The 57,671-nt window shown below is 54.9% G+C and carries 50 protein-coding genes and 1 pseudogene (1 of these 51 running past the window's edge); 10 read left to right on the plus strand and 41 right to left on the minus strand.

Translation table 11 applies throughout. The annotated features are described in order from the left end of the window. From BBB56_RS07560 to BBB56_RS07705, 30 genes and pseudogenes are all read right to left on the minus strand, one after another. The coding region (locus BBB56_RS07560) for a hypothetical protein (protein WP_123800366.1) at positions 1-1,448 on the minus strand (1,448 nt) is incomplete at its 3' end. Continuing rightward, positions 1,445-4,008, minus strand: a pseudogene (locus tag BBB56_RS07565) (type VI secretion system Vgr family protein). The pseudogene BBB56_RS07565 and the gene BBB56_RS07560, both read right to left, overlap by 4 nt. A gap of 4 nt (positions 4,009-4,012) precedes the next feature. Beyond that, a complete protein-coding gene (gene tssJ, locus BBB56_RS07570; RefSeq protein WP_123800367.1) occupies positions 4,013-4,540 on the minus strand; it encodes a type VI secretion system lipoprotein TssJ in 528 nt (175 codons plus the stop codon). Positions 4,541-4,616: 76 nt separating this feature from the next. Beyond that, entirely contained in the window at positions 4,617-5,696 is a 1,080-nt protein-coding gene (gene tssG / locus BBB56_RS07575; protein ID WP_123800368.1) for a type VI secretion system baseplate subunit TssG, read from the minus strand. Continuing rightward, on the minus strand, positions 5,660-7,429 hold the full coding sequence (gene tssF / locus BBB56_RS07580; protein ID WP_123800369.1) for a type VI secretion system baseplate subunit TssF: 1,770 nt from the start codon (positions 7,427-7,429) through the stop codon (positions 5,660-5,662). Before tssF ends, tssG begins: the two co-directional genes overlap by 37 nt. Before the next feature lie 27 nt (positions 7,430-7,456). Then, the gene (locus BBB56_RS23730; protein ID WP_233593003.1) at positions 7,457-7,690 is read right to left on the minus strand and encodes a DUF2726 domain-containing protein; all 234 of its coding nucleotides are present in this window, start codon (positions 7,688-7,690) and stop codon (positions 7,457-7,459) included. Positions 7,691-8,128: 438 nt separating this feature from the next. Next, positions 8,129-9,745, minus strand: coding sequence for a type VI secretion system protein TssA (gene tssA, locus BBB56_RS07590; RefSeq protein ID WP_123800370.1), 1,617 nt, complete (start codon positions 9,743-9,745; stop codon positions 8,129-8,131). After that, positions 9,746-13,117 carry an ImcF-related family protein gene (locus BBB56_RS07595; RefSeq protein WP_123800371.1) on the minus strand — a complete coding sequence of 1,124 codons (3,372 nt, stop codon included), beginning with the start codon at positions 13,115-13,117 and terminating at the stop codon, positions 9,746-9,748. It abuts the gene before it with no gap. Positions 13,118-13,143: 26 nt separating this feature from the next. Next, entirely contained in the window at positions 13,144-14,304 is a 1,161-nt protein-coding gene (locus BBB56_RS07600; protein WP_123800372.1) for a KPHS_23130 family T6SS system protein, read from the minus strand. Between the two features lie 2 nt (positions 14,305-14,306). After that, on the minus strand, positions 14,307-14,564 hold the full coding sequence (locus BBB56_RS07605; protein ID WP_071704081.1) for a PAAR domain-containing protein: 258 nt from the start codon (positions 14,562-14,564) through the stop codon (positions 14,307-14,309). 55 nt (positions 14,565-14,619) lie between these two features. Beyond that, a complete protein-coding gene (locus tag BBB56_RS07610) occupies positions 14,620-15,849 on the minus strand; it encodes a lysozyme inhibitor LprI family protein (protein WP_123800373.1) in 1,230 nt (409 codons plus the stop codon). Between the two features lie 334 nt (positions 15,850-16,183). Further along, positions 16,184-16,564, minus strand: coding sequence for a hypothetical protein (locus BBB56_RS07615; RefSeq protein WP_123800374.1), 381 nt, complete (start codon positions 16,562-16,564; stop codon positions 16,184-16,186). Further along, on the minus strand, positions 16,561-17,217 hold the full coding sequence (locus tag BBB56_RS07620) for a glycoside hydrolase family 108 protein (RefSeq protein WP_123800375.1): 657 nt from the start codon (positions 17,215-17,217) through the stop codon (positions 16,561-16,563). Before BBB56_RS07620 ends, BBB56_RS07615 begins: the two co-directional genes overlap by 4 nt. Before the next feature lie 87 nt (positions 17,218-17,304). Beyond that, complete coding sequence (locus tag BBB56_RS07625) at positions 17,305-17,511, minus strand: hypothetical protein (protein WP_123800376.1); 207 nt, start codon at positions 17,509-17,511, stop codon at positions 17,305-17,307. Positions 17,512-17,850: 339 nt separating this feature from the next. Then, on the minus strand, positions 17,851-18,600 hold the full coding sequence (locus tag BBB56_RS07630; protein ID WP_123800377.1) for a hypothetical protein: 750 nt from the start codon (positions 18,598-18,600) through the stop codon (positions 17,851-17,853). A 24-nt stretch (positions 18,601-18,624) separates the two neighbouring features. Next, positions 18,625-19,413: a glycoside hydrolase family 19 protein gene (locus tag BBB56_RS07635; protein WP_199756219.1), complete on the minus strand. Its 789-nt coding sequence runs from the start codon at positions 19,411-19,413 to the stop codon at positions 18,625-18,627. A gap of 152 nt (positions 19,414-19,565) precedes the next feature. Then, entirely contained in the window at positions 19,566-19,895 is a 330-nt protein-coding gene (locus BBB56_RS07640; RefSeq protein ID WP_123800378.1) for a lysozyme inhibitor LprI family protein, read from the minus strand. A 62-nt stretch (positions 19,896-19,957) separates the two neighbouring features. After that, on the minus strand, positions 19,958-20,491 hold the full coding sequence (locus tag BBB56_RS07645; protein WP_123800379.1) for a hypothetical protein: 534 nt from the start codon (positions 20,489-20,491) through the stop codon (positions 19,958-19,960). A 1-nt stretch (position 20,492) separates the two neighbouring features. Beyond that, on the minus strand, positions 20,493-22,754 hold the full coding sequence (locus BBB56_RS07650) for a pesticin C-terminus-like muramidase (protein ID WP_123800380.1): 2,262 nt from the start codon (positions 22,752-22,754) through the stop codon (positions 20,493-20,495). Between the two features lie 11 nt (positions 22,755-22,765). After that, positions 22,766-25,120, minus strand: coding sequence for a type VI secretion system Vgr family protein (locus BBB56_RS07655; protein WP_123800381.1), 2,355 nt, complete (start codon positions 25,118-25,120; stop codon positions 22,766-22,768). Beyond that, on the minus strand, positions 25,113-27,782 hold the full coding sequence (tssH, locus tag BBB56_RS07660; protein WP_123800565.1) for a type VI secretion system ATPase TssH: 2,670 nt from the start codon (positions 27,780-27,782) through the stop codon (positions 25,113-25,115). The genes BBB56_RS07655 and tssH overlap by 8 nt, the downstream gene beginning before the upstream one ends. A 166-nt stretch (positions 27,783-27,948) precedes the next feature. Then, positions 27,949-28,440, minus strand: coding sequence for a type VI secretion system effector Hcp (hcp, locus tag BBB56_RS07665; RefSeq protein ID WP_123800382.1), 492 nt, complete (start codon positions 28,438-28,440; stop codon positions 27,949-27,951). Between the two features lie 4 nt (positions 28,441-28,444). Further along, on the minus strand, positions 28,445-30,127 hold the full coding sequence (locus BBB56_RS07670) for an OmpA family protein (protein ID WP_123800383.1): 1,683 nt from the start codon (positions 30,125-30,127) through the stop codon (positions 28,445-28,447). Further along, positions 30,127-30,855, minus strand: coding sequence for a type VI secretion system protein TssL, short form (gene tssL, locus BBB56_RS07675; RefSeq protein WP_123800384.1), 729 nt, complete (start codon positions 30,853-30,855; stop codon positions 30,127-30,129). The genes BBB56_RS07670 and tssL (BBB56_RS07675) overlap by 1 nt, the downstream gene beginning before the upstream one ends. Next, a complete protein-coding gene (tssK, locus tag BBB56_RS07680) occupies positions 30,852-32,201 on the minus strand; it encodes a type VI secretion system baseplate subunit TssK (protein WP_123800385.1) in 1,350 nt (449 codons plus the stop codon). Before tssK ends, tssL (BBB56_RS07675) begins: the two co-directional genes overlap by 4 nt. Before the next feature lie 19 nt (positions 32,202-32,220). Further along, positions 32,221-33,768 carry a type VI secretion system contractile sheath large subunit gene (tssC, locus tag BBB56_RS07685; protein WP_123800566.1) on the minus strand — a complete coding sequence of 516 codons (1,548 nt, stop codon included), beginning with the start codon at positions 33,766-33,768 and terminating at the stop codon, positions 32,221-32,223. Between the two features lie 34 nt (positions 33,769-33,802). Next, a complete protein-coding gene (tssB, locus tag BBB56_RS07690) occupies positions 33,803-34,300 on the minus strand; it encodes a type VI secretion system contractile sheath small subunit (RefSeq protein ID WP_123800386.1) in 498 nt (165 codons plus the stop codon). A 1,025-nt stretch (positions 34,301-35,325) separates the two neighbouring features. After that, positions 35,326-36,015 (minus strand): type VI secretion system protein TssL, short form, encoded by a 690-nt coding sequence (tssL, locus tag BBB56_RS07695; RefSeq protein ID WP_123800387.1) that lies wholly within the window; start codon positions 36,013-36,015, stop codon positions 35,326-35,328. A gap of 4 nt (positions 36,016-36,019) precedes the next feature. Next, complete coding sequence (locus BBB56_RS07700) at positions 36,020-36,589, minus strand: hypothetical protein (RefSeq protein WP_123800388.1); 570 nt, start codon at positions 36,587-36,589, stop codon at positions 36,020-36,022. A gap of 429 nt (positions 36,590-37,018) precedes the next feature. Then, positions 37,019-37,909: a helix-turn-helix domain-containing protein gene (locus BBB56_RS07705; RefSeq protein ID WP_199756220.1), complete on the minus strand. Its 891-nt coding sequence runs from the start codon at positions 37,907-37,909 to the stop codon at positions 37,019-37,021. 173 nt (positions 37,910-38,082) lie between these two features. Here BBB56_RS07705 and BBB56_RS07710 point away from each other — a divergent pair, with 173 nt between their 5' ends. Continuing rightward, positions 38,083-38,982, plus strand: coding sequence for a DMT family transporter (locus tag BBB56_RS07710; protein ID WP_123800389.1), 900 nt, complete (start codon positions 38,083-38,085; stop codon positions 38,980-38,982). A gap of 34 nt (positions 38,983-39,016) precedes the next feature. On the opposite strand, the gene BBB56_RS07715 is transcribed toward BBB56_RS07710, so the two are convergent. After that, positions 39,017-39,253 (minus strand): hypothetical protein, encoded by a 237-nt coding sequence (locus BBB56_RS07715; RefSeq protein ID WP_123800390.1) that lies wholly within the window; start codon positions 39,251-39,253, stop codon positions 39,017-39,019. Between the two features lie 276 nt (positions 39,254-39,529). On the opposite strand from BBB56_RS07715, the gene BBB56_RS07720 reads away from it, so the two are divergent. Further along, entirely contained in the window at positions 39,530-40,756 is a 1,227-nt protein-coding gene (locus tag BBB56_RS07720; protein ID WP_123800391.1) for an L-lactate MFS transporter, read from the plus strand. A gap of 164 nt (positions 40,757-40,920) precedes the next feature. Here the strand turns inward: BBB56_RS07720 and BBB56_RS07725 are convergent, their stop codons facing one another. Beyond that, a complete protein-coding gene (locus tag BBB56_RS07725; RefSeq protein ID WP_123800392.1) occupies positions 40,921-41,796 on the minus strand; it encodes an SMP-30/gluconolactonase/LRE family protein in 876 nt (291 codons plus the stop codon). Between the two features lie 262 nt (positions 41,797-42,058). On the opposite strand from BBB56_RS07725, the gene BBB56_RS23920 reads away from it, so the two are divergent. Continuing rightward, positions 42,059-42,187: a hypothetical protein gene (locus BBB56_RS23920; RefSeq protein WP_255420552.1), complete on the plus strand. Its 129-nt coding sequence runs from the start codon at positions 42,059-42,061 to the stop codon at positions 42,185-42,187. Positions 42,188-42,261: 74 nt separating this feature from the next. Here the strand turns inward: BBB56_RS23920 and BBB56_RS07730 are convergent, their stop codons facing one another. From BBB56_RS07730 to BBB56_RS07745, 4 genes are all read right to left on the minus strand, one after another. Then, entirely contained in the window at positions 42,262-42,543 is a 282-nt protein-coding gene (locus tag BBB56_RS07730) for a hypothetical protein (RefSeq protein ID WP_123800393.1), read from the minus strand. Positions 42,544-42,791: 248 nt separating this feature from the next. Further along, a complete protein-coding gene (locus tag BBB56_RS07735; protein ID WP_123800394.1) occupies positions 42,792-43,592 on the minus strand; it encodes a hypothetical protein in 801 nt (266 codons plus the stop codon). 10 nt (positions 43,593-43,602) lie between these two features. Continuing rightward, positions 43,603-44,055, minus strand: coding sequence for a universal stress protein (locus BBB56_RS07740; RefSeq protein ID WP_123800395.1), 453 nt, complete (start codon positions 44,053-44,055; stop codon positions 43,603-43,605). Positions 44,056-44,061: 6 nt separating this feature from the next. Further along, the gene (locus BBB56_RS07745; protein ID WP_123800396.1) at positions 44,062-44,847 is read right to left on the minus strand and encodes an IclR family transcriptional regulator; all 786 of its coding nucleotides are present in this window, start codon (positions 44,845-44,847) and stop codon (positions 44,062-44,064) included. Between the two features lie 146 nt (positions 44,848-44,993). On the opposite strand from BBB56_RS07745, the gene BBB56_RS07750 reads away from it, so the two are divergent. The 3 genes from BBB56_RS07750 (at position 44,994) to ypdK (ending at position 47,903) form a co-directional block, all read left to right on the plus strand. Further along, positions 44,994-46,595 carry an MFS transporter gene (locus tag BBB56_RS07750; RefSeq protein ID WP_123800397.1) on the plus strand — a complete coding sequence of 534 codons (1,602 nt, stop codon included), beginning with the start codon at positions 44,994-44,996 and terminating at the stop codon, positions 46,593-46,595. Between the two features lie 7 nt (positions 46,596-46,602). Beyond that, positions 46,603-47,631, plus strand: a complete 1,029-nt coding sequence (locus BBB56_RS07755; protein WP_123800398.1) for an HlyD family secretion protein — start codon at positions 46,603-46,605, stop codon at positions 47,629-47,631. Between the two features lie 200 nt (positions 47,632-47,831). Then, positions 47,832-47,903: a membrane protein YpdK gene (ypdK, locus tag BBB56_RS23735; RefSeq protein ID WP_006120362.1), complete on the plus strand. Its 72-nt coding sequence runs from the start codon at positions 47,832-47,834 to the stop codon at positions 47,901-47,903. A gap of 40 nt (positions 47,904-47,943) precedes the next feature. Here ypdK and alaC read toward each other — a convergent pair whose 3' ends face one another. Both alaC and BBB56_RS07770 read right to left on the minus strand, forming a co-directional pair. After that, the gene (gene alaC / locus BBB56_RS07765; protein ID WP_123800399.1) at positions 47,944-49,179 is read right to left on the minus strand and encodes an alanine transaminase; all 1,236 of its coding nucleotides are present in this window, start codon (positions 49,177-49,179) and stop codon (positions 47,944-47,946) included. Between the two features lie 122 nt (positions 49,180-49,301). Next, a complete protein-coding gene (locus BBB56_RS07770) occupies positions 49,302-49,826 on the minus strand; it encodes a GNAT family N-acetyltransferase (protein WP_123800400.1) in 525 nt (174 codons plus the stop codon). A gap of 257 nt (positions 49,827-50,083) precedes the next feature. On the opposite strand from BBB56_RS07770, the gene BBB56_RS07775 reads away from it, so the two are divergent. Together BBB56_RS07775 and BBB56_RS07780 are read left to right on the plus strand one after the other, a co-directional pair. After that, positions 50,084-51,772, plus strand: coding sequence for a sensor histidine kinase (locus BBB56_RS07775; RefSeq protein ID WP_123800568.1), 1,689 nt, complete (start codon positions 50,084-50,086; stop codon positions 51,770-51,772). Further along, on the plus strand, positions 51,769-52,494 hold the full coding sequence (locus BBB56_RS07780) for a LytR/AlgR family response regulator transcription factor (protein ID WP_123800401.1): 726 nt from the start codon (positions 51,769-51,771) through the stop codon (positions 52,492-52,494). Before BBB56_RS07775 ends, BBB56_RS07780 begins: the two co-directional genes overlap by 4 nt. A 60-nt stretch (positions 52,495-52,554) precedes the next feature. Here the strand turns inward: BBB56_RS07780 and glk are convergent, their stop codons facing one another. Both glk and BBB56_RS07790 read right to left on the minus strand, forming a co-directional pair. Then, the gene (gene glk, locus BBB56_RS07785) at positions 52,555-53,520 is read right to left on the minus strand and encodes a glucokinase (protein WP_123800402.1); all 966 of its coding nucleotides are present in this window, start codon (positions 53,518-53,520) and stop codon (positions 52,555-52,557) included. A 157-nt stretch (positions 53,521-53,677) separates the two neighbouring features. After that, positions 53,678-55,330 carry a thiamine pyrophosphate-binding protein gene (locus BBB56_RS07790; RefSeq protein WP_123800403.1) on the minus strand — a complete coding sequence of 551 codons (1,653 nt, stop codon included), beginning with the start codon at positions 55,328-55,330 and terminating at the stop codon, positions 53,678-53,680. 219 nt (positions 55,331-55,549) lie between these two features. On the opposite strand from BBB56_RS07790, the gene mgrA reads away from it, so the two are divergent. Continuing rightward, positions 55,550-56,539, plus strand: coding sequence for an L-glyceraldehyde 3-phosphate reductase (mgrA, locus tag BBB56_RS07795; protein ID WP_123800404.1), 990 nt, complete (start codon positions 55,550-55,552; stop codon positions 56,537-56,539). 173 nt (positions 56,540-56,712) lie between these two features. Further along, positions 56,713-57,051 (plus strand): DUF2502 domain-containing protein, encoded by a 339-nt coding sequence (locus BBB56_RS07800; RefSeq protein WP_123800405.1) that lies wholly within the window; start codon positions 56,713-56,715, stop codon positions 57,049-57,051. Between the two features lie 43 nt (positions 57,052-57,094). Here BBB56_RS07800 and BBB56_RS07805 read toward each other — a convergent pair whose 3' ends face one another. Next, a protein-coding gene (locus BBB56_RS07805) for an NAD(P)H-dependent oxidoreductase (protein ID WP_123800406.1) crosses the window boundary here: on the minus strand, positions 57,095-57,671 show its 3' portion. 5 nt of this gene lie beyond the right edge of the window; only the last 577 of its 582 coding nucleotides appear in the window; the start codon falls outside the window, past its right edge; the stop codon is at positions 57,095-57,097.

Here is a 57,671-nt window from a genome sequence, read left to right on the forward strand (position 1 = left end):
AACGTGGCATAGGGTGGCTCAATTCCCTCCGGTTTGCTGTAGCCGTGCACGCCTTCCACATCTTTCCAGCCAGAAGGATAAAACTCAGCTTTTACCCCGTTAACCTCCACGCTGACAGGCTGTCCGGTGCCCTTGACCTGCTCGCCAATGCGGTTAAGCTCTTTTTTCAGCATTTCATCCAGGTTGATGATCACCTGCTCGCCGCCACCTTCAAGGTACTGGTTGGTTCTCTTTTGTCCGAACTGTTCAGCAATTTTACCGTGCCAGGCATTGGTGCCCGGCATCCGCGTGGCAAGGTCTTCCGGCAGATGCAGCACCACCAGAAAACCGTTGCCGTTCCACTCATCCAGTACCGCTGATAATTGTCGCCACTCTTCCGCGTTACCTGGCACTTTCTGATAGCCCCAGAATCCGCCCGCAGCCCAGGAGCCGCCGGGCGTTGTTGCCAGCGCAGTCTCGTTACCGAAAGCGCGAAAAATCGTACTGCCCGCCATCTCGCGGGCGCTTTTGGCAATAATTTCACCGCTGAAAGAGGCGATGTTGGCATAAACCATGCTGTCTCCAAATGCCGGGCTATGCTCAGGTTGTCTTGCAAGTAAATCCGGATAGCCCGGTTTCGAATATTTTTGCCGCAGTCTGTCTTTATGCCATTTCTCTGCATGAATACTCGGAAATCGCGTTCCCTGCTTTGGCGCTTCCCGCAGCGGGCGTTCTATCAGATAGGCTTCCGCTTCACGCCGCACTTCAGCCCTGCCCTTACCCGTTGCCACCGTATGGATTTCGCCTTTATACACCAGCGCCTGCAACACCCGCAGTTTCGCATCCAGCTCTTTCAGCGCCTGGGGGATCATTTTCGACGCCAGCGGCTGCAGCGCCGCAAAGCCATCCCGTACCCGGATTAAATCCGCCTGCCATCTCTCCGGCAGCATTCGCCCCACCCGGGCTTTCAGGATCTGATTAATCGCCGTGATCATGGTGTGGCAAAAACCATCCATTTTCTCACTCAGCTGCGCCTGATACTCAACCACATTCAGCTTGTTCAGCCACTTCACCGCATCACCTTCGCCGACACGGTTCAGAAACTTAATTATGTATCTGAGCGTTTCTACATTTTCTGCCGCTTTTTTTGTTACACGCAAAGCCAGACGCCCCACCCCTTTTATGACTCCGCCCATCACCGGGATCAGCGCAAACAGTAAAATCACAAGAAACAGCCATTCCGTAACGCTTTCCCGCTTCTTCGGCTCTTTCGCCAGCCCGATAGAAACTGCAATCAAATCGCGTACCGCCGTCACATCACCGACCAGCGGAACCATGCCAATCACCGCATCGACAATAATCTGACCGATGGTCTGTTTTTCATTAAACGCCCCCTGAAGGGTGCCCCAGATCCACTGCCCGGTTTCCAGACTGGTTTCCTTAAACCACGCAACGCCCGGCATACTCATTCCACACCTCCGCTGTGTTTCGTTATCAGGACGTCAATGTCGGACTCACTGACTGAGGAACCGATAAACTGCTGATTATCCGTGTTGTATTTTCGTAAATAACCTCGCACATCAGGCCCTATCTCAACGGTCATCGGCCCGTCCGGTATATCGTCAAGATGCAGGTAGCCCGCCCCATCAAGGTTACCGGTACGCACAGAGCCGTCCGCCAGCGTCGCGGTAAACGCTGCACCGACCACCGGCGCGTCATCATGGTAGAGGTACTGCATCAGAGCGTCATTACGGTCTCTCAGAGGGTCAGCCAGCCACGGCACATCCGGCGTCTGTGATACTCCACCTTCTGTATCCAGTCGACTCGCCTTGCGGGTGTAAGTCCCTGCCGTCTCGTACTTGATTTGCCCCTGCTCAATGAGAATGGAGCTTCCACCGCCAACCAGCCTTATTCGCTTTTTCCCGGCCAGCAGCATCTCTCTGGCGGAGACAAGGGTCAGCTTCTGCTCCGCGCTCAGGTACATCACCCCGTTCTGGGACTGGAACTGTACCGGTCCCTGTGCCGAAATCAGGCTCAGCCTGCCGTGTTGAGCAAACATTCCCACGCTGTCGCCCGCCAGCCCGGTGATATGCCCCTGGGTCCCGATACTGATATCACCACCGGCATTCAGGGCAATATTGTCAGTGGCCGCCAGCTGCAGATGCTCTGAACTGGTAAAGCCATCCCCTCGGGTGCTGAGAAGTGAAGCATCTCATTGAGGGTTTTCAGCCGTGTGGCGAACATTGCCTGCTGGCTGGCAATATCAGCTTCCAGGGCTTTCGCCTGTCGGGTGGCTGTGGCCAGTCCCTCGATTTGTACGCGGACGGCCTCAGTTTCCCTCAGAGCCTCATCCATACTCAGCACATCGCCTTCAGCCTTCGCCTGGCCATCCGCTGTGATAAGCAGCCCTTTTGCCACGCGAATGACCCCGAACTCATCGGTACGCAGCTCAAACCCTGTACCCCGCAGTTCGTTCTGCTCATTCACGATGTGACCCTGGTTCAGCGCCGTAGAGCCGAAAGGGGTACTGAGCGCAATATGCTCTGCCTGACGCTGGTCTTCCATCCGCAGTTCGTTCTGACCTGCGGTGCGCAGGATGTTCTGGCTGCGGTTATCCCGCGTGACCACATCCGGATGCTCAGAGTCATGAAAGGCATGGGCAATGTACGGGCGGTCCGGGTCACCGCCGTCAAAGGCAATCCCCACTTCGGTGCCGTCAGTCAGCGGCGTGTGCCAGCCATACGTATCCCCGGCGTACGGTTTGGCCTGGCGTATCCAGAGGTAGCTGTAACCCGGCTCTGCGTCTTCACGGCTGAAGTCCAGCTTCACCCGGTAGCGCCCTGTTTCATCGAGATGCGCATACGGTGCATTCCTCTCATCGCTCTCGACGCGGGCCATGAGCGTACCGGCGATCAGTGGGCGTGGTATCGGTGCTGGCCTGAAGCAGTACTGCTCGCTGTAGGGCATGCCCCATACGGAGACGTGCAGGCGGGTGTCACGGGCCGCACGGAAGGTGGTCAGCGTAATGACCATCCCCTCATTCAGCTCCGGCACATCACTGTCGCCGGTCTCCAGCACCATGCCCGGCGTCAGGTGGCTGGCGTTACTGAAGAGATGCAGGCGAATGGCGTTATTAAGCGCGTACTCATGCTGAATACGGGCGTAAAACGCCTCGCTTTCGGTTTCCGGGTCAAGGGGGGTGTCATCACCGGCGTCGCGGCAAGGTATCAGGTAGCGGTAGTGTTCACCGGTGGTAGCCGCCTCATTTCTGACGCTGACGGCCGCATCCATCCGCGTGCCGGCCATGCGGTAGTTGTAGTCCCGGATGGCCACACTGCCTGTGACGGTGTTGTGCCACACCCGCGCATCCCATACCGCTTCAACCGCGCCGTCATACAGCGCCGACGGCTCCCGGTAAGGCAGATGGACATCAAACTGGTAGTGCAGCTGGCTGTCGGCAAACATCACTGTATCCAGCCAGGTGGCAGGGTTAACCCCGGTGCGGAACCAGATGCCGTCTTCGGCGAGGATACGCTGGATAAACTGCAGGTCGGTTTCCCGCCACTGGGTAATCAGTTCCCGTACCGGGTAGGTCTGTTCCAGCCGGAATTCAAAATCAGACCCTTCCAGCCCGTGGCTACGCAGTATCTGCTCCACCAGTTCCGGCACCGAGACATTCTGCCAGACCGCACAGCGGCGGGTGTGGCTGAGCAGTGCCAGGCGCGAGGAGAGCGTTACGGCGAAATGCGTCTGGTCCACAGTCTCTTTGAGAACCTCAAAGCCGGTGATGATGCCCTGCACCACCCGGCCTGAGAGCATGCTAAGGGTGGCATACTTCAGCATCGCATCCTGACGGCTGATGTTTTTCTGTGGCGTGGTGAACTCAATGCGCCATTTGAACGGCGCATTCAGCGCTTCCCGCCCGTGGAAGTTCAGCACATCCGGCTTCAGGATGCTGTCGTTTATCTCAAGGCGGTAGCGTGTCTGTCCGTCAAACAGCGCCAGCCAGTTATCGAGGGTGGTGTCCATGGGTTTACTCCTTCACAGGAACCAGGGTCAGCCCGGTGCTGTTGAGCTGAATGGTGCGCGGCTTGTCCGGGTCGAGATCGTCGCGGCTTAGTACCAGCTTCCAGGTGTTGTTTTTGATATCCGGCCGATTAAACAGCCCCACCACCGCCACAAACTTCGCCTCTTCGTTCATCGGCATATTTAGCGTCACGCTGCCTTTGGGCATCACCAGCAGAGACTTGCTGGCGACGATGTCTTCTTTCAACGTGGTGTCCGCATCGCGCAGCATTTTCTGGTAGTCGGCGGCATCCGCCTTCTGGCGGTCTTTCAGCTGGTAAACCTGCAACATGGTGGCCAGTGGCGTCTGGCTTTCATCAGCGTTGATGGCCGCGCGGGGTTCAAAATCCAGATGCAACACCTTTATTTTTTTGTAAAAGATGGCTTTGGTTGCGCTGACCGTGCCGTCCGACACGGCCTGAGTCAGGCCACATGCAGTCAACAGGGAACAGAGCAGCATCAGTGCGACGCTGCGCGACAGAGAAGCGAAAGTCATTCGGGGAGTCCTTTTCAGCCTTCAGAAACAGGTGCGTGTTGAATGTGTCTGGTGTTGGGTATTGTGTTCCGGAATATCAGTCGAAACGGTAGCCACCGGGCTCTGCCGGTCGCGGGGTCTTACAGGCCAGCCCTTCATAGGTGCCCAGGCTCACGGTCAGGTGCGTACGGGTCGCGGGACGGTCGCGCCTGAGACCCAGTACGCCGGTGCGGCCCAGCTGTACCCGGCTTGTCTTACCCAGACCGGGTTCAGGCAGACAGCTTACGGGTACCGTGAGGCGAAGGCGTACATCGGAGCGATAACCCATGTACACCCGCAGCAGCACCATCAGGTCAGTGTGCAACTGACCGCCGGGCAACCAGCCCTGCGCCTCCTGCGGATTGTCAGTCGCCAGCATCAAGAGGATACGGCTGCTGGCCTCTTTGCCGGTTTTGCCGAGCGTGGCCCGCTGCGACAGCGACACGCGGTTGGCTTTGCCGAGTCCACTGCGGCTCTCCACGGGGACTTTCACCGGGTCCGGGCTGATAACCGTGCTCAGGGTGTCCGGGGCCAGCAGACTCACCAGCTGGCGGATGCCTTCGGCGTTTCGGGTTGGCAACCGCATGGTCCCCAGTAGCGCCAGGAAGCGGGAAACCGGTGTGGCAATCTGCTCCGCCGTACCCGGGATGCCAAGACCGACCAGTCCCAGCAGGCACTGAGAAGTGTCATCCACGCCGCCAGCTTCGAAGGTTGCCGGGTAAGCGTATTTGCGCCAGATACGGTAGTACTGGGTGTGAATACGGTGGCTGAAGATATCGAGAAACGCGGTGGTGGCTTCATACCCCTCACGGCGCTGCGCAATATCATCGAGGTACGCCGTCGGTAGCGGGGAGTCCACCCCGTACATTCCGAGGAAAGTGGTCCGCACCGTCGGCGACAGGTCCGGGTGGTCCTCATCGGTTTCAACCGCCTTCAGTTCGCTGACCGGGAATCCCATCCCCGGCCACGGACGAAAACGCACCGGGTCGGCGGACAGTTTCTCGGTGCTGCCGAGCTTCGGCGCATCCGGGTTTTCCTGCTCCAGTAACTGACAGAAACGGTAGAAATTAACCTGCCAGATGTCACCGGCAAGCCGCTCCGTCAGCCCGGAATGTGCTGGCTGTGATTCTCTTTCCATCGCAGTCGTTTCCCTGTCGGTTGCAGGACCAGCGTGAGCTGATTAAAAAGGTGGACATCGGCATAGAGGGCAAAGAAGCGGTGCAGCATTTCCCCGAACAGGGTGACGTCGCCTTCTCCGGCAAAATTGTCCGCGTTAAGGGTGATTTCAATGTCCACCCCGCGCAGCATAAAGCCCTTCTCAAAGCGTCGGATAAGGGTGTGTTTTACCGCCACAATCGCTTCCAGACGGCGACGGTTCATCTCATCATCGGTCCAGTCATAGAGCGCCAGCGTGCCGCGCAGCACTTCCGGGTTATCCATCATGCTTAAGAAGCTTGAACCCAGATGGCTCATCACCCGCCAGTGGAAGCGGTCGTTCGCAGGCGGGTAAAGCGGCAGGGTCGGCACCTTCAGGTTCATGACCCGAACCGGCACCTTGCCCGCTTTCACCACCCTGTCCAGCAGCGTGCTCTCGAGTGACCGGCGCGGCAGCTGTCCGTTAGTGCCGGTAATGCGAATGGAGAGCGACTCCGGTGCCTGTGACAGTTGCTCCAGCTCGAACGACTTTCCACCGAGAATAAGCCAGGTGTCATACAGCCCCGAGGGGCCGCGCTTCACGCGGGTGTGGAAGTAACGCTCCGGTGCATCATGGCGCATCATGCCACCGCGGTGGCGGAAACTGGTGAACGGTACGTACGGGTGCTTGCCGTTTTTCACCGCACCATGAATGGAGTCTACGCTGTAGATTTCGGTATGCCCGTCTTGCACAAGCATCGGGCGCAGAAGGTATTCATTCTGGAGCGGATCAGGCGTCAGCGGGTCCGCTTCCAGTGAGAACAGGTTAATGACCGGCGCACAGTGCAGGCGAAAGTTATCAGTCTCAAACGGCATGTCTGACGGCCAGCTGCCGTCGAGCACAATATCGGTCTCAAACCAGGTGGTTTTCTGACTCAGCCCTGCCAGTTCCAGGCCTCTGAGTTCCACGAACATAAACTTCTCGCGGAAGCTGAAATACTCCAGCAGCAGTTGGTAGCCACTGAACGCTGAGTCCCCTTTCGGCCACAGCCGGTCAGGGTCATCAAAGCCCATGGGTTTACACCAGCCCTCAACGCGGACCCGTTCGGTATGGGTCTCACTGTGGCGGACATACATCGCCTGCATCCGGCGCGTCAGCGCCAGGTGCAGGGCCGAGGCTACGGGGCTGTCAGCATCGAGGTAAATGGCGACCTTATCAATCCCGGCTTTTGACCAGTCCACCTTGTCCGGGCATTCGAAACGCAGGCGAATGGCGGCGCGCCCATCGGATTCGGTCCGCAGGCGGGCCTCACTCAGATGCAGCGGATGCAGCGGTACGTCACGGGTGGTGCGATACTGGCAGACCGTGTTATCGGGACCGACCGGGCGCGACAGGACGGAAAAACCGTTTTCGAGCACTTCCATTTTGCGAAGCTGACGCCAGTCCGGCGTGAACGCCACCACAGAGAGCGACGGGATGGTGCGCATGTAATGCGGCCACAGCAGGCTCACCAGCCCTTCTGTCAGTTCTGGCAGGTCATCATCAAGCTTTTCACGCAGGCGGCCCATCAGGAAGGCGAAGCCCTCGAACAGGCGCTCCACATACGGATCACGGGCCCCGTTTTTATCCAGGTTGAGCATAGCCGCGCGGTCGGGGTGAGCGCGGGCAAACTCTTTACCGGCCTCGCGCAGGTAGCGCATCTCGGCTTCGTAATAGCGCAGGGTTAAATCATCCATGAGAGAAAGTACTCAATTCAGTAAATTTCAGGAAACGGCCATTCTTTCTTCTACAGCCTTATGACGATCCCACACGGGAGGTTGAATGTTCATTTCGTCAACGTTGACACGAAGCAACGGAACACCGGCCATTTCAAATATATGTTCGAGCCGTTTATCACGTGCAATACGCTTATCGAGTTCATGGCTTTTATCATCCAGTTCAATGACGCAGACAATTTTGTTATTTTTTCTGGAGACCAAAACATAATCCACGGACATCGCATTAAACCGGGTAAAGAAACGAGCTCTTTCGCACTAAACGCATTTTGCTCAGGTAACTTCAAAAAGCGCCCAGGACTTACCTGGCAAAATATCCGACAATATTGACCAAACCACTCTTCGAGCTTTTCCAGATATTGTCTTTCTGTCGAGGTTGTCATGTATTTTTTATTTTCAAGAGTGACACCTTCTTCCACCATTCCCCAGAACAAGTCCTCCTTCTCCTCCCAACGAGAGTGCTGGTATTTAACGGCTGGACGTGGCGACGGCGCGTGAGTACAAGTTGTTGGTTGAGCTTCGCTTCGGAAAGTACGGTTCTTCGATATGAGCTGCCGAAAGGATTTTTGCTGACTTTTTCTGTGATGTACTCTAACCCAGACGCCAGCACCAAAACTGGCAGTAACCCAGAATAAAACGTCCATCATGCTTACCTCTGTTCTAACCGCACAGCACCATCGCGCGGGCCGGATCGAGCGCAATCAGCCCTGCCAAAAGTGTGTCTATTTCCGGAGTGAGTCGGGCTTTGTCGCTTTCACTGCGTCCGGCTTTAAGACGCAGTAACCGCAGTCGGCGGGCCTGCACGTCAAACAGCAGGCCGGGCTCCCAGTCACTGAGGGTCAGCAGCGGCGCGCTGGCGGTGAGCTCACCGAGCAGGTGCAGGGCAAGCTCGTTGCGGCCATACTGCTCTGCCACCCGCGCCATGAGTAAACGGAGTAACCAGCGGCTTCGGGGTGAGTCCATACCCGGACGACTCTGAAGCCAGACCATCGCCGCCTCCGGGCCATCGCTGTCACCCTTTTCCATCGCTTCCGCTTCCAGCGCAAAAATGTCATCGGTCCGGACTCCCTGTAAGGCGGCAGGCTCTTCGGTGAACCCGGACAGGTCGTTGTTGACCTTCTCCGCTATCCAGCCGAGCGTCACCTCATCAGCAAACGGCGTACCGTCATTCCAGGCGAGGGTTTCCAGCCCCGGAAGACGCTTAAGCAGCAGTTTCAGGTCGCTCAGGATATAATCAGCCCATGGTTCCCAGAGCGAACCCGCGCGACTCAGCCCTTGCCACAGGTACCACTGCAAATCGAGCCAGAAGCGGTTACCGCCTTCGGTGAACATCACATCCACCTGCTCAATCAGTTCTGTCCAGCTTTGCTGCAGGTACAGGCGTTTAAGCTGTGCACGGTAGTCCGGTTTAGGGGGCAGCAGGCGGGTCCGGCCACTAGCATCGAGCGCCGGCAGTTGCGTCACCAGGTCCCAGCGGGCGGCCTTCATTATCCGGTGAGCCGCAAGCCAGCCCTGGGGCTGCTCCACCACCCAGCCGGAGAGCACGCGCAGCTGGCGTACCAGTTCCACTTCCGATTTAACTGCGGCCGCCGCCGGCACAGCACTGCCGGAGGATGTGGCGGCTCCGGCGTCGGTAGCCTCTTCCTGATGTGAAGCGGCCACCGGTGTATCGAGCCCACCCGCGCCGGCAAGGCGGTTTTCAAGTGCGCGCAGGAGCCCGGCAAATGAGGGCTGCTCACTGTCAGGCAGATTCGACAGCGCATCGTCCAGCAGGCACAGTGCAGCTGCTGTTCTTGCCGTGTCTTCCCGCGTCACATCCGGCCAGCGCGAGAACGCATTCAGCACTTTGTCACTGTTTAGCCACTCTAGTGCGGTCAGTCTGGCATTGCTGCGCAGCGGGTGGACGTACTGCCCTGTCTGATTCAGCATCGCGGTAAGCAGCATCAGGCCATCAGCCAGCCCACTATCACCGTCGTGCTGCAGACGAGCAAAGACATACCAGGTGACCACGCGGAGATCACGGGCCTGGTGGGTCACAACCTGTTCGGCCAGATGGCAGAGCACGTCGGTATCGGTACCGGAAAGCTTGTTGATCTCCTCGCGCATCAGCTGGAAATCATCCTCATAAGTCGGATCTTCCCCTGCCCCGTTTCCTGCTGCCAGTGGAGGGAGCCAGGCATCCCAGCGGGACAGGTTGTTCCGGGTCTGCATGAGCAGTGCAGTACGCTGGGCCATATCCGGGAGGCACAAGGTCAGGAGGCTTTCTGCGGTCAGCATTTATTCATCTCCGTTAAGGGTGAGTGAGCCGTCAGTAGCACCACCAGAAAAAATGCTCTGCGGCAGGCTGAAGCCTTGCAGTCCGAGCAGCGCCAGCGGCCCGTCGCCAAGCTCGCTGCGCATGATGAATTTCAGCGGATTACCATCTGGGGTGATCCACACCAGCTGCGTGCGGCTGCTGTCGAGCGGGGTGACTCGCGCCTTATCCAGCAGTCGGATCAAGCCCCAGTTCCCCTGGTTACTGGCGTAAAGGCGCATTTCCGCATTGACTGAGCGCCAGCTCAGATCCACACCGGGATAGTACGTATTGCCCGGCCAGGTAAAGCTCTGCCAGCTCTCCATCTGATTGAAGTAATCCAGTTTCTGGCCATCGAGCGTCAGCTGCGTGCGGGCCACATCGCGCGACGGTCGGGCCATCAGTTCGAAATGCACCCCGGCATCGCCCTGGGCAAAGACGATATCCGTAATATCGGCAAGTTTATTAATAGCGGCGAGAAACGCCGGGCTGATGCTCATTCCCTGACTGGCTGACGGATCCACCACCCAGTGACTGCCTTCCTGATGCAGCATGCCGCCGAGGTTAGTTTTGATAAATGCCGCGATACGCCCGGAGTCGCTTCTCAGGAACTGGGCCAACAGTGGCAATGAAGCATCGCTGCCGGTGGCCTTAAACGGATAGCGTCCGGCAAAGGCGGTGTTCCATTGGGAGACAATGGTGCTCTGCCAGCGTGCGTTCAGGCTACCTGCGGCAGGAGCCAGCACCTGACGCCAGGCCAGATCGAGCGGCTGCACAAACAGCGCCTGCCCAAAGCCGTTCCACTCCTGGCCGAGGCTTGCTGCCGCCAGAGAGCCATAGTCACGGGTATCTGCCAGGTCAATGGCTTTACCCCGGAAGACGGTCTGAGCCAGCATCTGAGCCATCGCCTGCGGATCAGGGGCACTGGTCACCTGCTGAAGCTTGAGGCGTACCTGGGTTACCCGTGCCAGCCAGGACTGGAAGCTGAGGTTGCCGTTCGAGCCGGTCCCGTCCTTGCCGGCCATCAGGCCTGTGAGCGGACCAAAGACGCCATCCAGCGGACCTTTCGGCCCCTGCGTCTGCTCAATAAACTGTTTTGCGTTCTTCTTACGCCCCACCAGTTTTTTCGCCGAGTCCACCAGGGTGTCAGCAAGGGCTTCACCTTTAGCTCCGGTCTGACCCTGCCAGGCAAGGGTATTCATGAGCGCTACCAGAGGTGATTGACGTACATCCGCCAGCAGATTCAGCTGTGCAATAGCTTCCGAGAGCGAGGCGGCTTCATGCCACTGAATACTGTTGGCCATATTGAGCCAGGCGTTCCCAAAATCGGTGAAATAGCGTTCTGTCAGGCGCTCTTTAAGCACTCCCGGTGACACATTACTGCCCGGCTGATGGGTTTTATCAGTGAGCACCCAGTCGATTTCATCACGGCGGGTCTTCACTACTTCATCAATCGCGTCTTCAACCTGCTCTTCCCACGCCTGACGGGTGAACATCCCCGGCACCACTTCTTCAGAGGAGAACAGGGTTGACGCGTCCGTATCGCCGGTCATATCTGCCAGGGTTAAATCCGGCCAGTTACGGGCAATGCGTCCGAGCATCTCCTGGTAAAGACCGGATTCGGCATTACGCTGACCAATCTGCTTGAGCAAAATCTGGCGCACCGTACCCACCAGTTCGTGGTCAGGGGTGATTTTCCACTCCGGGTGTGCCGGCAGGTTCTGCGCCCAGAAGCCGAGCAGCTTCGGCGCCTGGGTCTGCCACACGCTGTCCGGCACGCCGCTGCGGTGCGGCCAGGCCTTCAGCATATTGCCTGCCAGCCATTCCGCATCCGCTTTGTCTGGACGGGCCAGCATGAGGTAGCCTTTAAGCAGGCCGTAGCTCTTCTGGGTGGCTGACATGCGTGCGGTGCTTGCCGGTGGCAACTGCACAAAAGCGTTAAGCTGGCGGTCAAGTTCGTCTGCCAGCGCATCGCGCATCAGTTGCTGATTGTTACGGGCGTATAATGGCCAAAGCATCTCCAGCGTGTCGCTGTCCTGGTTCAGGCCAAAGCGGGTGTACCACGGCGCGCCGTGCACCTGGCGGTTCTGCAGGCGGGCAATAGTCTGCTGCAGTGCTAACTGGTTACGCAGACGATCCGACAGAGGCTGTTTAGTGTCAGCGGCAACCCGGGCCGTATCCTGGGCCAGCCAGATTTGGGTGCGGTTGACGGACAGGGACAGTAGCGTGCCCGCGCCCCAGAGCAGTACCACACCCAGCAGCACCAGGCGCAGCACCTTTTGCCAGTGGAAACCGATTTTACGGGCATGCACCTGTAGGCTGTCGTTTTCGAGCGCCTGCCAGACCGGTGGTGACAGGCGCGCATGCGGCACCGTTTCGCTCCCTGGCAATGCCGGACTGAACATCATCCCACGCAGACGGTAAGGGGCTGGCCCTGACATCAGCGTGGTCAGCAGCGGGACCAGGGAGCGTCGCAACGAGCCGCGCAGGGCTTTTGACAGGCTCAACAGCCAGTGGTGCTGAGAGTTCTCCAGCAGCGCCGCCACGCCGGATGTTTGCAGGTCTGACGAGAGTGAGGTCAATGTCGAACGGACCTCTTCCGTTGTCGCACCTGGACCAAATAGCGCGCCGGCTGGAGGCACCCCCTCTCCGTCCTGTTCCCAGGAGCCTTCCCGGACAAGCCACAGCCAGACCGGCAGTTGCCAGCCCAGCAGGGTATCGGTTTTCTGACGTACACGCACCAGCATGTCCTGCTTCGCCGTATCGGGCAGTGCGACCGCATTCATCACCTGCACCACCCCATCGAGCGGACGCTGTGGTCGCACCGCTTTCAGGACGGACAGGAACTCATCATCCGGCACGCTTTCCGCAGGACCGCCGTAAATAAGCACAATCCCGTCACTTTCCTGCCAGTGATCGCCCTTAAGACCCGGCACCACTTTTTCGATATCGTTGTCAGTACCCTGTACCAGCAGCAGGCGAACTCTGGCTTTCCAGCGACGGCGGTAGCGCAGGCGCAGATGATCGACCAGCGCCTCAGCGACAAACCGGGAGGTGTCCGCGTCGGTATGTTTTGCTTCAGGCTGGGATGCCGTAGCCTGCTGCGCAGAGACTACCACATCCAGCGCTCCCTGTTTCTCACCGTTCTTAGCGAATATGGTTTCAAGCACCCAGCCGATAATCAATGCTGCCAGCATCAGCAGCAGGCTGATTATCGCTATGCCGGTCGTACTGAATGGCCCGATGTTGAAGGTGTCCTTAACCCACTCCGGCCATAGCAAGAGTGCGCCGCCAATGAGGCAGACAGACAGTGCGCCCAGAAGCAGCGCAAGCAGAAAAGTGGATGCGATTTTCATAACGGAGGAGAGCAATCCCTTGAGAGTTATTCCGGGGTGACAATACAGAGTTGTCGGTTGTCTTCTGAAAGTTCGGTGACAATTAGCTGGGCTTCGCTACCGCTCAGACACTGACGGGCTGCCAGCTGTAACGCCTGCCAGGGAGCGGCAATGCCTGCAAACCCGACAACCGTATCAATATGGGTAATTTTATCGGCTTTAAGCCCCGGGGCATGTGCCTCCCGGGCCTTGCTGAAGATATCGCCGGAGGCCATCTGTCCGCCGCTGGTCCAGGCCTGCTTCAGTGCAGTTTTTTCCAGTCCTGACCACATCATGACGCGCTCAAATGCCCGGTCGAGATTGCCATCGCGACACATCTGCGGCCGGTGAATTTTGACCGACACGTCCGGGATACCCCTCAGGCGGCAGTTGGTTAGCAGTAACACGGAAATGGCCTCGCCACTGTCCTCTGGCGGGTGTTCGTAAAGCTGAGCGCTGACCACCAGTAACGCAGCAGCACGGTCATAATGGCAGTCCAGCCAGTAGTCCAGGATTTCCAGCCCTGTCAGGTCGCGAATGCGCACCAGCGGGTGAGTAACGCTTTTTTGCAGGAGCGATGACAGTGTCGAAAACTGTTCACCGGTATCCACCGCCAGATAGCAGGTCAGCGTCGACGGGAGCAACGACACCAGATTCCGGACGTGGGCGATTACCTCCTGAAAATAATGCGCCTCCCGGTCAGCCATCTCTCCGGTAGCGGCCAGCGCCCGGTGACGAACCGGATTGCCACCATTAACGGGCTCACAGGGCATCATCAGGGGCTTTTTAGCTAACACAGCCTCGTGCGTCATTGGACTGGCAGACCCCAGCCCGTTAATTAGTACTTCGCCGATAAGCCAGGCAAAGCGCTGTCCGCGCGCAACGTCTGAGCGGTACCGGGCGGCAGTTGTGGCGTTTTTTCTCTCACAACGGGCACAAAGGAGCACGTAGCCAAAATAGCGCCCGACAATCAAAAGTCCCCATAACACGACAGGTAGTCCTGTTGACAGCTCCCAGAACGCAGCACCGGAGCGCTCGCCCTTCCAGAACAGAAATGTAGCTGCAGCTCCCGCAAGCAGCATCACAATGCCCAGGAGCAGCCAGCGTTTAAAACGCGGACGGGGCGGCAGTTTCTCCTGCGCGGGAATGCGCTCAAGTTCAACCGGCACGTTTACCCCACCAGAGCATTGGGCAGCGAACTGATAAGCGTGCAACCGCAACCACACTTGTGACCGTGGAAAGCCACTGGAACACCGCGATCGCGATAATTTGGGTTACCTTCGACGATAGTCGTATCACCATGCTCCGGGCAGGAAACACGATCACCTTTACGGGCCACACCGATATCACCAAAGAACATGGTTGTTGAGCAGGACAATACGGCACCACCGTGTGTGGTTTTGTCGCCGAGACGGATTATTCCTTGCATGGTACACTCCTATTTAAACCACCTTAAATTTATATTTTACGCAACTCTATACATATTATTCCTTGGCTATATAGAAACCATATTTGATCTCGTGCTCTCTATTACCAGAGTAGTCGATGTATTTGGCAATAATATATGACTCGCCATTGTAACTAAGATAATAAGGTTCAATCATACCTTCAACTGGCAAAATTCTTTGAGTGGTTTTGTTTTTTAAACTAGCTTTCCAAATGCAAGCCAAACCACCTTGATTATCAAAGTAAAAATCATCACCACTCCCCCACGTATAATTTCTTTCATACCCCCAATCATCTCGTTTCTCTTCAGCTTGAGGCAGAAAAACATTGATACCCAGATCGGGTCTATTCACTGGAAAATAATACACACCCTCATCGACGTTTGTTTGTCCTAAATCAGGAGAAGCAATACGCCATTTATTATCGGGTGAGATGACTTTACTAACACACAAGCTATCACCGCAATATCCTTTCCAAACATGCGCATCAGATTGTTCGTTCATTTCATGCTTGATAAAGTACGGTGATGTGATATGACCATCAATATTATTAATTTCATATATATCTTCAGAGTCACCAGACCTAACTGCATATGTGGTAAGCGAATCACTACGCCCCTTCAAATATACATCTACATCTGCCCCCCCTCTTGAATATTTTGCTAATATTGTATTCTTACCGTCAATATTTTTCATAAGAAAAATACTATCATCTGCCTTGACAGTGTATAATAAAACCAGATCATGCTTGACAATAAAATGAGTTAGTATCTTCCAATAAAATACATCTTTAGCCAATGATGGCATCCCGAATTCTCGATTAAGATCATATTCTATGACTAATGGCCTTATTCTCCATTGTTTATCACTAATACTAAATCCATATTTATTCACCAACCCATATTTCAAGGGTTTATCCAACTCGCTAAAAAATTTAGACACTGAACTAAAAGAAGGCATATAAGTCAACTCTTTATATCTTTTGTTATATGAGTTTTCTATGCATGAAGTATTCTCACCACATTTATTTCTTTGCTCTAACCATTCGAGCTGTTGCCTTTTCAGGGTACCAACGCTCAAACTATCATTAATTTTTAATATGTATTTTTTGTTGGCAATATCATCAATCCCGCTTAGTGATGGATTATTGCATATCGTCTGCTCAGTTATATTTAACCCTTTCATATCGCATTTAAATGCTGCGGCAAAAGTACCCATTGGGAATAAACTAAATACTCCAACTACCACCGCTAATTTTGTTAATTCCATTTCTTCTCCCAAAGTAATTGTTGGCAAACAAATGAACTGTCTTTATCGCAATGATGTTTAGCGACTATGTGTGGTTGCTTATCGAGATTCTTCCCCTTAACAAGGTATGCATGCTTATATCTATTAGCATGATTACGGACCATACCGACATCACCAAATAACATGGTCATTTAGCGGGGCAATACTTCTACACCGTGTGTGGTTTTGTCACCGAGACGAATAATTCCTTGTATATACTTTTGCGTCCTTTTTCATTCTTTAATCGATAGTGGAATAGATAAATCATCTTCCACATACAGCCAGAGAGACATGTGAAAACAGTAACAAAATATCTTTACTTTTTATTAAACCGAATTACTTCAGGGACGGACATGTTAGCTTGAATGAAAGGAGCGTTATCTTTTATTGTATAAATCAATTTACCCCCCTTAATTTCCGCGCTTGCTGTTCCTTCACCATCGAAAGTGCTTTCAAATTTAATATCTGCAACCCCATCTTTAACATCACCATGCACGTTATCATCATCATCTTTTTCAGTACAATCTATTCGATTACCATTGTTTGTGATAAAACAATACTTACCTGTAACATGACTACCTGTCTGAACAAGTTCTATAGTAAATGAATTTGATTTATCCTTTTCTTCCCAATGACCTGTCATACAGGCCATTGAACTTGATGAAGCAAAGAGTAAAGCCAGCAATATCTTTTTCATACACTCACCTTTAAGCAATCATCTACGCGATTAATCCAACCTTTCAAAAACTTCACCTGTGCATTTGGTTTGCCATCAGTGACCGTCAAAGAGCGGTAGTAGTCTTTTCTTACATCAGCAATTCTATTAAGGAGTTGCTCTTGATTATCAATATCATTAACACAATTAATCATATCATCATCTATATGATTATTTATGCTAAGTTTCGCATTATACTCTCCATGCAAAAGCTTTCTAATTTGCTTTATTGCCCGGCCTGATGTAATAGTCCAATCATAAATCATTAAGGCAATTTTTGTATTTTCTAGTTTACAGAAACCTTTTGGTTTCCAGTAATGATTGTAATAAATCGTTTCTGCTTGCTCTTTCGTCATTTCCTTAAGGGTTTTTGATGTTGCCGGGATATTTAGATCGCCAGGAGCAAATGCTTTCCATGTATCAATTGTTATCCCCATATTAGTCTCGCCCCCTTTATCGTCAGGGTCATTAACATATCCCCCTTCATGGCGAAGAATTACACCTGAAACTTTCGAAAATAGTACCTTACAGCGGTCACTTTCACTTTTGCGTAATGCATTTAAAAACACCACCGGATGCATATGCCAGACAGACTTGCCACTGCTGAATCCGTCCACCTGACTCATCCATTCCATGTTGTCAAACCACTGTCTGACATAGCTGATGCACAGCGGATCCAGCTGCTTTAAAAATCTTGTCCACCTGTGATACTTGAGTGACAATCATATATCTTTTTTTTCCTGTAACGAAAGAGTATCAGACTGAATAAATTCAACATCACCACATTGTTTTTTCTTAAAGGCGATCCATTTTAAGGCATCCTTTTTCATCTTTTTCCTCACATTAGAAGAAAGATCTCCCCATGTCTTGAATAAGCGAATACATAGTACTTTGTTCATAAATACGGCTGGTTGCTTGATCATATTCATGGAAATACGCCTTTATAAACTTCAATAAATCCTCACCAGCTGTAATCTTTATACGAAATGCACAGCTGAAACCTATTTTCTGCGGTACATCAGGAGAATCCCCATAATTAATAGGGAATTTTTTAATGACATCTCTGTTAACGTCATTACCAATATGAAATGCATTCTCTCTAATAAACTTTGTTAACGCATTAAAAAATTCTTGTGAATTGCAATTAAAACCTTTTAAAAAGGAATTTCCAGAAAAAAAATAACAGAAAGAATGCACATGCCATTTTTCTTAGCATCTACAACCTCAATAAAAATCTCTATCGCCATTAAAAATTCACGATTTATTTTTTATCGTTCAGTAACGACATCGTAACGTGAGGTCTGCGTATTGAGTTTATAATTAACACTCACATCAGGCCCAGTGCTGTAACAATTCAATCGAATTTGAGAGCCATCGCTTTCTATATTTTGAAAGATAGATGTCATATACGAACCAAATTCACAGCCATTCATCTGCGGGTTGATGACCTGTATTAACTTACCACTTTTCTTATCGATAACATTTACTTTATTAATTACAATACCATCAGCACTCGCTTCATAAAGACCAATGAAACCATGTTGTTTAGTCTGCCCCCAAAATGGAATTTCCAATGCCTTAGCACTTCCATTTATAACACCATCACTAATTTGAACCTTCTCCTTTAAATCTACTTTTAAAGCTGACCGTTCATTGTGCCACTCACCAAGAAAACCAGTAGAATTCCGTGTTAGATTGAAAGGGCATTTTGAAACGTCAACCCTCTCTCCTTGAATAATATATTTTTCGAAACTTTCATCGCTGACAACCTCACATAATACAATTGAACTTGATTTATTTACACCATATAGAGGAATGGGTGACCTGTGGTTATCGTAATAGTAGCTCCCCTCTACATTTACCTTTCCCCCGAAGTCATAAAACTGAAGAGACAAATGAACGGGATATTTCCCGATATAACCTTCATAATTTTTTACGACATATGGCATGTATGCAGCTTGAATTGAAGCACTCAGGAATAATGCACAAAAACAAAAGGAAAATTTAATTTTAGTCATCGTTTCACCCTGATTTTGAATCAATTAAAACGCATCAGCAAAGACGTTAGTTGATTTTATTTTTTCAAAATGTTCGCGTCGTTTTGCATAGCTAGTTGTATACAGATTCACTTTTGCCGTGATTTTATCTACTACTTCTCCCGTATCAACCTGATCAGCAAGATCATAAAGTTTTTCACGGAGCCAGAAGTAAACAGCTGAGCGTACGCAATAGGTCCCTTTCTCAAGCATTGATGGATTGTTTATAAAATCAACATCAGTGCTCCAGTTCTTTTTATAGTAATCGGAAAACCCTTGGTAATTTACTTTTCCTGTTAGATGAATACCACCTCTACCTCGGTATGTACTTCCATCACCTGACGAAACATTTCCATTCCCTAATCTGTTAGCATAAACCCTATCAGCAATAGCAATCTCATTTGCATGTTTCGTGATTTTTCCATTAACTTTAGTATATGAGTATTCCTTTGCTTCTGCAGGATGAGTTCTAAAATAGCTAAAATTAGCCTTTAGCCCCTCTTCGCTGTAATTAAGACCCTCGACAGGGCTTGCAGCACTGCCCATCTCCTCTCTTAATTGAGCAAAAAAGTGGTTGACTCTCAAAATGGTATCCAATTTATATTCACTTGCATGAGTATTAATCTCATCCGCAATTTCCTGAAGGAATGAGGACTTCGTAAGTGATTTTAAGCTATTGAACACTTTATAAAGCATATCCACTGTTATATGAATAGTACGTTTATCTGCAATGGCGTTCAAAAAAATTACCGGATACATATGCCAGACAGGTGCACCACTGCTGAATCCGTCCACCCTGCTCATCCGTTTGCTTTAAATGTCAAATCATAAAAACTCAAGTTTTCAGAAGGTACATTTAACCCTGTGATTACCCAAAGGAAAAAATAAAGACTCAACACGATTCAGTTGTATTTCTTGGGTCATTCAATTCGTTCATTTGTTTTATCTCATAGATATTTCTCATATATAATTGAAAATGCAACCCCTGTTTTGGACTCATAAGTTTCATAATCACAGCTAGCGTCACGCATTTTTATCCATGCCAATTGAGATTTTTTAAAATATATATCGCGTGATTCACTTTGCCCATAAAACTCCGCCCCTTCCTTCTTATACTCCTGAATTTGCTTTCTATATAAAAAATTCAGTTCAGCATCTGCTTTAGAATATGCATCTTTTATTCTCTCATAATTAATCTGCTCACTTGGAGAATCAGCCTTTGCAATTGGAGATAATATAGACGCAGCGAATGTCAATAAAACACACTTATTCTTCATGAAATTTACTTTAGCAATTATTCATTAGCACCCTACCCGAGCCGATGTTTAGCATACTGAAATCAATCACCATATTTATTGTGTAAATATTTTTTTATCTTGCTCACATTATCTAATTTATAGTTAGATCCTTTTTCATTGTATTTTGTTTGAAAACCTGATAAATTTGAGTCCCTATCTGAATCCAAGAACAACTCATAACCTGAGTCTTTAGTAGCGTTATATGCTTTTACTTCATAGTGATATGGATACTTGACACCATCAATGAAATAATTAACATTCCAGCGCAGAAGAACAACCACATTTTTCTTGCCAGCAATTGTGGTAAAGAATACGGAGAAAACCTCAGCAGGAGCATCAGAGTAACTAAATGTATCAACTATTTTGTTAACCTTCCCGTTAACGGATAAATAACTTTGATAAAAATCAATATCTCTTTTATCTGGAGAGTATTGAAAACAAATGACCCCATTATTGAATGCGCTATCTTTGAATGGTCCTTGAACCATTGCATTAGGATTATCACCGCAAGCATAAACCAATGATGATACTAAAAGCATACTTAAGGCTATAACTTTAATTATAATACCTTTCATTTTAATCACCTTTCCCTAACTCGTTCTCGATCAACTGGGCTTCGCCTTCACGGCGCCTTATCAAACCTCGCTGATTTGACCATAATCGCTTCATACTTCGTAGGCGACTCGGGATTTTAATTTCATTTCCATGAGCAAAGTCATCTCGAATCTCTCTCATTTCTCGTCGGCTATCTATTGAATCATTTGGTTTAGAGAGTGCTAATGATGGCCCACGATTGTAAATTAGTGATAGCATTGCACCCGCGCTATCCGGTGGTAGATTAATGGCCTGTGGATAAGCATCCACAACTTTCTGACAATACCTTTGCTTTAAAACCATTGCCATATCTAAAGCTTTATCTTTAGTGATGGTTATATCTGCCAGCCCATGAACGATTGCCCTGGCATTATCACCTTTTTTCCCTATTGCGGTCAGCAATCTTTCAACTTGTGCATTTGAATAATAAGCACTTAATAATTCGCGAGCTGATGATGTCGTCTGTTGCCCTAAATCATAACCATATCCGACAGTCACTCCGCTTGACTGATCCCCACCAGGAACATAGGGTTTAGGAACATATGCTTCCCAAGATAAAATGAATTCAGCTGATTTTTTTGATATACGATACACACCTAAAGTTGTATTGAAATCAATAGTATCACCATACTTTTCAGCAATTGCATCCAAAAACACAACTGGATGCATATGCCAGACAGGCGCACCACTGCTGAATTCGTCCACCCTGCTCATCCATTCCATGTCGTCAAACCACTGTCTGACATAGCTGATGCACAGCGGATCCAGCTGCTTTAAAAACGTTCCCCAGCGGTGATGGCTGCTGCCACCGAACCATTCACTGTCGTGTCTGACCACCATCCGCGCCGCGATATCCCTGACATCCAGCTCCGCATAATTAACCGCGTGACGCAGTTCTTCACCGGAAAGGTCGCCGCTGTTATCGCTGTCCATTTTCCGCAGCAGGGCTCTGTAGTAGTCAGAGACTTGTTTTTCCCGGATACCGCGCTCAGGCCGCACCCACTCTGCGATTCTGGTGAACCCGTCCTTGATCCACCCCTCACGCAGGGATTTCGTCATATCGGATGTGGACGGCTCTTCAAATGCTTTAAAGCCAAGCTTATCCAGGTCGTACTGCCCGATATCCGCATCGACATCGTCTTCGCTTACCCAGGCCCCGTCTCCGATATCAAACCAGCGCTTGCCGCTGCTGTCGGTAAACGGATGGCATGTGTCCTGCGGCATGATTTTGTGAATATCTTTCTTTACCTTACCTTCGGTTTTGGTGAAGTTATCCCCGGCACGGGCATAGACGGAACTCTCCGGATGAATATGAATATATTTCGGGCCACTTTTCACCTGTGCCGTATTGCTCAGAAAATCGACCATCCGGCCGTCGGTGCTGAGCACTTCAACATGTACGAACGCACTTTTCTCCACGCCACCCGTGCTGTCAGGGGCAATGTCTTCCGCCAGGTAACCCACGGCATCGCCTGCTGCAACCTCCATTCTGGTTGCCGGTTTAACGACGGTATCAAACGTCCCCTGCGCAACCGCCTGCTGCATCCAGGCAGGCAGATGCGCCCTTTGCTCACCCACGGGGGTCACGAATTGCGGGTCAAGCGACACCCAGAACGCCCCGCCGGTCATTTCAGATTTGCTGTTGAGCGCCCGGGCAAGTCCGAACCTCTGCGTCTGTCCCTCCAGGTCGAAGGTGGTCTCCCGCAACACAATGACGCTGTCACCCGCTTTCAGCTTATCCTTCACAACCGGGGCCTTATCTCCGTCTTTTTCCTTGCCGGTATATTCACGCTGACGCAGCCCGTCACCCTTATCCGTAACCTGATACAGCCTGTGCTCCGGAAAAGCAGACAGCGGAGCAAGCCCGATATACAGCGAGTAAAAATCAAGGCCGTTGTCCTTCTTTTCGGGATCGGGCGTACAGGTCGATTTGACCAGCACAAAGGTACTGGAATACTGCAGCGGGTTATTGATGTATTTACCGGTCAGATAGTCCTGATTAATGCGCCAGGCCACCACTTCGCCGCCCGCCATAAACTGAAGCGGCACCGCCGTGTCTGCCGTTTCATTTGTCAACACGGAGCCAGGAGCGCTCTTACTCGTGATGTGGATCCCGCCGTGCCACATGTTATTTGTTCCGGCCAGCCAGAAGCCGTGTGGCTCCTGACAGAGCGGCTGCATCATCTCATCCACGGTGGCGTACTGCCCGCCATTCGCTTTCCGGGCAGGAAAACAGATTTTCATTCCGGTTATCCTTAACGTGAAGGGATATGACGCGTTTTGGGCGGCGTCACGCTGGCACTTGTCTGGCTGAACTCAGGCGGCGTAATGTCCATGCTGCCACCCGCCATCGGTGAGCGGTAATGCGCAGATTTGACCAGGTAATCCCCTGGGGTTTCTTCCAGAATGCCGCCGTTGTCCAGCGTGATACTGGAGCCGCCGCCGTTGAGTCGCAGTTTAGGCGCACTGATGAGCAGCTCATCCTTGTTGCTGCTGATGGTAAACAGCAGCTCTGATGACATCTCCATCGAACTCGCTTCTGCGCGGATCTCAACATCACCCTGATTAGCAATCATCTTCGCCCCGGACTGATGAGCAAACAGCCCGACAGACTCGCTGGCGGCCAGTGTGATGTTTTTCATTGCTCCCATATCCAGATGCTGCCCCGCATTCAGAATGGTGTTCTGCTTGCTGGTCATCTGAAGGTGCTCTCCCGAAGTGAACGCCACGCCCTGCGGTGCACTGCCCAGCAGGACGGCGGACTGAAGGTCTTTCAGGCGGTTTTCCAGCAGTCTGTTCTGGCTTTCAAGGTCGCATGTGAGTGCCTGAGCCTGCTGCGCGAGCAGATTGAGCCGCTTCATTTCGGCCGCTGACTGATTCAGGCGTTCAATAGCAGGTGCCATGTCCAGCATTTTGCCCTGCGCCGCAGGCTGTGCATCGGCGGTCAGGAACATTCCTCGTCCGGCACGCAGCGCCCCGTATTCATCGGTGCGCAGTTCAAAACCGGTACCACGCGGCTCGCGCCGGGCGTCCACCACATGACCGCCATTGAGCTGCGTTTTCCCGTGAGGGGTCGCCAGCTTGAAATGCTCCTCCTGACGCTTGTCTTCCAGACGGAATTTGTTATCCCCCGCCGTACGCCAGATATTGCGCGTATGGTTGTCACGCGTGACGTGGTCAGGGTGTTCGGAATCATGCTGAGCATGGGCGATGTACGGCCGGTCAGGGTCGCCGCCGTCAAACATTACTGAGACTTCAGTCCCGTCGAGCAGCGGGGAATGGAAGCCGTAGGTATCTCCGGCATAAGGTTTCGCCAGGCGCAGCCAGAGGTAGGCATATCCCTGCTCCATGCTGTTACGGTCAAAATCGAGCCGGACACGGTAGCGCCCCTGCCTGTCCAGGTAAGCGTAGGTATCATGCTTCTCATCGCTTTCCACCCGGGCTGGCAGAGAACCGGCTATCACCGGGCGGTTTAGAAGCGCCGGACGGAAACAGACCGTTTCGCTGTAAGGAATGCCCGTAAAGCGCAGCTGAAAGCCTTTGTCACGTGCACCTGAGGTATGAATACCTGTGATGACGATGCCGTTCTTCAGCGAGTCAGGCAGCCCACTGCCCTGTGGCTCCAGCACTTCGCCCGGAGCCAGAACCGGCCTGCTTGCTCGCCCCGTTACTGTTTGCTGAGCATTGAGGTAGCGCTCATGGCGCAGGCGGGCATACCAGGCACCGCTCTCCGGAGTCTGCTCATCCCCCTGACTCAGGAACGGCTCAGCGTAGTGATACACCTCACCGGTGGTGGCCTCACCCTCCTTGCGAACCGTCACCGAACTGTCCTGTGGAGTCAGCGCATCACGGTAGTTATAGTCGCGGGTAGCCACACTACCGGTGACTACGCGGTCTGTTGGCCGAATATCCCAGACGCTCTCCTGACCGTTATCACTGGTACGCGACGGCGGAATAATGGGCAGCTTCACGCCAAACTGATACTGCATCTGGCTGTCCTGGAAAATCACCACATCCTGTTCAATGCAGCCATCCATCTCGAAGCGCCAGAAGATACCGACTTCGGCCAGCAGACGCTGAACAAAGGCCAGGTCTGTCTCACGCCACTGGGTGATGAGTTCGCGTACCGGGTAATGCTGTGATAAGCGGAACTCAAAATCGGCCCCTTCCAGTCCGTGGGAGCGGAGGATCTGCTCCACCACTTCCGGTACCGACTGGTTCAGATACACCTCGCTACGCTGGGTGTGCTGCATCAGGGCAATGCGTGGAACAATGCGCAGGGCATAGGTGATTTCATCTCCTGACACGGAGACACGGCGGAACGCATCCACCACGCCGTATACCGTGCGCACCGGCACAGCTGGCGTGCCATCAAACAATGGCGTCTGGAAGGTGAAGGATGCCGGTTTCAGCATCACCTCATTGCTGGCAATGCTCGCCGCACAGGTGAAGGTAACATCGTAATGCCACGGCTGGCTCAGCGTTTCAGTGGCACGATAGCGCAACACGTCCAGAAAGTGAGAACAGTCATGCACATCCACCCGGTAACGTGACAGGCCCAGGGCTTCATCCATCGCCTTTTTTGCCAGACTGCTTAAGCTTTCAGTCATCGTTCACCTCCGGCTGTGTCTTCTGCACGGCATCGAACTCCAGAACAATGCCTTCTTCGTCATTCCAGCCAAGCGTCAGGGTGTGTGGTTTCTGTTTCGCGGCCATGTGGGCCAGCAGTTGCTGGCTCAGCACCGGCAAGATTTGCTGACTGAGCAGGCTGTCGACGTTGCGTGCGCCGGTATCCGGCAGCAGGCAGGCTGACGTCAGCGCGTCATACAGGTTTTCACCGATATGCGTGGTCAGACCATAGTGACGGTTCAGGCGCTTACTGACCTGATCGAGTTTCATCTGCACGATGGTACGCATGGCCGCTTCGGCCAGCGGGCGGTAAATCACTGTCTGGAAGCGGGCCAGCAGCGCCGGCTGGAAGTGGTCGCGCAAAATCGGGCGCAGCAATTCGTACAGGTCGCCTTCAGTGGCGTCCGGCTGTTCGTCCAGCAGCTGCATCAGGGGATCGCTGCCAAGATTTGATGTCATCAGAATGACGGTGTTACGGAAGTCGATTTCACGCCCTTCGCCGTCGCGCATAAATCCGCGGTCGAACACCTGGTAGAAGAGATTCATGACGTCGCGGTGCGCCTTTTCCACTTCATCAAGCTGTACGACACTGTACGGGCGCTTGCGTACAGCCTCGGTAAGGATGCCGCCCTGGCCATAGCCGACGTAACCCGGCGGCGAGCCTTTCAACTGGGAAACCGTGTGCGGCTCCTGGTATTCGGAGAGGTTAATGGTAATCAGGGATTTTTCACCTCCGTACAGCACGTCCGCCAGCGCCAGCGCGGTTTCGGTCTTACCGACGCCGCTCGGGCCAACCAGCAGGAACACGCCCTGTGGACCGTTCTCGGACGTCAGTCCGGTTTTCGCCGCACGCAGGCGTTGCGCGATGGCATTAAGCGAGACATCCTGACCTACCACACGTTTGCCGATTTCGTTTTCCAGGGTCAGCAGTTCGGTCTGTTCGTCTTTCATCAGGGAAGAGAGCGGTACGCCGGTCCAGTCGGCTATCACGTTGGCAACCGTGCGGGTATCCACATCCACCTGAACCAACACATCACCCTGCTGTGCCTGCTCCAGTTGCTGTTGCAGCTCAGTAATTTCAGCCTGCTGACTGATGTCCTGGCGACTGGCCATCAGCTGCTGTGCCAGCGCCTTTTCGTTGCTGAAACGTGCTTCCTGCTCCCCGATACGCGCTTCCAGTTCAGTCCGCTGCTGCTCAATCACATCCAGGCGGTCACCATGACGGTTGCTGCCTGCGGCAATATCTTCCAGCAGCGCCTGCTCTTCCAGTTCCAGCGCGGTCAGCTGTGCTTTCAGACGCACAATTTGTTCAGGCACCGTGTCGAAGCTCATACGCACACGCGCCGCGGCGGTATCCAGCAGGTCAACGGCCTTGTCCGGCAGCTGACGCCCCGTCAGGTAACGGCGGGACAGCGTAACGGCCGCACGCACAGCATCGTCGGTGATGTGCACGTTGTGGTGTTCGGCGTAACGGGATTTGAGACCGCGCAGCATCAGGCAGGCGGTATCGTCATCCGGCTCGTCCACTTTCACCATCTGGAAGCGGCGCTCAAGAGCGGCGTCACGCTCAAAATATTGTTTGTATTCAGACCATGTGGTGGCAGCGATGGTGCGCAGTTCGCCACGGGCCAGAGCGGGTTTGAGCAGGTTGGCCGCATCTGCACCACCTGCCTGGTTGCCCGCGCCAATGATGGTGTGGGCTTCATCAATAAACAGCAAAATCGGGGTGGGCGACTGCTGTACAGCATTGATGACGTTTTTCAGGCGCTGTTCAAATTCGCCCTTAACCCCTGCCCCCGCTTGCAACAGGCCGAGGTCAAGGGTGCGCAGGATTACCGGCTTGAGGGATTCAGGTACGTTACCTTCGGCGATACGCAGTGCAAGACCTTCCACCAGCGCTGTTTTCCCTACACCTGGCTCACCCACCAGAATCGGGTTGTTCTTGCGACGGCGCGAGAGAATGTCCACCATCTGGCGGATTTCGGTATCACGACCAAAGACCGGGTCGATTTTGCCTTCTCTGGCTTTGGCGGTGACGTCGAGAGTGAATTTATCCAGCGCGTTCTGCAGGGCTGGGGTCAGTTCCCCCTCTTTCAGTTCTGCGCCAACCGGGCGGCCAACAAACTCCACCTCACCACCATGGTTTTGTGCCAGTTGCTCTTCGTGTTGCACCTCCGGACGTTCATCCGACTGCCCATCAAGCAGTGGACGCAGACGTTCCAGCTGACTCTGGCCCAGCGTCAGCAGCGGCCACAGCCCGTCACAGCGAACCAGTTTCTGTTTGTCAACCAGCGCCATTAGCAGATGGATGCTGCGAATTTGTTCCTCGCCATTAAGAGAAGCAATCAGCCAGGCTTCCTGCATCAGCATCTGAATGGCGTCAGACAACTGCGGGCGTTGACGCACTGAGCGCGGCTGTTTATCCAGCCAGCCCAGCAAATCCTGCCAGATGGCGTCCATATCCCACTCGTAACGGCGTGCCAGCACGGTAAGGTCACCTTCGCCCTGCTCCAGCAGTTTCAACAGCCAGTGCTCTGGCAGAATTTCCGCATGGGCGCGGGTCTGACACAGAGAGGCTGCCCCTTCCATCGCGCGCGCGCAGAAAGGATTAAGACGTCGAAGAAGGATTGCCGGGTTTTCCATGTTTGCTTGCTCACTGTTGAGTGACCGTTCAGGCACGCTACCGCCCCTGGCCGTTACCGAGGCCCATAAGGTCTGTTTCCGGGATATGATGTTTTTGCTGAACGCCCGCAGCGGCAGACGCTCAGCAAAAAGAAAAGCGGACAGAGAAGCTCTGCCCGCTCGTGGGTTATGCAGTAGCGCGTTCGTTCCAGGAATCGGAATGAATGATGTTGCCGTCTTTGTAGGTCCAGGTGATTTTTTCGTAGCGCAGCTCAATCTGCTCGAGGTGGTTATGCTTCTCGAAAGCAGGATCCTTGATGTCGTGCATCACAGGGTTCACTTTCACCACCTTTACGTTCTCGAGCTTGGTGTTGAAGTACTCCACTTCCTGGCCCGCGTCGTTGATTTTGTACCACTTGAATTCCGCAGACTTGAGGGTCTGACCGGTGGTCACCGCCTTATAGAGGTACGGGCTGGAGGAGTCGATTTCCTTGGTGAAGAGGAACGGCGTGTGGATACGGGTGCCGGTCAGCTTGCCGGTGTTATTGTCGGTCGGGATATACAGCTTGTGTTCCTGAGCAACCACTTCGATGCTGCCGTCACGATCCTGAACGTCCACAGACCCTTTGATGTCCGCGCCGCCGTCGTCTTTCAGCCAGAGATAAACAGGAATTGCCATGGCATTACTCTCCATTTTGTAGTGATGCGCCATCGTCCTGAGATGACGCCTGGGTGTGGTCCGGTATCTGACAGGCATCTGCCTGAGGTACCAGACTGATTTCGACACGGCGGTTGAGCGCCCGGCCCTCCGCAGTATCATTAGTTGCGATCGGACGGCTTGCGCCATAGCCCTGCACCGCGAAACAGCTTTCCGGCACATCACCGGTATCGCGCATCCAGTCGCGTACCGCTGCGGCACGCTTCAGGGACAGGCTCTGATTGAGTTTCGGGTTACCTGTGTTATCGGTGTGTCCCGCCACCACGATCAGCCAGCCCGGCTTCGCTCTGATGTCGACCAGGGAATTGACCAGCATTTTGGTGGAGTCGGTTTTCAACATCGCTTTGCCGGAATCAAACAGCGACATACTGTCGAGACGGACAATTTTCGGTATCGGCTTCGGCTTCGGTTTTGGCGGCGGAGGCGGAGGCACATACATATCAATGGCCTGCTGTACCGCCAGCCACAGGCGGTTGCCCGGATACAGCCCGAGTCCGTAGCGATGGGGCTCGCCCTGACGCTGCCAGCGTTCCAGCAGCAATGCATCCTGCTGCAGGGCATGTAGGGCCTGCGCTTTCGGGTCATAGTGGTTCATCGGGATAGCCTGCCAGCGCTGAAGGTCGGCGCTTACCTTGCGGATAAGCGACTGGTTATGTCGCACGGACAGGGCAATGGCGCCCAGGGCGCAGAACAGCAGAACCATCACCACCCAACACCCGGTTTTCCCACCCTGCAACGGGGTGGTATAGGGGGCAAGCAGCGGGAGTACCGCATCGGCAAAATGCCAGCGTGGTTCATAGGCCGTGGCACGACCGGAAGGGGCAATGCGGGTCTGGCGGAACAATAATCGTGGCCACAGCGCGGCTGCCGAGGTGGATACCGATCCAAGACGCAGGGTGACGGCAAACGGTCGTATGGCCGGACACAGCCTGTCCGCTTTGCCCAGTTCATCCAGCATCACAGCGTGAAGCAGCAATGTCGCCTGGGTCAGGTATGGCTGAATAAAGACCGTCTGCGGGGACCGCTGCCATTCGCTGAGGATGAGGGCAGGTTCATCTTCAGGACACACCAGGACCGTATTTCCGCGTACCACCATCCAGGGCGTTTCCGGACCGCTGAATTCGGTATTCAGTACCACCGGCACGCTATAGCCGGTCAGGTCCCGCAACTGCTTCATCTGCACGCGCAGAGCTTTCAGGGAGGCGCGCAATAGCGCCTCATCTTCATGCTGGTCCGGCAAACAACGGTACATCACGGTGAGCTGGCCTGCCATCGTCGGCGTACGGGCCAGCAGACGCTCTGCGAAAGGCGTGAGTCTGGTCAGTTCAGCTATCCGGAGGTACCAGCCCTGCGCCGTGCCACGTGTTTGCCCTGCTGCGAACATGTTATCGTCCACATCCCCGCAGACCAGCACCACCGGTCCGGTATGACTGTCGGGCGGGAAAATTTCGCCCTCATCAGCCAGCTGTACCGGTCGCTGTTGACGGTAACGATGACGGGCAAGCATGCCCGCAACCAGCAAGGCCACCAGGGTCAGGAAGACTTTCCCGGCAACCGGCCAGGACAGGAATCCCCATACCAGCCACAGCACGGCGGCAAGGCAGAGCACTACCGGCAGGGCAGCCCGGACGACTGTTTTTCCATGCATCAGGGCTGCTCCGGCAGTTGCTGGTGCAGCAGATCCTGCAACCACAGATGCCCCCCCAGCCACACCGCACCGGTCAGGATCACCGCCAGCACAATCCAGAACCAGACGGACCGCAGCAGGTTGTAACGACGGCCTCCGGTCTTCTGAACCACCAGTGATGCCACGCTTTCCAGGGGTGGCACTCGCTTATTCAGCGCGGCGATCACCTCATCACGCTGTGACTGTCCCACCCCGGAGAGGCTGTATTGCCCTTGAAACCCCAGCGCCAGTACCCGCTGGTAGCAGGTCAGCACCGCAGGCTCCGGCGCGGGCTGACGCAGTACCTCCGCGATACGATCATACAAGGCCCCGCCAGCTCTCAGGGATCCGAAGTAAACCGCCTGAAGTGGCGCAGAACGCCAGGCGCGTTGCCCGGCATCGAGGGTCATATTCAGCGCATCGGGGGCACTGTCGCCGGATACTGCCGCTTGCGCATTTTCCGCTTGCTGAGCCACGGGTTTACGGTTCATGACGGTTTCGTCCAGCAGGGCGCACTGGGCATAAGTGATGTGGTCAATACTTTCAGCACCCAGCCCGGCGCGCTCCAGCGCCTCGCGTACGCTTTCCACCTGCGCTTTGCAGGCCGCATACAGCGCAGGGCCATCCGTCACCTGCCCACCGTGACGCAATTGCGCTACGGTTAGCCAGGTCTCCGCCATCAGGGTATCAATGTCGATAACCTTATTCATGAGCGCAGCACCGCAAACAGTTCAAGCTCCAGCTCGCCGAGCAGCGATGGAACGTAGAATACGCACACTCCCTGATCCAGCATTTCGCGGGCCGCCGGGCTTTCCATATCCAGCACAAAGTACTGATTTTCCAGACGCACCGGCAGTGCAGCCGGAACACGACTCAGGGCGATGAGGCCAATCCCTTCTACGGCCACGCCGGACACTTCGCCGACATTCGCCGGGGCACCGGCAATACACATATCTGCGAATCTTTCGGCAATCTGCCATGCCGGTTGACTGCCCCGCACGGAAAGGTAGAAATCTGCTTCATCGCGCAGACGAATATCATGCAGTACCGCTTTCCAGGTCTCCGGATCCAGACGCTCCATCCTGACCGCCACCACTCGTGACGGCAGGCTGGCTTCCAGTAGCTCGCTGATCAGTTCAAACAGCGGCGGAAAGGTTTTTTCCGGCGCGCGGTGGTCATAACCCGGAATGGCATCCAGATCGTGCTCAAGCGAGAAGGTCAGCATACTGCCGGCAAGACGTACCAGCTCGGCCCAGACCTGCTCAGGATGCCTGTCAGGAAAACGCTCATACTCAGAGAGCACCCTGGCATGCGAGTTCAGGGCATTCAGCAGCCAGAACAGCGACACGTCAGCGACAGCAAAGTCAGCCATCCGGTCATTACTTTCACGACGCATGGACATCAGGCGCTGGCGGCGGGAACGCAGCTGGCGATTCAGCAGCGCAAGACGTTCACACAGATTACGACTTGCCGAGAACAGCGCCATCGGCGGGATAAAGTCAGAATCCTGACGCCAGCCCCCCTGCCCGTCCTGCAACAGACGGGCAATGGCGCAGGTATCCCAGGCGCCGTTGTCTTCATGTCCGAAACGGAATGCCAGATTAAACCGAGCTACCGCCATCGACTCTTCTTCCTGACCGAAGCGGTCGGTGATTGTCTCCCAGGCTTCCCGATAGCGCAGCGGGCGCTCTGCAGATAGCGTGTCTGTCTGCACATTGACGATCCCGGCCTGCATCACCGGTAACGCCACATACACTGTCACCGGGGCATTGCCTGCAGAAGCCGGTGCCTCGATTTCACGTGGCTCCGGAGGCAAGTCACTGAATCGGGTATCAACCAGCGTGTCATCCGGGAGCCAGAGGCGCAGTGACTGCGCCTGCACGCGGCCGGAGGCAAGCATCGCGTCATCCAGTTCAACCCGACCAACGCCCCAGGGGAAAGCATTTCCGCGGGCGGCAATACCGGCCCGGGAAAATGCATCCCATTCAGACTGCTGCTGGAACTGCTGAGGGGCCAGCAGCGCCCCTTCATTCCATAACGGGCGGTAAATTTTCATCCCTGATTTCCCTCTCGCCTTACGATTTCGCCTTCGGCATTTGAGAAACCAGCGACAGGTTGACGTCCATGCCTTCTACCTGGAAATGCGGCACGGCGTAGAGCTTCACGCGGAAGAAACCGGGGTTGTCCTCAATGTCTTCCACCACCACTTTAGCGTCACGCAGCGGATGTGAAGCCTGAAGTTCATCGCCGGGATCGGTCATTTCGGTAACCAGACTACGCACCCAGGTGTTCAACTCCAGCTCCAGCAGACGGCGATCTTTGGTTGTGCCGATGTTTTCGCGCTGGATCAGCTCCAGATAGTGCGCGATGCGCGACAGCAGGAAGATATAAGGCAGGCGAGCATTGATACGGCTGTTGGCGGTCGCATCGGCGGTATCATACAGCGCCGGTTTCTGGGTGGAGTTAGCCGAGAAGAAGCACGCATAGTCACGGTTTTTGTAGTACGACAGAGGAATGAAGCCCAGATTCGCAAATTCAAACTCGCGGGTTTCCGGGATCATCACTTCAGACGGGATCTTCACCTGACTGCCGGTGCCCAGATCGTACAAATGGATAGGCAAGTCCTGAACGGCCCCCCCGGCCTGCGGCCCGCGGATCTGCACACACCAGCCGTTATGGATAAAGCTGCGCACCATATTGGACGCAAAGGCAAACGAGGCGTTGGTCCACAGGTACTTGTCATGATCCGGACCTTTCACTTCTTCAACGTAGTTAAAGCTGCGAACCGGGACGGTATCGGGACCATAAGGCAGGCGGCCCAGCACTCGCGGCATCACCAGACCGATATAGCGGGCGTCATCCGTCTCGCGGAAAGATTTCCACTTGATGTATTCGGCGCGGTCAAAGTAGTTACCGATGTCTTTAATGGCGGCCACATCCTCCATCGAATCCTTCAGGAAGAATTTCGGGCCAGCAGAACCGATAAATGGCATATGCGCAGCAGCAGACACCTTAGAGATGCTGCGCAGCAGAGCGACATCCTGAGCAGAAGCATCAAATTCGTAAGCGGAAATCAGGGCGGCAATCGGCTCTCCACCCGGAGTATCATACTCATCAATATAGGTGTGCTTATACAGTCCGCTCTGGATGATTTCCGGACTGTCTTCGAAGTCCTGACGCAGATCTTCTTTAGACATATCCAGCAACTCAACCTTCACGTTCTGGCGAAAATCGGTTTTGTCGACCAGAGATTTCACGCCGCGCCACAGACTTTCTACCGCCTGAAAGTCCTCATGGTGCATGACAGCGCCAAGCTGACAGCTAATCTGGTAGTCCAGCTCAGCGATATGATGGTCAATCAGATTCTTGTCGAGTTTTTCTACCTTTGAGCCCGATTTTTTCAGGCACTCCAGAAAGACCTGCATCCCGGCCGTTAAACGTTCATCCGCTGTCGCATCCGACATCGCCTGCGTGTCCTGCCAGATGTCCAGCGCGCTCAGCTCAGACACGGGATTCAGATTAATTTTTTCAAACAGGGAGGCGTAAACCCCGCCAGCGCCAGTACGTTCAAGCACCACGCTTTCGCCGCCGACGGCATTCTCATTTTTTACAGACATCAACATCATCCTTAATTAATCCGTTAAAAGATCGCGGCCGTTATGGCTGTTTTGGCGCCAGAGAGGCGAGCTCACTCCTGAGTTCTGCGCTCAATGCCGGGTCGAGCAGAATTTTTTCCAGCTCTTTACGGAAAGCCTGGTTATCCAGTAAATTCGCTTTCAGATCGCGAAGCAGATTGCGCATTGCCAGCATGGCTTTAAGCTGCGGGATCTGGCGAGCAACCTGTTCGGGCGTGAAATCTCTCATCTCCCGAAAAGTCAGACTGATATTTTCCTCGCTCCCGTCGTCTGCCAGCGTATTTTTAACCGCCAGGTCAACTTTTGGGGAATATTCAGCAAGCACGCTGTCGAAATTATTTTTATTAATATTTAATTTTTTCCTTTCTGAAAGCGGCGCATTTTCCTGACCATGACTAAAATCCCCTGTAACCAGTAACTTCAGCGGCAGTTCGGTCTTTTTGCTTGCGCCACCTGTATGTAAATCAAGTTTCAGGTTAATACGCGCCTTAGGTATTTCGCTTTGAAAGCTGTCAGCCATCACTCTGTCCCCTGTTTAATCACTGTTTCATATCCGTTGATTAGTTTAAGCAGCGAGATAATAGAGCAACAAACCTCACCCAATCAAATTTTCAGATCAAAAAAACGCAAATAGAAAATTCCTAAAAATTTCACATCAAATGACAATCTGAGTTATTTAATCAGACCAACTGGAATTACTGATTTTCTTTCCAGGGCAAGAAATATTTACCAGAAAAAATAATAAACCTGAAATTTTCACACGTTAATGCAACCACGTTGATTTAAATCAAGGCGGCTGCAATAGTTCGCAAAAGAAACTCCATGTATATTTTCATGAGATATTTAGATCTTCATGTAAATAAACAGTACGCGCAGTCCCAGGGCAATGCCTGCTGCTGAGCTACAACGCGCTGTTTTCACTGTGGATGCACATCCTTCAAATAATTCCCTGCGGCGGCGCTGTCAGGTTTATTGCCATGCGGACAGTCAGTCGATACGTCTTATTTCTTTATGAAAAGATTTGCGAAACAGGACCGCTGCTTCAAAGATCGTAACAGCATGTCATTATCAGCCATTAACCAGCTGCTATGGCGCGCCCGCTTTAACTCTGCGCAAGAACTGAAGCACCGGACATGTGCGGTTCCAGCCTAATTACAAAGGCTCGCTTTCGGCGGTAGCGCTGAAGATCCTATCCGACAGGGAAATTCGCGTTGCGCCAGCGCCTCGCGACCTGTGAAAAGATGAAATTCAACCTGCCAGCGATAGCCTGGCTGACCTTTTACTCTGGTTCAACCGGCGAATAGTCCTTTCGCGATATTATCATCTGCCGGAAAACAAGATCTGATACTCCCCTTACTCCGCTCAGGGATAAAGCATCCCATCTGACCAACGCAACATCTGACGACGTCTTTTCTGATAACGTTTTTTACTAGCGACACCTTACTCGCTAATGACGCTGCGGCGTTGTCTGCCTGGTTCCCTTCAACAACAGCAGAACAGTAAAGCGCACAAACAGCAGAGCCGATAAGGCGCGGCTGTAAAAATTCACCTCATCACTCCGACAGGCAATAGCGTAAATAGCATCTGCTCAAACCAGTAATCGAGTCCGGGCCAGAGTACGCACAGCAACATCAGCAGCACGCTAAGTCCCAGGCACGTCGGCCATGACGCCTCCAGACGCTCCCTGGTGTGTCCAGAGGTCAGGTTCGGCTGCGTCTGGCGATGAGTTAACGACATAACTCTTTCGCCTAGTTTTTTAACCAGCTTTCTGCGTCCCGGTTCGTCAAGCCTGCGATACTCTCCCAAAAAGCCCAGCAGCAGGACCCGATGAAAACAGCTCAGCACCGCGCTGTGAGCGGCGGGATCGCGCAAAACGTTACGCATCCGCTCGCACAGTTTATTTCCGGCGTCTCGGGTGCCAAGAAAGTGCTGCTGGAGCGGCAAGGCATACCATTGCCTCCAGGCGTCATCCCGCACGCTGCGCCCTTTTATTACTTCGTCCAGCAGTGCGCACTGCGCATAAAGAATATGCTGACAGCTGACGTCATCCAGCGCGGCCGATTTTAGCCGCGCCTGAACGCGCGCAATATCTGCCGCGCAACGCTCCCACAATATCCGCCCCTCGCCTTCTTTGAACTGCGGACCAGAACGTAGCCTGATCGCCTGTAGCCATATCTCCTGCATTAACCTGTCAATATTCGCGAAGGCGATAACTTCATTTTTGCTTTCATTCATGTTTTTAGTACCGCAAAGCATCTGGATTGCGTCTCATCCCGCCTGCCTGCGGCCGCCGGATGCGTCTGTCCGGGTATGAAATCGAGCATCGCCCCAGACAGGTGCGCCGAGTCAACTTCAGATAGTGCGGCGTCTGGAAGGCAAGTCGCTGATATAGCTGGCGGCAATTGCAAGCTGCCGCCTCGACGCCAGCAATAATTACGCATTTCGGCGTCACGCTCGGCAACAACGAGGTTACCAGCGACCTTAATAAGAGCCGTCGGTTGAAGAAGACTGCGGTCAAACCGTATAACCTTATCTTTAGCGCCTCTGCAATGGCGTCTGCTGCCCGTATATTTTTTGCTGACAGATTCGGCGTCGAAGAATATTCATAGAGGGCATTAACAGCATTATTTACAGGGGTATCAGGCTTGCCCGGCTGGAATAACCACGCCAGTTTCCCTGGCCGATGAAGGCACTTATCCCTCGCCTCCCTTCGCAAAAAGAGTGTTTTTTTCCGGGAGAAGAGAGCCGGCGGATGGGGGGTAACGAGGCTACAGGTTTTGGAAATTTTATAGTGCGAATTATTGCTCATTAGTCACTCCTTGATTTTATCGCTACAGACAGGTCCTGTTTATTACAGCAAGCGATAATAGATCAATAACCTTTCGTTGATCAAATAATCAGAGATTGACACTAAAAATACAATAAAACCAGAATTTTTCACCTGCCATTAACTCAGGTATCGTCTGTTTTTTCGACCGCAGACGCTGTCAAAAACCGCTTAATGACAATAACGCGGTCAGTTAACCTGACTCCAGAGGAATAAGTTTAGTCTTAACGCTAAGATTATAAATAATTGATAACGATCAATGCACTTTTCAAAGCAGATTTATCGGGATTGAAAAAATTAAGAATTATTAAAGAAGGAAATTAAAATACAAATAAAAAAGCAAAGGTGAAAAGTTTTTTTTACTCACTGGCGAAAAATAATTAAAAAAAGACAACATGCCACTATCGAGGATCACTCTCTCTGCCGGGATGATGTGGCGCGCTGGCTGCTTCGCCATGCCGAAGGCGACATGCCATTAATTTGCCTGAAGCGATTACTGAAATGGCTGGATGAATAAAACCCACAGCTCAGGGCGATGGTTGTTAACGACAGCGAGGCATCCGCTAGCATCTCCTTCGCCCGCAGCATGCGGCGGCGCATCACATACTGGTGCGGCGCCTCGCCGACCGAATGACGAAACATACGCGCAAAGTGAAATTCGCTCAGCGCCGCTTGCTGACTCAGCTGCGCCAGGGTTAATGGCTGATCGAGATGGGCCTCAATAAAGTCAGTCAGATGACGCAGCACGGCGGGAGACAGACCTCCCCGCACCTGCGGCGCGCGCCACTGTACATCACTGTAATGCTGTAACAGATGCGTCAACAGCAGCGTCGAGGCGCTGCTCAGCATCAGCTGGCTGGCAGGCTGCTGCCAGTCGCAGCTAAGCAAAAAGTGGCGGTAGAGCTGGGTAATGCGATCGTCGCTGGCAAAGACCTTCTCGTGCAGCTCCAGCTGAGCCGGGCTGCGATCCCATATCTCTTCGGCCATCTGGCGCAAATGCGCTTCGGTGCAGTAAAGATGCGCAAAAGAGAGATCGGAACGCAGATCCCAGGTGGACTCAATACCTGAGGGCATCAGACAGAAACGATCCGGTCCGCCGCCGTTGCGCCAGCCGTAAGGCGTTTTATGCCAGGTGTCGTAACCGTCGGCAATATAGAGGCTAAGGGTATGGTGGTTACTGAGATTGGTGACGCGATCGCCGCTGTTGAACCAGTGCGCCAGCTGAATGCCGTCGTTGAGCCGCGCGTGATGACGCAGCTGGGCTTTGTGACGTTGCAGCATATCAAAGGTCTGGTAATTCACGGGCGCTCTCCTGGTTACGGCTTCTCAGTGTAAAAAGAGCCGCACCAGGAGAACAGCGTTATCCGCCGCTGAGGAAAAAAAAGCGCAAGAATTTGCAAATGCGCCGCAGGCTGATGCAAGCGACACGCCTTAAGACGGGTAACACTCTGGTCTGAATAAGAAGGAGGCGTGTCATGAATCTTTGTTTGTATCTTTCGGTGGTCGCGATCTGGGGAACAACCTGGATTGCGATTTTTGCTCAGCAGGCAGCAAGCGGCGGCAGCGTGGGCGCAGCGGTATTCTGGCGATTCATCGTCGCGTCGCTGGTGATGCTGTTAATTCTGAAGGCGGTGAAACGCCTGCGCGCACTTAACGCGCGCGACCATTTCTTTTGTCTGCTACAGGGCTGCTGTGTCTTTGGCTTTAACTTTTTCTGTTTTTATCACGCGGCCGCGTGGATCAACAGCGGGCTGGAGTCGGTGATTTTTTCAATGGCGGTTCTCTATAACGCGCTGAACAGCTGGATTTTCTTCCGTCAGCGCCCCTCTGTGCGCCTGTTGCCTGCGACAGCGCTCGGCATCGGCGGCATCGTCGCGCTTTTCTGGCAGGAGCTGCATAACAGCGAAGCTTCCGTTACGCTGCTGTGGGGCATAGGGCTGAGCGCCCTGGGGACGCTGGGATTTTCGCTGGGCAATATGATCAGCCTGCGCCACCAGCGCCTGCAACGCGATGTGCTGACGACCAACAGCTACGCCATGCTGTATGGCGCGCTGGCTATGGCTCTGCTGACGCTGTCTCAGGGCGAGTCTTTGCAGCCCGTCTGGAACTGGCAATGGGCAGGCGCCCTCTGTTATCTGGCCATCTTCGGCTCGGTGATTGGCTTTGGCGCCTACTTCACGCTGGTGGGACGTATCGGCGCCAGTCAGGCGGCCTACAGCACGCTGCTGTTTCCACTGGTGGCGCTGGCACTGTCGACGCTTTATGAGGGATATCAGTGGCACGCCGAGGCGTTTTTAGGATTAACCATGATTCTGGCGGGAAATCTGGTGATGTTTGCGCGTCTGCCGGTATTAAGGCGGCGCGTGGCCGCGTAGCAAAGAGCGGGCCTGTGCCCGCTCCGCGTGAGCGTCATGCCCGGCGCTGCATAGCGGTTAGTTGATGGGGTTGATTGATGGCCTTTCGCGCAATCCAGTAAAGCAGCACGCGCTCATCGTCAGTATCCTGGTCGGCCATGGAGAGCAATTTCAATGCCAGCGTCGATTTCGTCACGGGCTGCTGCTCATCGCTAAGTTCAATCACTGCCTGACCGATGATGCAGCGGACTTCGTCCTCGCAGCTAAGGGATTCATATGCTCGGTCTTTCATATTTCCTCCTGTTTAGTGAACTCTAAGCCTGGCAAAAATTCTGCCATCCTGCCGTTAAAACGGCTCGCAGGACACATCTGCTTACCCCCTGTAACCAATTACTATCAGGTTGCTGAATTGGTCATAAATTAGCGAAGCGGTACAGGATGTTATTCATGCCCTGTGAATGGCATTTCATGACGTATTTCATCCCGTTCATGCCGTTTTTTACCGCGCGCGCGCAGCCGCGGCGTAATCTGGCCGCAGTTTCCAGATTCCCGAACGGGAGAGAACAATATGAACCAGTACACCGCCTCATCTTATCAACGCACACGCTGGCTAACCCTGGTCGGCACCATCATTACCCAGTTTGCGCTGGGTTCCGTTTATACCTGGAGTTTATTTAACGGTCAGCTGGCCCAGAAACTTGATGCGTCGGTCAGCCAGGTCGCTTTCTCTTTCGGGCTGTTAAGCCTGGGGCTGGCAATTGCTTCCTCGCTGGCGGGAAAATTACAGGAGCGTTTTGGCGTGCGTCGGGTCGCCATCGGCGCGGGCATTTTGATGGCGCTGGGCTTCTGGCTCACCGCCCACGCCAGCAACCTGATGCTGCTGTATCTTAGCGCGGGCATTATGGTCGGTCTGGCCGATGGCGCAGGCTATCTGATGACGCTGTCGAACTGTGTGAAATGGTTCCCGGAACGCAAAGGCGTGATCTCCGCCTGCGCCATTGGCGCTTACGGGCTGGGAAGTCTGGGCTTTAAATTCATCTGTGGCGCGCTGCTTAGCGCAGTAGGGCTGGAGCAGACCTTTATTATCTGGGGCCTGGCGGCCATGGGTATGATTATTTTCGGCGCGATGATGATGCGCGATGCGCCCGTGCAGCGCGCGGCCGGTCCGGCTTCGCAGCAGACGCGCGACTATACGCTGGCTGAATCAGTGCGACTGCCGCAATACTGGATGCTGGCCATGATGTTTCTGACGGCCTGTATGAGCGGACTTTATGTTATCGGCGTTGCCAAGGATATTGGCGAAGGTCTGGTGCATCTCAGCACGCAAACAGCAGCGAATGCCGTAACGGTGATTGCTATCGCCAATCTGAGCGGTCGTCTGGTGCTGGGCGTGCTGTCTGACAAAATGGCGCGTATTCGGGTAATTTCCCTGGCGCAGGTCGTATCGCTGACGGGAATGAGTATTCTGCTGTTCACCCGCATGAATGAAACGACATTTTTTATCTCGCTGGCCTGCGTTGCCTTTAGCTTCGGCGGCACCATTACCGTGTTCCCGTCGCTGGTGAGTGACTTCTTCGGTCTCAATAATCTGACCAAAAACTACGGTCTGCTCTATCTGGGCTTCGGTATCGGCAGCGTGCTTGGCTCGCTGGTGGCCTCGGTATTCGGCGGCTTCACCGTCACCTTTAGCCTGATCATGACGCTACTGGTGATGTCGCTGCTGCTGTCGCTCATCATCCGCCTGCCGCAGCGCGAGCCGCTGGCGGAGCAGGTGCTGCAACGTAGCGGAAGTTAATCGCTGGCTGGCGACGCGGCTGGAGAAGCGCCGCGTCTGAAACGCCAGCAAAGATGTTTAACTATGCTCCGGCTGCTGGCGCACCTCAGACATGAGGTGCGCGCTATGTTGTCTGTAGCCGGTTCGCCGTCGGCTCGCGTTTTCAGGATGGACCCGCTTTGCTTTTAGCCGGGGAAACAGGGTTCAGCGATGCCCGCGACATCCAGTTCAACCGCAAGCAGATCTCCCGACTGCGGATAACGAGCCAGCTCTTCAGGCGTGCGATCTTCACGCGAGCTGGTGATATAGAGAGTTTTCAGATCGGGACCGCCAAAGGCCACCATTGTCGGCCAGCGCACCGGCAGCGCTATCTCATCGACAATCTGCGCGCTGACGGGATCGATGCGCACAATACGGCCGCCGTCAAACTGTGCCGACCAGTAAAACCCTTCGCTATCCACCGCGGCGCCATCCGGCAATCCCCCTTTCGCGTCGAACTGACGGAAGCGTTCACGCGGACCGGGTTCGCCATTTTCATCCAGCGGATAGCGAAAGAGCACTTCATTGGGGGTATCGCTGTGGTACATCCAGCGGCGGTCGGGCGAAAACGCTACGCCGTTAGAAATTTTGATGTCGCGCGCCTTTACCTCAAGCTGCAATGAGGGCGTTACGCGACACAGCAACGCGCCATTCATATCCTGGGGTTCCCACAGACTGCCGCACCAGAAATTGCCCCAGGGATCCACGCGCCCGTCGTTAAAACGGCTTTTTGCCGCTTCGCCGGGGTTATCCGCGATTTTACGCTGCGGCCTGCCCTGCTCGTCCAGCAGCCAGACGCCGCTGCGCAACGCCGCTATCAGACCGCCCTGCTCGCGCAGGCCAATACAGCCCACCTCTTCCTGCTGCGGAAAAGTCTCCAGCGCGCCGCTGCGCGGATCGAAGCGGTGAATAGCGGGCGCAAGAATATCAACGCACCACAGCACCTGTTCGCGCACTGACCAGATTGGGCATTCTCCCAGCTCCGCCTGTAATGCCAGCACATTTTTCACTTCTCGCTTCATAATCTCTCCTTTTAATTACGCATCAGCATACTTTAGTTCGAATTTGCCGCGGCGGGTAAAAAGGTCACGCTTGATTTTCAGAATTATCTTGCCGATAATCACAGTTATTCAGTCTGTTCCGATAGGCTTATTTACCGGCAACACATTTCTGACTGGCGCTGAAATATCCGGTAATATCTCTCTAAATAACTCTACATTCAGTGCATCTTCGCTCCACTATTCCGGCGTAATGTCATACCCATCGGAAAAGAGGAGGCTTTCTTTGAAAAATATCGTTAAGGCTGCAACCGTGATTGCCGTTGTTTCTATGCTCAGCGGGTGCATTATCGACAGAGGACATGGCGGAGGATGGCATCACGGCGGCCACCATGGCTGGCATCACTACCGCTAAGGGCAAAGATTTCACACAGCATATATAAAAAATAAGGGCGGGATATTACCCGCCCATTTTATTGGCTTAACCCTTTAACTTTTTACGGAGTAGTTACACTGGAACCAGCCGGTTTTCAGTCCCGGAATATGACTGTCCTTAGGACTCAGCGCCTCGACTTTATCAAATCCCTTGCTGTTGCAATAACTGGCTAAATCCAGCTCCATCGCATCTTTATTTAATTTCTGCGGATCGTAGCGATATTGCACAGTATTTGAGCTGGGATCTTCATCGACCCGTTCAAATCCTCCCGGTTTGCTGACGCTACAGCCTGTCAACAATAACAGCGCCACCGCGCTGGTAATAAAGACTTTCATTTTGCTTCCTCACATTGTCGCGGCAGTGTAAGCGGCAGCGCAACGCGCTGCTATCGGACAACTGCCCGACTTCACATAACGTAACCAAGCTTTTACCGATTAAAGTGATATGACCAAACGGGTATCACTATCAAAACAGGGGTGAGATGATGCTTTCAGATAAAACAGCGTCTGCACCACACCAGGTGAAATTAAGAAGATAATCTGACCGCTATTTAGCCCGCACTGAGCGGGCTTTTTTTCGCCTGTCAGCCGGAGAGGGTTACCATTCTACGCAACAGATTGGCGGCGTTTTTGTCCGGCAATGCGAGAATGGTGCGATAGAGATCGACCGACATAGCGCACATCGAGGAGCGATCCACCGCCGTATCAGCGGGAAGGTTGAGCTGCTGAAGCTTGTCGCCCCATTTTTTATAGAGTCCAGCGACAATGCGCTGCAAATCCTGCTGCGCCTGCGGCTGATCCACTGGCAACTCCGGGCCGCGACTGGCCAGCAGCAGCTGCTCCATCGCTTCGGCTTCCCGCGTATTGAGCGAAGGCAGCGTCTTGACCAGATTCACTCCGCCGCTCACCTGTGGATAGAGAAAGCGAAAGCAGAGCTGCGGATCGCGTTTGCCGAGCGCCTGCATCACGTCAACCGAGACGCCAATATAGTTAACCACGGCGGCGTCAGGCGCGCGCATCAGGCGCTGATTGATCACATCCGCCAGCCAGCCGCGCAGCTCGCCCGCCGCCTGAGGCGGCGCTTCGCCCTGGCGCAGCCTGTGCTGTAACTCCTGTACCAGCAGCTGCCAGAGCGCGGGTTCCTGCGTTTGCAGCACGCGATACCCCGGCGTACTCGCCAGATAATCTGTCGCCGTCCTCTGCTGCGCAATGCGCTGCTGCTGCGGCTTTAGCCAGCTAAACCAGAGCAGATTGGCCAGCAGCAGCGGCAGCAGAAAGAGCACGACGCCCTGCCAGGCGCGCAGCCGGGTGGTTTTAATCAGCACCACAATAATAAGCGCCAGCAGGACAAAAGCTGCCAGCGTAACGATCCACAACGAGGTCATGCGAAGGCGTCTAATCCTTACGAACGTCGATCAGTACCGGACAGTGCGCGCGCTCAATCACCGCCGCGCTCACCGATCCTTTCAGCAGACGATTAAACGAGGAGAGATGACGCCGCCCCATAATGATCATGTGCGCGTTAAGCTGCTGTGACTGAGCGACAATGGTATCTGCGGCTTCTCCCGCGATAATCAGTCCGCGCGCGTCCACGCCTGCGCGCAGCAGCGGCGCCAGCGCGTGCCGCACCACCAGCTCGGCGGTATTTTGCTCATCCTGCGCGACGGCGAAATCTTCCGGATCTTCGCCAGCGGTAATATCAATTGGCTGGTTGCAGGAGGAGTAAGCGGGATCGACGCAGCACAGCACCACAACCTGCGCTTTATGCGCCAGCGCTTCATCAATTGCCGTTGCGATCACCTTTTCAGCAACCGGGGAATTATCAACAGCCATCAGCAGTGTTTTCATCAGAGTTTATCCTTCCACAGCGGCGTTTTTGCCGATTTCGCGTATAAGCGCCTCTTTGCACTTAAGCATTTCTTTCCGGTAAACCGCTTCATTTTTCTGAAAGCGGGACGCAGGCACCAGCAAAGAGACAGAGAAACGACCGAACAGCGTATCCAGCGCCACCGCCATTGTAGAGATGCCTTCCAGCGTTTCGCCGCGATCGTAGGAGATGCCGGTTTCGCGCACCTCCCGGATCAGCGCCATCAGCTGCGGCAGCGTTTTCACCGTTTTATCTGTTAGCTCGCGGTAGGCCTCCCCGACCATCACCCGCACGTCTTCGTCGCACTCCAGCGCCAGAAGCGCCCGACCGCCAGAGGTGCTGTAAAGCGGCAGATTCAGCCCCATGCGCGGCACGACGCGCAGTTCGCGCGAGGCGACCACGTAGTGAACGATAGCCAGCTGGGTGCCGCTGGCGCGTGAAAGAGAGACGGTTTCATTGGTTGCCGCGCACAGCGCTTCCAGCGCCGGCCGCATCAGATCGACGACGTCGGTATGAACGCTGGAGATAAGTTTCAGCAGCGCCGGGCCAAGACGCAAACCGCCCGCGCCGCTGCTGCGCACCAGCTGGGCGCTGTCGAGTGCGGCGACGATGCGCTGCACCGTTGAGCGCGGCAGATCCACCGCCTGCGCAATTTCACCGAGGCTCATACCGCCAGGATGCTCTCCCAGCGCGTTGAGAATGCTGGCCGCGCGCGCGATGACCTGAATACCGCCTGATTTTTCATCCTCGCGGCTGGATGGAAGTTTTGCCATGGGTCGTCCTTTTCAGCTGCCTTACTCTACCGCGAAAAAGGCACGATTTACAGCATGTACCACATTGCAATACAGCATACCGAAATGTAAAATCGCGACCTGTATCACATCGCAATACACTGCATCATAATAACGAGAAACCTGCTATGAACGCTCAGCCTGCCGCTGCGCCGGCGCCGCATCCTTTTACACTTCGCCTCGCGCTGGGACTGATCGGCGTGCTAATTGCCGCGCTGACCTCAGGACTTAACGATCGCGTAACTGACATTGCGTTGGCGGATATTCGCGCCGCTATCGGCGTCAGCTACGATCAGGGCAGCTGGATTGTCTCGGCCTATCAGGCAGCTGAAGTGGCCGCCATGATGATCGCCCCCTGGTTTGCCGTCACCTTTTCCCTGCGACGCTTTTCGCTGGCGGTCTCCGCCGGCTTTATGCTGTGCGGCATTCTGCTGCCGCTGGCGCCCTCGCCCGACAGCTTTATCGCGCTGCGCGTGGTGCAGGGACTGTTCGGCGGCGCGCTGCCGCCGATGCTGATGACCGTTGCGCTGCGCTTTCTGCCGCCGCCGCTTAAGCTTTATGGCCTGGGGGGCTATGCGCTGACGGCCACTTTTGGCCCCAATATGGCCGCCTCGCTGGCCGCGTTCTGGACCGACGAGGTCAGCTGGATGTTTGTATTCTGGCAGGTGGTCCCGCTGATGCTGCTGGCGATGCTGCTGTTCGGATGGGGGTTGCCGCAGGATCCGCTGCGCCTGGAGCGCTTTAAGCAGATCGATCTGTTCGGCATGCTCACCGGATGCAGCGGTATGGCGCTGCTGATACTGGCGCTGACGCAGGGCGAGCGCCTCGACTGGTTCGACTCGCCGCTGTTCGCCGGGATGTTACTGACCGCGCTGCCGCTGCTGGCGGTGTTTCTGATTAATGAATGGCTGCATCCGCTGCCGCTGTTTCGGCTACAGATGCTGTCGCGCCGCAACCTGACACACGGCCTGCTGGCGCTGGCGGCCGTGCTGATCGTCTCGCTTTCCGGCTCGGCGCTGCCGTCGGCTTACTTCGGTCAGGTGGAGGGATTCCGCACATTGCAGTTCGCGCCGCTGGCGCTCGCCGTTGGCCTGCCGCAGCTGCTGATTGCGCCGCTGGTGGCCGCGCTGCTGAATATTCGCTGGATCGACTGCCGCTGGGTGCTGGCGGCGGGCGTCGCCCTGCTGATATCCGCCTGCCTGCTTGGCTCGCAGATCACCAGCGACTGGGCGCGCCAGAATTTCTGGACGTTGCAGATCCTACAGGCGTTTGGTCAGCCGATGGTGATCCTGCCGATTCTGATGAGCGCCACCAGCGTGGTGGCGCCGCCAGAAGGTCCTTTTGCCTCGGCAATGTTCAATACCGTGCGCGGCTTCTCCAGCGTCGCGGCCTCGGTGCTGGTCGAGGTGTTTCTCAGCCACCGCGAAAAGATCCACTCCAACATTTTGCTGGACCAGGCCGCCAGCCGCCCGTGGCTGATGAGCGCGCCCAACAGCGCCGAAACCAGCGCCCGCTATCCGCTGCTGACCGACGGTAGCGTCAGCAGCAGCGAAAACCTGAGCGGCTTCGCCACGCTGGTGAAGCATCAGGCGACGGTGCTGAGCCTGAGCGACAGCTGGCTGCTGCTGATCGCCTTTGCCGCGCTGCTGCTGCTGCTTACGGCCTGGCTGCCGAAGCGCGTCTGGCCGCCGCAAACCCTGATTCAACCTGCCTCTTCGACATCGAGATAATAAGATTATGCGTGCTTTAGTAATGAGAAAAACCGTGCTGCTGAGCCTGTTGCTGCTGGTTTTGCTGGCAATGGCCTTTTTTATCTGGTCAGCCATGACCGGCAACGACCACCGCACCAACGACGCTTACGTCAACGCGGATTACACGCTGGTGGCGCCAAAAGTTTCCGGCTACATCGCCGAAGTAAAAGTACAGGATAACCAGCAGGTCAAAGCGGGTGACGTGCTGGCGACGCTGGATGACCGCGACTACCGCGTCGCGCTGGAGAGCGCCGAGGCGGATTTGCAGGTCAGCCAGGCGAAGCTGTTGAGCAGCCAGGCGCAGCTTGAACAGCAGCAGTCGGCCATCGAGCAGTCAAAAGCGACGCTGGCGGCGAATCAGGCGACCGCACAGTATGCCGGTCAGAGCGCCGAGCGCTACAACCGTCTGTATAAAAGCGGCACCATTGCGGCCGACGATCAGCAAAAAGCCAGCTCAACGCAGCGCTCCGCCGCCGCCGCCGTGCGTCAGAGCCAGGCCGCCGTGGTCTCTGCGGTGAAGGAGATCGGGGTATTGCAGGCGGCGATTCGCCAGGCGCAGGCTGATGTCGCGGCCGCGCAGGCCAGCGTGGATCAGGCGCGTCTGAATCTCTCCTATACGCGTATCCTTGCGCCGGTAGACGGCATGGTCGGTCAGCGCGCGGTGCGCGTCGGCGCTTATGTCTCCGCCGGCACGCGACTGCTGGCGGTTGTTCCGCTACAGCAAACCTATATCACTGCGAATTTTCTGGAGACGCAGCTCAGCGACGTTCGTCAGGGACAGCGGGTCCGCGTCACGGTCGATGCGCTGCCGGGCAAGCGCTTTAACGGACATGTCGACAGCATCGCCCCTGCCACCGGCGCGACCTTTTCAGCTATTTCGCCTGACAATGCGACGGGTAACTATACTAAGGTCGTCCAGCGGCTTCCGGTGAAAATTGTGCTGGACAGGGACCAGCCCGATCTGTCGCAGCTGCGGGTTGGCATGTCGGCGATTCCAGAGATTGAAGTGCCGTAAAAATGTGATGCTTCTCTCAGGCTGGGACTATTTATTTTAGGATCGATTACGCGTAAATTAGCGCTCGATCCTGTTCTGAGTTACTCAGAACGACCTGAGAAAATGCCTGAGGCGATGATGACCTGATGCTTTTTTCTCATTCTGTTCGTGTTGCGCTGGTCTGGGATCGCTATCGTCGTAACCGCTCAGAGGAGTTGTCTGTGAAATACGCCTTGATGGGAATCTCTTTCTTTGTGCTGCTCTGGGTCGGCACATTTGTGCTGATGCTGTAGCGTTAGCCTGGGGCGACAGCGCTGTCGCCCCCGCTTAACCTTATTCCGCCTCTTCCACCGCTTTTACGCTGCCCGGCAAAATACCGTCCGCGCGGAACATGGCTTTAATCCCTCGCACCGCCTGACGAATGCGATCGCTGTTTTCTATCAGCGCGAAGCGCACATGCGTATCGCCGTAATCGCCAAAGCCGATGCCCGGCGACACGCACACCTTCGCTTCCTGAAGCAGCTTTTTCGCAAACTCCAGCGAACCGAGGTGGGCGTAATGATCCGGGATTTTCGCCCAGACGTACATAGAGGCTTTGGGGTTATCCACCATCCAGCCCGCCTCATGCAGCCCTTTTACCAGCACGTCGCGGCGACGCTTGTACTGCTCGGCAATATCGCGCACGCACTGCTGATCCCCTTCCAGGGCCGCAATCGCCGCCACCTGCAAAGGCGTAAAGGTGCCGTAGTCGTGGTAGCTTTTAATGCGCGCCAGCGCGGAGACCAGCTCTTTGTTGCCAACCATAAAGCCAATGCGCCAGCCCGCCATGTTATAGCTTTTCGACAGGGTAAAAAATTCGACCGCCACATCGCGCGCGCCGGGCACCTGCATAATCGACGGAGCTTTCCAGCCGTCATAGACGATGTCGGCATAGGCAAGATCGTGGATGACCAGCACGTTGTACTGTTTTGCCAGCGCAATCACCCGTTCGAAAAAGTCCAGTTCGACGCACTGGGCGGTGGGATTAGAGGGAAAGCCGAGGATCATCATTTTCGGTTTCGGGTAGCTTTCGCGAATGGCGCGCTCCAGCTCGGCGAAGAAATCCACGCCCGCCACCAGCGGCACCGAACGCACCTGCGCCCCGGCGATCACCGCGCCGTAAATATGAATCGGATAGCTGGGATTCGGCACCAGCACCGTATCGCCGTGATCCAGCGTCGCCAGCATCAGATGCGCCAGCCCCTCTTTCGAACCAATAGTGACGATGGCTTCAGATTCGGGATCGATTTCGACCTGGTAACGCTCAGCGTACCAGCGTGAAATCGCGCGACGTAAACGCGGAATGCCGCGTGACGTCGAGTAGCCGTGCGTATCTTCACGCTGCGCCACCTGACAGAGCTTTTCCACGATATGCGGCGGCGTCGCGCCATCAGGATTACCCATTGAGAGATCGATGATGTCTTCGCCGCGCCGACGCGCAGCCATCTTCAGCTCAGCGGTAATATTAAAGACATAGGGAGGAAGGCGATCGATACGCGAGAAACGACGGGGTGTGCTGTTGTCAGCCATAATGTCCTCTTGAATACGTAAGCGCCCGGACCGTCCGAGCGACGCAGGTCACCACCAGTGTGACCGAAAAAAGACCATAGCGTGCCGATGACAAACTTGTCGAGATGCAGAAGAAAATTTTTTTAATTTTCCGGATTCAGGCGACCAAACACCCAGTCGTTCACCCATTGTCCTTTCAGCAGATAATTATCCCGCAGCGTTCCTTCCAGCGCGTACCCGTTCTTTTCAAGAATACGGCGCGACGCCTGATTCCCTTCGACCACCAGCGCTTTCAGTTTGTGAAAGCCAGCCGACAGCAGAAAATCGCTCAGGCCGGCCAGCGCCTCGCTGCCGTAGCCTTTGCCGCAGTGGCGATGCAGCAGCATATAGCCGACCTCCGCCTGACGATAAGGCTCCCATTCCGGACTACAGCCAAACAGCCCGATCGGCTCGCCGCTGTCGCGCAGGCGCGCCACCACGCACAGCATATGAAAACTGGTCACCTGCCAGGGCGCGAGCCGCTCGTTAAAACGCTGGCGTAAATCATCTTCATCGGGAATGTCGCCTACCCAGGTCATGGTCGCGGCATCTTCATGGACAGCGCGAAACAGCAGCCAGTCTTCCGGCTGGAGCGTCTTCAGGGTAAGACGGGGCGTAATTAACTGCATGAACAGACTCCGGGCGGACGCCATAACGGCTGTGAAAACATACCAAACTCGTTTGCTGCTCACCAGTGCATAGCCAGCAAAAAAGCCTTCCCCATTTTCGCACTCAGGTTTCCTCTTTTTTATCCCACTGAAAATTGATTTATCACAGAAAGACCTCGCCTGTTGTTTTTCGCGGCTGGCGCATCGCGATCACATTTTTTATAGTAGGTCCCTGACTCTTTCCGATCTGAAGGCTGGACGTGATCTCCCACTTCGATATGCTGCTGGCGGTGTTTGACCGCGCCGCCCTGATGCTCATCTGCCTGTTTTTCCTGACCCGCACACGTATTTTCCGCCAGCTGCTGCATAAGGATGACCACTCGCCGCTGGAAAAGGCCGCCGTTATCCTTATCTTTTCGCTGTTTGCCCTGTTCAGCACCTGGTCAGGCATTCACGTCGAGGGTTCGCTGCTGAACGTTCGGGTGATCGCGGTCATGGCGGGCGGCATTCTGTTTGGCCCCTGGGTCGGCATCATCACCGGCATTATCGCTGGCGTGCACCGCTTTCTTATCGATATGGATGGCGTCACCTCGGTGCCCTGCCTTATCACCAGCATTATCGCCGGCTGCGTCTCCGGCGCGATCAACTGCCGCGTGCCAAAAGCGCAGCGCTGGCGGATCGGTATTGTCGGCGGCATGCTGTGTGAGGCCCTGACGATGATCCTGATCCTGCTCTGGGCAAAACCGGTTTCGCTTGGGCTGGCCATCGTCTCGGAGATTGCGCTGCCGATGATCCTGGGCGCCTCAAGCATCGGCCTGATTGTGCTGCTGGTGCAGAGCGTAGAGGGAGAAAAAGAGACCATTGCCGCGCGACAGGCCAAGCTGGCGCTGGATATTGCCAATAAAACGCTGCCGCTGTTCCGTAACGTTAACAGTGATTCGCTGCGCCGCGTCTGCGAGATTATCTGCCACGACATCAATGCCGACGCCGTCGCCATCACCAATAAAACCCATATTCTGGCCTACGTCGGCTACGGCGAACACAACTACCGGAATGGCGACGAAGGGATCAGCCCGACCACCGCTCAGGCTATGTCCAGCGGAAAAATCATTATCAAGAACAATGATGAAGCGCATCGCACCCGAGACATTCACTCGATGATCGTTATCCCGCTGCGCGAGAAAGGCAAAGTCACCGGCACGCTGAAAATTTACTACCGGCGCGCCTATCGCATCACCGGCTCGCTCAAGGAGATGGCCATCGGCCTGTCACAGATTATCTCTACCCAGCTGGAGGTGTCGCGTGCTGAGCAGCTGCGGGAAATGGCCAATAAAGCGGAACTGCGCGCGTTGCAGAGTAAAATAAATCCTCATTTCCTGTTTAACGCCCTGAATGCCATTAACTCTTCTATTCGTCTTAACCCGGACACCGCGCGCCAGCTGGTGATCAATCTTTCCCGCTATCTGCGCTACAACCTGGAGCTGAATGATGATGAGACCATCGACATCAAACGCGAGCTGTGGCAGGTAAAGGACTATATCGCTATCGAGCAGGCGCGCTTCGGCGACAAGCTGACCATGATTTATGACATTGACGACGATCTGCACTTTTCGCTGCCCAGCCTGCTGATCCAGCCGCTGGTGGAGAATGCCATCGTCCACGGTATTCAGCCCTGTCGCGGCAAGGGCGTGGTGACGCTGAGCGTTAAGGCGTGCGGCGACCGGGTGCGCATCGCAGTGCGCGATACCGGACCCGGCATTAGCGACGAGGTGATGCGTCGCGTGGCCAGTAATGAGATGCCCGGCAATAAGATCGGCCTGCTGAATGTGCATCACCGCGTCCGACTGCTGACCGGTCAGGGGCTAACCATTACCCGCCTGCAACCGGGCACGGAGATCGCCTTTACCCTGAGCAAAAGCGACCAGCTGGCTGCGTCGCCCCTTGCCGTCACGGAGAGCGCCTCATGAAAGCCATTATTGTCGAAGATGAATTTCTCGCCCAGCAGGAGCTGAGCTGGATGATCCAGCAGCATAGCCAGATCGTCATCGAAGCCTGTTTTGACGACGGACTGGAAGTGCTGAAATATTTGCAGCAGCATCGCGTTGACGTCATTTTCCTCGACATCAATATTCCGTCGCTGGACGGCATGCTGCTGGCGCAAAATATTCATCAGTTTGCCCAGCGTCCACTGATTGTGTTTATTACCGCGTGGAAAGAGCATGCGGTGGAGGCGTTTGAACTGGAAGCCTTCGACTATATTCTCAAGCCATATCATGAGGCGCGTATCGTCACCATGCTGAACAAGCTGGAAGCCGCCGGTCAGCAGCAGGCCATGACGCAGGCTCCCGCCACCAGCGCGCCGCAGACGGTCAATCTGGTGAAAGACGATCGCATCATCGTGACGGATATTAACGATATTTATTATGTCGAGGCCCACGAGAAGCTGACATTTGTCTATACACGGCGCGAAGCCTATGTGATGTCGATGAGCATCAGCGAATTCTGCGCCCGGCTGCCGGAGCAGAGCTTTTTCCGCTGTCACCGCTCTTACTGCGTGAACCTGAGCAAAATCCGCGAGATAGAACCCTGGTTCAACAATACCTATCTGCTCAAACTGCGCGATTTGACCTTTCAGGTGCCGGTCAGCCGCAGCAAGGTAAAGCTTTTTCGCGAGCTGATGCGCCTTTAGGCGCGCGCCTGCCTTTCATAACCCCATAAAAAAACGGCCCGCAGGCCGTTTCAGCAACGCTTACAGGATCCGTCCCAGCGTCTGACGCAGATGCGCGCCTGCGCCGAGCAGGCCGGGCTGATCGTGGGTGATCATATAGACCGGAATACGGGAAACATAGTCACGAAAGCGTCCTTTATCTTCAAAGGCGGCGCGGAAGCCGGATGCCTTAAAGAACTCCAGGAAGCGCGGCACGATGCCGCCGGCGATATAGACGCCGCCGAAGGTGCCGAGATTCAGCGCCAGGTTGCCGCCGAAGCGTCCCATGATGACGCAGAACAGCGACAGCGCGCGACGGCAGTCGGTGCAGCTGTCGGCCAGCGCACGCTCAGAGACATCCTTTGGCTTAAGATTTTCTGGCACGCGATTGTCAGACTTGACGATAGCGCGATAGAGATTGACCAGTCCTGCGCCGGACAGCACGCGCTCGGCAGACACATGTCCCAGCTCAGCGCGCAGCACTTCCAGGATCAAATCCTCTTCATCGCTGTTTGCAGCGAAATCGACGTGACCGCCCTCGCCCGGCAAACTGACCCAGCGGCGATCGACATGCACCAGATGGCTGACGCCCAGCCCGGTTCCCGCGCCATAAATCGCGATGGGTTTATCTTTTACCGGCTCGCCGCCGCCGAACTGAATCACATGCTCGGCCGTCAGCATCGGGATCGCCATCGAAACCGCGGTGAAATCATTGATGATCTCAAGGTGTTCGAAGCCGAGGCTGGCTTTCATTTTGCTGGTGGAAAAAGCCCAGTCATGGTTGGTCATTTCGACCCAGTCTTCCGTAATAGGGCAAGCAATCGCGATGCAGCCGTCTTTTACCTCTTTCTGCTGCTCGCCAAGATAGTGGCGGATGACGGCTTCGAGGCTGTCATATTCTGAGGTTGAGAACGTTTTGGCCTGGGAGATGCTGCCGGATTCCACCTCACACAGGGCGAGTCGCGCGTTGGTGCCGCCGACGTCGCCGACCAGGGCATAGGTTGTCATTCTTTTGTTGCTCCGCTTGGGGTCCCTAAGATGCAGGACACTATAAAAGTCTGCCGGTAAAACAACAACGCTCGCCGCGACAAAAGGCGAGCGTTGAAGATGGTGTGCACAGCCTACCCGTCCGGCAAGACGCTTTACAGCGGCAACACTCCGAATCTTAGCCGCCGTTGCGCTGCGCCAGACAGGCCGTTACTTTACGCAGTAGCGGCGGCAGATCGTGTTTGTCCATCGCCACTTCCACCAGCGTCAGGCAGGCCGGGGCTTGCAGCCGCGCCATAACCTCTTTCAGCTGTACGCCTTCCGTCACGCGCCAGCTTTGCGCCTGGCCATGCAGGCAAAACGCCTGAGGCAGTGCGATCCAGTTCCACTGCGCAATATCATTATAACGCTGCGTCGCGCCGTGGATGGCGCGCTCGACCGTATAGCCCTCATTGTTCAGTAAAAAAATAATGGGCCTTTGTCCGTCCCGCAGCATCGATCCCAGTTCCTGAATGGTCAGCTGCGCGGAGCCGTCCCCTACAATCAAAATAACCCGCTGCGCGGGCGCGGCGGTCTGCGCGCCAAAGGCGGCGGGCAAAGTATAGCCGATGGATCCCCACAGCGGCTGCACCAGCAGCTGCGCGCCAGGCGGCAATCGCAGCGCCGCCGCGCCAAAGGCGGCGGTACCCTGATCGGCGAGAATAATGTCGCCCGGTTGCAGAAAAGATTGCATCAGCGTCCAGAAGTGGTGCTGGCTGATAGCGGATGTCTCGGTCGGGGCCTTACTGGGCGTAGGGTCGGACGCCTGCGCCCAGTTCTCGCCGTAACGGGCAAAAAGCGCGTCCAGCTCGCTCAGCGCATCCGCCATGTTTAGCGGCGCAAAGCGCCTCTCCGCGACGCTGGCGGCAAAAGGCTGAATGTCGATGATCCGCGCAGGGTTAAGTTGCTGTGTGAAGCCGGCGGTTAGCGTATCGGTAAAGCGCACGCCAGCGCAGATCGTTACATCGGCCTGCTCGATGGGATCGTTGATGTCGCGCTCGCTGCCCGCGGCCGCATAGGTGCCGACGTAGCCCGGAAACTGCTCATCCAACACGCCCTTGCCCATCAGCAGCGTGGCGCAGGGGATGGCGCGCCGTTGACGCAGCTGCGCCAGCTGCGTCTGCTGCTGCCAGCGCGCGGCCAGAAAATCAGCCAGCAGCGAGACCCGCCGCGCCTGCGCCAGATGCTGCTCAGCGGCGTCGCGAAACGCGCGTCGCGCCTGTTCGTCAGAAGGCTGCGCAAAATCAAGCGGCGCGGCGGGCGGCGCAATCTCCGCCTCGGCCACATCGACCGCCAGCATCAGATAGCCCGGCCTTTTTTCGCGCATCGACGTGGCAATGACCCGATCGATTTCAACCGCGGCGTTGCCAGCGCTCAGCTGTGCCGTCGCCGCGCTCACCTCGCCCGCCATCCGCAGAAAATGGCGGAAATCGCCATCGCCCAGCGAATGGTGCACGCAGTCGCCTCTTTGCTGCGCCTGGCTGGCTGGCGCGCCTACGATATGGATCACCGGCAGATACTCAGCAAAACTGCCCGCGACGCCGTTAATCGCGCTCAGTTCGCCTACGCCAAAGGTGGTCAGCAGCGCCGCCGCGCCGCGGCAGCGGGCATAGCCGTCTGCGGCATAAGCGGCATTCAGCTCATTGGCGCATCCAACCCAGCCAATGTCCTGATGCGCGATCACGCGATCGAGAAATTGCAGGTTATAGTCGCCCGGTACACCAAACAGATGGCCCACTCCCGCCTCTTTTAAGCGAGCCAGCAGATAATCGCCTACGGTCATGCGTTGCATATGCCCTTCCTCTTACCTGTTGTCTGGTTTGAGTATCCGTCATGCTGCTAAAGCAGTATGACGGCAGGCTAATCCTCTGAACAAAAAAGTGGCAACCTGCCGTTACGACGGGGGATAATTCTGTAAGTATGCGAGCGGCAACGCATTCTGACTGTGTGTAACCGTATACACTGCTATCCTTGCAGGTTAATCCCCTCCTCTGAGACAGGAACGCTCTCTATGACCTATTGCCCCCATTCCGATCGTTATCAGCAAATGGAGTATCGCCGCAGCGGCAACAGCGGGCTGAAGCTGCCCGCCATCTCGCTCGGCCTGTGGCATAACTTTGGCGACAATACGCGCGTCGACACCAGCCGGGAGCTGCTGCGCCACGCGTTCGATCGCGGCATCACGCATTTCGACCTGGCGAACAACTACGGTCCGCCGCCGGGATCGGCGGAAGAGAACTTTGGGCGTATTCTGCGTGAGGATTTTCGGGCTTATCGCGACGAGCTGGTGATTTCAACCAAAGCCGGTTACACCATGTGGGATGGCCCTTACGGCGACTGGGGTTCGCGTAAGTATCTGATCTCCAGCCTCGATCAGAGCCTGAAGCGCATGGGGCTGGAGTATGTCGATATATTCTATCATCACCGTCCGGATCCAGAAACGCCGCTTGAAGAGACCATGCGCGCGCTGGATCAGGTGGTGCGTCAGGGAAAAGCGCTGTATGCCGCGATCTCTAACTATCCGGCGGATCGTGCGGCGGAAGCCATTGCGATTCTACGCGATCTGGGGACGCCCTGCCTGATCCATCAGCCGCGCTATTCCATGTTCGAGCGCGGCCCGGAAAACGGCCTGCTGGAGACGCTGGACGACAACGGCGTCGGCTGTATCGCTTTCTCACCGCTGGCAGGCGGCGTACTCACGGACCGTTACCTGCAAGGCATCCCGGAGGATTCACGTGTGGCAAGCGGCAGCAAGTTTTTGCGCGAAGAGCAGCTGACCGAGGAGAAGATGGACAAGGTCCGACAGCTAAATGCGATTGCGCAGCAGCGCGGGCAAAAACTGGCGCAGATGGCGCTGGCCTGGGTGTTGCGCGATGCGCGCATTACGTCCGTTTTGATCGGCGCCAGTAAAACCGCCCAAATCGACGACGCGGTCGCCATGCTGACCAACCGCCACTTCACCCTGGCGGAACTGTCCGCCATAGAAGGCGCGCTGCTGTAATTCCCTGCCCGCCCGGTTCGTACCGGGCAATTCTCCGGACAGAATAGTCTCAATCCCTTTTTTCTCCCGATTTTCCTCACAATTTTCAGCGACACTCTCCTCACAACACAAGCAATGCGCGGGCGTAATACGACCCGCACCGCGGCGGTTCCGCCGCTGATAAGGAGAAGAAAATGAAATTTGCGCTTTTTGCTGCTTTGCTAACCTGCCTGTCGCCTCTGGCCATCCACAACGTTCAGGCTGCCGGAGCCTCGATTAGCCTGGCGCCCGGCGTGACGCTAAACCTGGGAGACCGCGATCGTCACGGCAACTACTGGGACGGCGGTCGCTGGCGCGAGCCGCGCTGGTGGCATGAACGTTACCAGTACAACGATCATCGCTGGTGGCGTCATGAAGAGTGGCGTCGTCATAAACAGTGGGAGCGCGAGCGCCGCTGGCATGAACGCGAGCGTCGTCACCACTGGAAAGAGGCCCAGCGCCATCATGACCGTCACGACCACCACCACCACTAAGCGCGCGGTCAGCCCCCGGCGCGGCTGCGGCCGCTCAGGGGGCTTAATCAGCAAACAGCCGACGTCCTGTCTGCCGCGCGGTTTCCAGATGCGTTTCCGTCGAGTCGGCGTCAGGCAGGAGAATCAGTTCTGACGTCTTTACCGGCGCGCCGATATAGTCAAAGATGCCCTCATCGATTTGCGCACGCATCGCCGCGTAATAACCGCGGCGCGCATAGGTACGCAGATTCGCCCCGCCTATACCCAGCAGATGCACCCGCAAACGCCCCATCTTTTTGTCAATTTTGCCGTCCGGCCTCTCTTCATAGGCCCAGCCGTGGGTAAATACGCGATCGATCCAGCCCTTCAGCACGCCGGGAAAAGACCACCAGTAGACAGGATAAACCAGCACCAGCGCATCGGCGGCATCCAGCCGCTGTTGCTCCGTCAGCACATCGGCAGGCGGTTCGGCCTGGTTGCGGAACAGCGCCAGATCGGCGGCGGCATAGCGCGGATCGAAGCCTTCAGCGATCAGGTCGGCGATTTCAAAGGAGTGCGGCGAGTGGATTTCGCCTGTTACCGCACGAGCGACGGCGTGCGTAAATGAATCCTGATCGGGGTGGGCGACGACTACCAGTGCA

Source organism: Candidatus Pantoea deserta (assembly GCF_003813865.1).
Lineage (GTDB): Bacteria > Pseudomonadota > Gammaproteobacteria > Enterobacterales > Enterobacteriaceae > Pantoea > Pantoea deserta.

Excerpts from the sequence above, each read along its gene's own strand:
- tssL (WP_123800387.1), bottom strand. The coding sequence starts at position 36,015 with ATGAATGAAAGCAAAAATGAAGTTATCGCCTTCGCGAATATTGACAGG.
- tssH (WP_123800565.1), bottom strand. The coding sequence starts at position 27,782 with ATGGAAAACCCGGCAATCCTTCTTCGACGTCTTAATCCTTTCTGCGCG.
- tssL (WP_123800384.1), bottom strand. The coding sequence starts at position 30,855 with ATGAATAAGGTTATCGACATTGATACCCTGATGGCGGAGACCTGGCTA.
- BBB56_RS07710 (WP_123800389.1), top strand. The coding sequence starts at position 38,083 with ATGAATCTTTGTTTGTATCTTTCGGTGGTCGCGATCTGGGGAACAACC.
- BBB56_RS07730 (WP_123800393.1), bottom strand. The coding sequence starts at position 42,543 with ATGAAAGTCTTTATTACCAGCGCGGTGGCGCTGTTATTGTTGACAGGC.
- BBB56_RS07740 (WP_123800395.1), bottom strand. The coding sequence starts at position 44,055 with ATGAAAACACTGCTGATGGCTGTTGATAATTCCCCGGTTGCTGAAAAG.
- BBB56_RS07750 (WP_123800397.1), top strand. The coding sequence starts at position 44,994 with ATGAACGCTCAGCCTGCCGCTGCGCCGGCGCCGCATCCTTTTACACTT.
- BBB56_RS07670 (WP_123800383.1), bottom strand. The coding sequence starts at position 30,127 with ATGCATGGAAAAACAGTCGTCCGGGCTGCCCTGCCGGTAGTGCTCTGC.
- BBB56_RS07610 (WP_123800373.1), bottom strand. The coding sequence starts at position 15,849 with ATGGAATTAACAAAATTAGCGGTGGTAGTTGGAGTATTTAGTTTATTC.
- BBB56_RS07650 (WP_123800380.1), bottom strand. The coding sequence starts at position 22,754 with ATGAAAATCTGTTTTCCTGCCCGGAAAGCGAATGGCGGGCAGTACGCC.
- hcp (WP_123800382.1), bottom strand. The coding sequence starts at position 28,440 with ATGGCAATTCCTGTTTATCTCTGGCTGAAAGACGACGGCGGCGCGGAC.
- glk (WP_123800402.1), bottom strand. The coding sequence starts at position 53,520 with ATGACAACCTATGCCCTGGTCGGCGACGTCGGCGGCACCAACGCGCGA.
- tssJ (WP_123800367.1), bottom strand. The coding sequence starts at position 4,540 with ATGACTTTCGCTTCTCTGTCGCGCAGCGTCGCACTGATGCTGCTCTGT.
- BBB56_RS07595 (WP_123800371.1), bottom strand. The coding sequence starts at position 13,117 with ATGAAAATCGCATCCACTTTTCTGCTTGCGCTGCTTCTGGGCGCACTG.
- BBB56_RS07790 (WP_123800403.1), bottom strand. The coding sequence starts at position 55,330 with ATGCAACGCATGACCGTAGGCGATTATCTGCTGGCTCGCTTAAAAGAG.
- BBB56_RS07625 (WP_123800376.1), bottom strand. The coding sequence starts at position 17,511 with ATGAATATGATCAAGCAACCAGCCGTATTTATGAACAAAGTACTATGT.
- tssA (WP_123800370.1), bottom strand. The coding sequence starts at position 9,745 with ATGCTGACCGCAGAAAGCCTCCTGACCTTGTGCCTCCCGGATATGGCC.
- BBB56_RS07745 (WP_123800396.1), bottom strand. The coding sequence starts at position 44,847 with ATGGCAAAACTTCCATCCAGCCGCGAGGATGAAAAATCAGGCGGTATT.
- BBB56_RS07715 (WP_123800390.1), bottom strand. The coding sequence starts at position 39,253 with ATGAAAGACCGAGCATATGAATCCCTTAGCTGCGAGGACGAAGTCCGC.
- BBB56_RS07630 (WP_123800377.1), bottom strand. The coding sequence starts at position 18,600 with ATGACTAAAATTAAATTTTCCTTTTGTTTTTGTGCATTATTCCTGAGT.
- BBB56_RS07640 (WP_123800378.1), bottom strand. The coding sequence starts at position 19,895 with ATGAAGAATAAGTGTGTTTTATTGACATTCGCTGCGTCTATATTATCT.
- tssF (WP_123800369.1), bottom strand. The coding sequence starts at position 7,429 with ATGGATGATTTAACCCTGCGCTATTACGAAGCCGAGATGCGCTACCTG.
- BBB56_RS07655 (WP_123800381.1), bottom strand. The coding sequence starts at position 25,120 with ATGACTGAAAGCTTAAGCAGTCTGGCAAAAAAGGCGATGGATGAAGCC.
- BBB56_RS07780 (WP_123800401.1), top strand. The coding sequence starts at position 51,769 with ATGAAAGCCATTATTGTCGAAGATGAATTTCTCGCCCAGCAGGAGCTG.
- tssC (WP_123800566.1), bottom strand. The coding sequence starts at position 33,768 with ATGTTGATGTCTGTAAAAAATGAGAATGCCGTCGGCGGCGAAAGCGTG.
- BBB56_RS07700 (WP_123800388.1), bottom strand. The coding sequence starts at position 36,589 with ATGAGCAATAATTCGCACTATAAAATTTCCAAAACCTGTAGCCTCGTT.
- BBB56_RS07735 (WP_123800394.1), bottom strand. The coding sequence starts at position 43,592 with ATGACCTCGTTGTGGATCGTTACGCTGGCAGCTTTTGTCCTGCTGGCG.
- BBB56_RS07725 (WP_123800392.1), bottom strand. The coding sequence starts at position 41,796 with ATGAAGCGAGAAGTGAAAAATGTGCTGGCATTACAGGCGGAGCTGGGA.
- BBB56_RS23730 (WP_233593003.1), bottom strand. The coding sequence starts at position 7,690 with ATGTCCGTGGATTATGTTTTGGTCTCCAGAAAAAATAACAAAATTGTC.
- BBB56_RS07720 (WP_123800391.1), top strand. The coding sequence starts at position 39,530 with ATGAACCAGTACACCGCCTCATCTTATCAACGCACACGCTGGCTAACC.
- BBB56_RS07645 (WP_123800379.1), bottom strand. The coding sequence starts at position 20,491 with ATGAAAGGTATTATAATTAAAGTTATAGCCTTAAGTATGCTTTTAGTA.
- tssG (WP_123800368.1), bottom strand. The coding sequence starts at position 5,696 with ATGGAAAGAGAATCACAGCCAGCACATTCCGGGCTGACGGAGCGGCTT.
- tssK (WP_123800385.1), bottom strand. The coding sequence starts at position 32,201 with ATGAAAATTTACCGCCCGTTATGGAATGAAGGGGCGCTGCTGGCCCCT.
- BBB56_RS07770 (WP_123800400.1), bottom strand. The coding sequence starts at position 49,826 with ATGCAGTTAATTACGCCCCGTCTTACCCTGAAGACGCTCCAGCCGGAA.
- BBB56_RS07620 (WP_123800375.1), bottom strand. The coding sequence starts at position 17,217 with ATGGAATGGATGAGTCAGGTGGACGGATTCAGCAGTGGCAAGTCTGTC.
- BBB56_RS07755 (WP_123800398.1), top strand. The coding sequence starts at position 46,603 with ATGCGTGCTTTAGTAATGAGAAAAACCGTGCTGCTGAGCCTGTTGCTG.
- BBB56_RS07775 (WP_123800568.1), top strand. The coding sequence starts at position 50,084 with ATGCTGCTGGCGGTGTTTGACCGCGCCGCCCTGATGCTCATCTGCCTG.
- BBB56_RS07605 (WP_071704081.1), bottom strand. The coding sequence starts at position 14,564 with ATGCAAGGAATAATCCGTCTCGGCGACAAAACCACACACGGTGGTGCC.
- BBB56_RS07800 (WP_123800405.1), top strand. The coding sequence starts at position 56,713 with ATGAAATTTGCGCTTTTTGCTGCTTTGCTAACCTGCCTGTCGCCTCTG.
- mgrA (WP_123800404.1), top strand. The coding sequence starts at position 55,550 with ATGACCTATTGCCCCCATTCCGATCGTTATCAGCAAATGGAGTATCGC.
- BBB56_RS07615 (WP_123800374.1), bottom strand. The coding sequence starts at position 16,564 with ATGAAAAAGATATTGCTGGCTTTACTCTTTGCTTCATCAAGTTCAATG.
- tssB (WP_123800386.1), bottom strand. The coding sequence starts at position 34,300 with ATGGCTGACAGCTTTCAAAGCGAAATACCTAAGGCGCGTATTAACCTG.
- alaC (WP_123800399.1), bottom strand. The coding sequence starts at position 49,179 with ATGGCTGACAACAGCACACCCCGTCGTTTCTCGCGTATCGATCGCCTT.